The 57,671-nt window shown below is 46.6% G+C and carries 58 protein-coding genes and 1 tRNA gene (2 of these 59 cut by a window edge); 48 read left to right on the plus strand and 11 right to left on the minus strand.

The window, feature by feature from the left end; translation table 11 throughout:
* From C2747_RS04155 to C2747_RS04270, 24 genes are all read left to right on the plus strand, one after another.
* Nucleotides 1-497, plus strand: partial view of an NAD(P)H-quinone oxidoreductase gene (locus C2747_RS04155; protein ID WP_215332664.1) — the final stretch only. It extends 502 nt beyond the left edge of the window; the window shows 497 of its 999 coding nt (coding positions 503-999); its start codon lies beyond the left edge, outside the window; it ends in the stop codon at nt 495-497.
* 17 nt (nt 498-514) lie between these two features.
* Nucleotides 515-1,273: a triose-phosphate isomerase gene (tpiA, locus tag C2747_RS04160; RefSeq protein WP_215332665.1), complete on the plus strand. Its 759-nt coding sequence runs from the start codon at nt 515-517 to the stop codon at nt 1,271-1,273.
* 22 nt (nt 1,274-1,295) lie between these two features.
* Nucleotides 1,296-1,643 (plus strand): preprotein translocase subunit SecG, encoded by a 348-nt coding sequence (secG, locus tag C2747_RS04165; RefSeq protein WP_215332666.1) that lies wholly within the window; start codon nt 1,296-1,298, stop codon nt 1,641-1,643.
* Nucleotides 1,644-1,728: 85 nt separating this feature from the next.
* A tRNA-Leu gene (locus C2747_RS04170) sits at nt 1,729-1,813 on the plus strand.
* A 110-nt stretch (nt 1,814-1,923) separates the two neighbouring features.
* The gene (locus C2747_RS04175) at nt 1,924-2,283 is read left to right on the plus strand and encodes an NADH-quinone oxidoreductase subunit A (RefSeq protein ID WP_011902892.1); all 360 of its coding nucleotides are present in this window, start codon (nt 1,924-1,926) and stop codon (nt 2,281-2,283) included.
* A gap of 5 nt (nt 2,284-2,288) precedes the next feature.
* Nucleotides 2,289-2,771, plus strand: coding sequence for a NuoB/complex I 20 kDa subunit family protein (locus C2747_RS04180; protein ID WP_215332667.1), 483 nt, complete (start codon nt 2,289-2,291; stop codon nt 2,769-2,771).
* A 3-nt stretch (nt 2,772-2,774) separates the two neighbouring features.
* Entirely contained in the window at nt 2,775-3,374 is a 600-nt protein-coding gene (locus C2747_RS04185; protein ID WP_215332668.1) for an NADH-quinone oxidoreductase subunit C, read from the plus strand.
* A 3-nt stretch (nt 3,375-3,377) separates the two neighbouring features.
* Nucleotides 3,378-4,631 (plus strand): NADH-quinone oxidoreductase subunit D, encoded by a 1,254-nt coding sequence (locus C2747_RS04190; RefSeq protein WP_215332669.1) that lies wholly within the window; start codon nt 3,378-3,380, stop codon nt 4,629-4,631.
* A 23-nt stretch (nt 4,632-4,654) separates the two neighbouring features.
* Nucleotides 4,655-5,161 carry an NADH-quinone oxidoreductase subunit NuoE gene (gene nuoE, locus C2747_RS04195; protein ID WP_215332671.1) on the plus strand — a complete coding sequence of 169 codons (507 nt, stop codon included), beginning with the start codon at nt 4,655-4,657 and terminating at the stop codon, nt 5,159-5,161.
* On the plus strand, nt 5,158-6,456 hold the full coding sequence (gene nuoF / locus C2747_RS04200; RefSeq protein ID WP_215332673.1) for an NADH-quinone oxidoreductase subunit NuoF: 1,299 nt from the start codon (nt 5,158-5,160) through the stop codon (nt 6,454-6,456). The genes nuoE and nuoF overlap by 4 nt, the downstream gene beginning before the upstream one ends.
* Before the next feature lie 31 nt (nt 6,457-6,487).
* On the plus strand, nt 6,488-8,803 hold the full coding sequence (gene nuoG / locus C2747_RS04205; protein WP_215332675.1) for an NADH-quinone oxidoreductase subunit NuoG: 2,316 nt from the start codon (nt 6,488-6,490) through the stop codon (nt 8,801-8,803).
* Nucleotides 8,804-8,811: 8 nt separating this feature from the next.
* A complete protein-coding gene (gene nuoH, locus C2747_RS04210) occupies nt 8,812-9,885 on the plus strand; it encodes an NADH-quinone oxidoreductase subunit NuoH (protein WP_215332677.1) in 1,074 nt (357 codons plus the stop codon).
* Nucleotides 9,886-9,896: 11 nt separating this feature from the next.
* Complete coding sequence (nuoI, locus tag C2747_RS04215; RefSeq protein ID WP_215306593.1) at nt 9,897-10,388, plus strand: NADH-quinone oxidoreductase subunit NuoI; 492 nt, start codon at nt 9,897-9,899, stop codon at nt 10,386-10,388.
* 21 nt (nt 10,389-10,409) lie between these two features.
* Nucleotides 10,410-11,057, plus strand: a complete 648-nt coding sequence (locus C2747_RS04220) for an NADH-quinone oxidoreductase subunit J (protein WP_215329695.1) — start codon at nt 10,410-10,412, stop codon at nt 11,055-11,057.
* Nucleotides 11,054-11,362, plus strand: a complete 309-nt coding sequence (nuoK, locus tag C2747_RS04225; protein ID WP_173960150.1) for an NADH-quinone oxidoreductase subunit NuoK — start codon at nt 11,054-11,056, stop codon at nt 11,360-11,362. Before C2747_RS04220 ends, nuoK begins: the two co-directional genes overlap by 4 nt.
* Before the next feature lie 2 nt (nt 11,363-11,364).
* Nucleotides 11,365-13,425 carry an NADH-quinone oxidoreductase subunit L gene (gene nuoL / locus C2747_RS04230; RefSeq protein WP_215332679.1) on the plus strand — a complete coding sequence of 687 codons (2,061 nt, stop codon included), beginning with the start codon at nt 11,365-11,367 and terminating at the stop codon, nt 13,423-13,425.
* 24 nt (nt 13,426-13,449) lie between these two features.
* Nucleotides 13,450-14,916 (plus strand): NADH-quinone oxidoreductase subunit M, encoded by a 1,467-nt coding sequence (locus tag C2747_RS04235; RefSeq protein WP_215332681.1) that lies wholly within the window; start codon nt 13,450-13,452, stop codon nt 14,914-14,916.
* Between the two features lie 10 nt (nt 14,917-14,926).
* On the plus strand, nt 14,927-16,432 hold the full coding sequence (gene nuoN / locus C2747_RS04240) for an NADH-quinone oxidoreductase subunit NuoN (protein WP_215332683.1): 1,506 nt from the start codon (nt 14,927-14,929) through the stop codon (nt 16,430-16,432).
* A 105-nt stretch (nt 16,433-16,537) separates the two neighbouring features.
* Nucleotides 16,538-17,140 carry an NUDIX domain-containing protein gene (locus C2747_RS04245; RefSeq protein ID WP_215333068.1) on the plus strand — a complete coding sequence of 201 codons (603 nt, stop codon included), beginning with the start codon at nt 16,538-16,540 and terminating at the stop codon, nt 17,138-17,140.
* A gap of 60 nt (nt 17,141-17,200) precedes the next feature.
* A complete protein-coding gene (locus C2747_RS04250) occupies nt 17,201-17,728 on the plus strand; it encodes a DUF1178 family protein (RefSeq protein ID WP_215332685.1) in 528 nt (175 codons plus the stop codon).
* Nucleotides 17,729-17,810: 82 nt separating this feature from the next.
* Nucleotides 17,811-18,563, plus strand: a complete 753-nt coding sequence (locus tag C2747_RS04255; RefSeq protein WP_215332687.1) for a transporter substrate-binding domain-containing protein — start codon at nt 17,811-17,813, stop codon at nt 18,561-18,563.
* A gap of 44 nt (nt 18,564-18,607) precedes the next feature.
* Nucleotides 18,608-19,261: an amino acid ABC transporter permease gene (locus tag C2747_RS04260; protein WP_215332689.1), complete on the plus strand. Its 654-nt coding sequence runs from the start codon at nt 18,608-18,610 to the stop codon at nt 19,259-19,261.
* Between the two features lie 46 nt (nt 19,262-19,307).
* A complete protein-coding gene (locus C2747_RS04265) occupies nt 19,308-20,039 on the plus strand; it encodes an amino acid ABC transporter ATP-binding protein (protein ID WP_215332691.1) in 732 nt (243 codons plus the stop codon).
* On the plus strand, nt 20,039-20,704 hold the full coding sequence (locus C2747_RS04270; protein ID WP_215332693.1) for an amino acid ABC transporter permease: 666 nt from the start codon (nt 20,039-20,041) through the stop codon (nt 20,702-20,704). The genes C2747_RS04265 and C2747_RS04270 overlap by 1 nt, the downstream gene beginning before the upstream one ends.
* Nucleotides 20,705-20,780: 76 nt before the next feature.
* On the opposite strand, the gene C2747_RS04275 is transcribed toward C2747_RS04270, so the two are convergent.
* Complete coding sequence (locus C2747_RS04275; RefSeq protein ID WP_215332695.1) at nt 20,781-22,301, minus strand: CoA-acylating methylmalonate-semialdehyde dehydrogenase; 1,521 nt, start codon at nt 22,299-22,301, stop codon at nt 20,781-20,783.
* Nucleotides 22,302-22,452: 151 nt separating this feature from the next.
* Between C2747_RS04275 and C2747_RS04280 the strand changes: the two genes are divergently transcribed.
* From C2747_RS04280 to C2747_RS04290, 3 genes are read left to right on the plus strand one after another with little or no spacing between them, the layout of a single operon-like run.
* Entirely contained in the window at nt 22,453-23,574 is a 1,122-nt protein-coding gene (locus tag C2747_RS04280; protein ID WP_215332697.1) for an NADH:flavin oxidoreductase/NADH oxidase, read from the plus strand.
* A gap of 43 nt (nt 23,575-23,617) precedes the next feature.
* Entirely contained in the window at nt 23,618-24,595 is a 978-nt protein-coding gene (locus tag C2747_RS04285) for a Bug family tripartite tricarboxylate transporter substrate binding protein (protein WP_215332699.1), read from the plus strand.
* Nucleotides 24,596-24,606: 11 nt separating this feature from the next.
* Nucleotides 24,607-25,266, plus strand: coding sequence for a SprT family zinc-dependent metalloprotease (locus tag C2747_RS04290; RefSeq protein ID WP_215332701.1), 660 nt, complete (start codon nt 24,607-24,609; stop codon nt 25,264-25,266).
* Between the two features lie 12 nt (nt 25,267-25,278).
* On the opposite strand, the gene dnaQ is transcribed toward C2747_RS04290, so the two are convergent.
* The 5 genes from dnaQ to C2747_RS04315 form a co-directional block, all read right to left on the minus strand.
* Entirely contained in the window at nt 25,279-25,989 is a 711-nt protein-coding gene (dnaQ, locus tag C2747_RS04295; protein ID WP_215332703.1) for a DNA polymerase III subunit epsilon, read from the minus strand.
* Nucleotides 25,989-29,087 carry an efflux RND transporter permease subunit gene (locus C2747_RS04300; protein ID WP_215332705.1) on the minus strand — a complete coding sequence of 1,033 codons (3,099 nt, stop codon included), beginning with the start codon at nt 29,085-29,087 and terminating at the stop codon, nt 25,989-25,991. The genes dnaQ and C2747_RS04300 overlap by 1 nt, the downstream gene beginning before the upstream one ends.
* Nucleotides 29,084-30,397 carry an efflux RND transporter periplasmic adaptor subunit gene (locus C2747_RS04305; RefSeq protein ID WP_215332707.1) on the minus strand — a complete coding sequence of 438 codons (1,314 nt, stop codon included), beginning with the start codon at nt 30,395-30,397 and terminating at the stop codon, nt 29,084-29,086. The genes C2747_RS04300 and C2747_RS04305 overlap by 4 nt, the downstream gene beginning before the upstream one ends.
* A gap of 118 nt (nt 30,398-30,515) precedes the next feature.
* On the minus strand, nt 30,516-30,971 hold the full coding sequence (gene rnhA, locus C2747_RS04310) for a ribonuclease HI (RefSeq protein ID WP_433915504.1): 456 nt from the start codon (nt 30,969-30,971) through the stop codon (nt 30,516-30,518).
* 4 nt (nt 30,972-30,975) lie between these two features.
* A complete protein-coding gene (locus C2747_RS04315; protein ID WP_215332709.1) occupies nt 30,976-31,791 on the minus strand; it encodes a class I SAM-dependent methyltransferase in 816 nt (271 codons plus the stop codon).
* Nucleotides 31,792-31,797: 6 nt separating this feature from the next.
* Between C2747_RS04315 and gloB the strand changes: the two genes are divergently transcribed.
* From gloB to C2747_RS04350, 7 genes are all read left to right on the plus strand, one after another.
* Nucleotides 31,798-32,607 (plus strand): hydroxyacylglutathione hydrolase, encoded by an 810-nt coding sequence (gloB, locus tag C2747_RS04320; RefSeq protein WP_215332711.1) that lies wholly within the window; start codon nt 31,798-31,800, stop codon nt 32,605-32,607.
* The gene (locus C2747_RS04325; protein WP_215332713.1) at nt 32,607-34,004 is read left to right on the plus strand and encodes a transglycosylase SLT domain-containing protein; all 1,398 of its coding nucleotides are present in this window, start codon (nt 32,607-32,609) and stop codon (nt 34,002-34,004) included. The genes gloB and C2747_RS04325 overlap by 1 nt, the downstream gene beginning before the upstream one ends.
* 35 nt (nt 34,005-34,039) lie before the next feature.
* Nucleotides 34,040-35,923, plus strand: coding sequence for a propionate--CoA ligase (locus C2747_RS04330; protein WP_215332715.1), 1,884 nt, complete (start codon nt 34,040-34,042; stop codon nt 35,921-35,923).
* Nucleotides 35,924-36,168: 245 nt separating this feature from the next.
* A complete protein-coding gene (gene carA, locus C2747_RS04335; RefSeq protein WP_215333070.1) occupies nt 36,169-37,362 on the plus strand; it encodes a glutamine-hydrolyzing carbamoyl-phosphate synthase small subunit in 1,194 nt (397 codons plus the stop codon).
* Nucleotides 37,362-40,625 (plus strand): carbamoyl-phosphate synthase large subunit, encoded by a 3,264-nt coding sequence (gene carB, locus C2747_RS04340; protein ID WP_215332717.1) that lies wholly within the window; start codon nt 37,362-37,364, stop codon nt 40,623-40,625. The genes carA and carB overlap by 1 nt, the downstream gene beginning before the upstream one ends.
* Before the next feature lie 19 nt (nt 40,626-40,644).
* Nucleotides 40,645-41,121 (plus strand): transcription elongation factor GreA, encoded by a 477-nt coding sequence (gene greA / locus C2747_RS04345; protein WP_215332719.1) that lies wholly within the window; start codon nt 40,645-40,647, stop codon nt 41,119-41,121.
* Nucleotides 41,122-41,138: 17 nt separating this feature from the next.
* A complete protein-coding gene (locus tag C2747_RS04350) occupies nt 41,139-41,624 on the plus strand; it encodes a DUF4149 domain-containing protein (RefSeq protein ID WP_215332721.1) in 486 nt (161 codons plus the stop codon).
* A 64-nt stretch (nt 41,625-41,688) separates the two neighbouring features.
* Here C2747_RS04350 and C2747_RS04355 read toward each other — a convergent pair whose 3' ends face one another.
* Nucleotides 41,689-42,324, minus strand: a complete 636-nt coding sequence (locus C2747_RS04355) for a YhbY family RNA-binding protein (RefSeq protein WP_433915505.1) — start codon at nt 42,322-42,324, stop codon at nt 41,689-41,691.
* A 132-nt stretch (nt 42,325-42,456) separates the two neighbouring features.
* Between C2747_RS04355 and C2747_RS04360 the strand changes: the two genes are divergently transcribed.
* The 11 genes from C2747_RS04360 to phoR all read left to right on the plus strand — a co-directional run bounded on the left by C2747_RS04360 (nt 42,457) and on the right by phoR (nt 54,138).
* Nucleotides 42,457-43,131: an RlmE family RNA methyltransferase gene (locus C2747_RS04360; RefSeq protein ID WP_215332723.1), complete on the plus strand. Its 675-nt coding sequence runs from the start codon at nt 42,457-42,459 to the stop codon at nt 43,129-43,131.
* Nucleotides 43,132-43,259: 128 nt separating this feature from the next.
* The gene (gene ftsH, locus C2747_RS04365; RefSeq protein ID WP_215332725.1) at nt 43,260-45,137 is read left to right on the plus strand and encodes an ATP-dependent zinc metalloprotease FtsH; all 1,878 of its coding nucleotides are present in this window, start codon (nt 43,260-43,262) and stop codon (nt 45,135-45,137) included.
* A 4-nt stretch (nt 45,138-45,141) separates the two neighbouring features.
* The gene (gene folP, locus C2747_RS04370) at nt 45,142-46,014 is read left to right on the plus strand and encodes a dihydropteroate synthase (protein ID WP_433915506.1); all 873 of its coding nucleotides are present in this window, start codon (nt 45,142-45,144) and stop codon (nt 46,012-46,014) included.
* A gap of 40 nt (nt 46,015-46,054) precedes the next feature.
* Nucleotides 46,055-47,398, plus strand: coding sequence for a phosphoglucosamine mutase (gene glmM / locus C2747_RS04375; RefSeq protein ID WP_215332727.1), 1,344 nt, complete (start codon nt 46,055-46,057; stop codon nt 47,396-47,398).
* 114 nt (nt 47,399-47,512) lie between these two features.
* On the plus strand, nt 47,513-48,535 hold the full coding sequence (gene pstS / locus C2747_RS04380; protein WP_215332729.1) for a phosphate ABC transporter substrate-binding protein PstS: 1,023 nt from the start codon (nt 47,513-47,515) through the stop codon (nt 48,533-48,535).
* 87 nt (nt 48,536-48,622) lie between these two features.
* On the plus strand, nt 48,623-49,612 hold the full coding sequence (gene pstC, locus C2747_RS04385; RefSeq protein ID WP_215332731.1) for a phosphate ABC transporter permease subunit PstC: 990 nt from the start codon (nt 48,623-48,625) through the stop codon (nt 49,610-49,612).
* Nucleotides 49,609-50,475, plus strand: a complete 867-nt coding sequence (gene pstA, locus C2747_RS04390) for a phosphate ABC transporter permease PstA (RefSeq protein ID WP_215332733.1) — start codon at nt 49,609-49,611, stop codon at nt 50,473-50,475. Before pstC ends, pstA begins: the two co-directional genes overlap by 4 nt.
* Before the next feature lie 56 nt (nt 50,476-50,531).
* Nucleotides 50,532-51,323 carry a phosphate ABC transporter ATP-binding protein PstB gene (pstB, locus tag C2747_RS04395; protein WP_215329723.1) on the plus strand — a complete coding sequence of 264 codons (792 nt, stop codon included), beginning with the start codon at nt 50,532-50,534 and terminating at the stop codon, nt 51,321-51,323.
* A 12-nt stretch (nt 51,324-51,335) separates the two neighbouring features.
* On the plus strand, nt 51,336-52,043 hold the full coding sequence (phoU, locus tag C2747_RS04400) for a phosphate signaling complex protein PhoU (protein WP_215306659.1): 708 nt from the start codon (nt 51,336-51,338) through the stop codon (nt 52,041-52,043).
* Between the two features lie 21 nt (nt 52,044-52,064).
* Nucleotides 52,065-52,778 carry a phosphate regulon transcriptional regulator PhoB gene (phoB, locus tag C2747_RS04405; protein ID WP_215332735.1) on the plus strand — a complete coding sequence of 238 codons (714 nt, stop codon included), beginning with the start codon at nt 52,065-52,067 and terminating at the stop codon, nt 52,776-52,778.
* 61 nt (nt 52,779-52,839) lie between these two features.
* On the plus strand, nt 52,840-54,138 hold the full coding sequence (gene phoR, locus C2747_RS04410) for a phosphate regulon sensor histidine kinase PhoR (RefSeq protein WP_215332737.1): 1,299 nt from the start codon (nt 52,840-52,842) through the stop codon (nt 54,136-54,138).
* Between the two features lie 15 nt (nt 54,139-54,153).
* On the opposite strand, the gene C2747_RS04415 is transcribed toward phoR, so the two are convergent.
* From C2747_RS04415 to C2747_RS04430, 4 genes are all read right to left on the minus strand, one after another.
* Nucleotides 54,154-54,369, minus strand: a complete 216-nt coding sequence (locus tag C2747_RS04415; RefSeq protein WP_215332739.1) for a hypothetical protein — start codon at nt 54,367-54,369, stop codon at nt 54,154-54,156.
* Nucleotides 54,370-54,454: 85 nt separating this feature from the next.
* Entirely contained in the window at nt 54,455-54,685 is a 231-nt protein-coding gene (locus tag C2747_RS04420) for an MgtC/SapB family protein (RefSeq protein WP_215332741.1), read from the minus strand.
* Nucleotides 54,686-54,702: 17 nt separating this feature from the next.
* On the minus strand, nt 54,703-54,921 hold the full coding sequence (locus C2747_RS04425; RefSeq protein ID WP_215332743.1) for an MgtC/SapB family protein: 219 nt from the start codon (nt 54,919-54,921) through the stop codon (nt 54,703-54,705).
* A gap of 28 nt (nt 54,922-54,949) precedes the next feature.
* Complete coding sequence (locus tag C2747_RS04430) at nt 54,950-55,141, minus strand: CorA family divalent cation transporter (protein WP_285896675.1); 192 nt, start codon at nt 55,139-55,141, stop codon at nt 54,950-54,952.
* A 58-nt stretch (nt 55,142-55,199) separates the two neighbouring features.
* On the opposite strand from C2747_RS04430, the gene C2747_RS04435 reads away from it, so the two are divergent.
* The 3 genes from C2747_RS04435 to C2747_RS04445 form a co-directional block, all read left to right on the plus strand.
* Entirely contained in the window at nt 55,200-55,382 is a 183-nt protein-coding gene (locus C2747_RS04435; RefSeq protein WP_215332745.1) for a hypothetical protein, read from the plus strand.
* 36 nt (nt 55,383-55,418) lie between these two features.
* A complete protein-coding gene (locus C2747_RS04440; protein ID WP_215332747.1) occupies nt 55,419-57,170 on the plus strand; it encodes an alkaline phosphatase in 1,752 nt (583 codons plus the stop codon).
* A gap of 114 nt (nt 57,171-57,284) precedes the next feature.
* Nucleotides 57,285-57,671, plus strand: partial view of an alpha/beta fold hydrolase gene (locus tag C2747_RS04445; protein ID WP_215332749.1) — the 5' end (the start) only. The gene runs 630 nt beyond the window's last position; 387 of the gene's 1,017 nt are visible here — the first part of the coding sequence; its start codon is at nt 57,285-57,287; the stop codon falls past the right edge of the window.

Genomic DNA, 57,671 nt, shown 5'->3' on the forward strand with positions numbered 1-57,671 from the left:
AAGCCTTAGGTCATACAGTATTTGTGACTGCAGGTACTGATGAGAAGTGCGCTGCTTGTGTTGCCTTGGGTGCTGACTTGGCGATCAACTACAAGACGCAAGACTTTGTCGAAGAAGTAAAGAAGGCAACTGACGGCAAGGGTGTCAATGTCATTCTAGATATGGTCACCGGCGCTTACGTACAAAAAGAGATCGATTGCCTGGCTGATGATGGTCGTATTGTGATCATTGCAATTCAGGGTGGATCCAAAGCTGAAGTGAGTACGAATCAAATTTTGCGTCGTCGCTTGACCATTACCGGTTCTACATTACGTCCACGTCCAGTGTCATTTAAGAAGCAGATTACTCAACAGTTGCATGCCCATATCTGGCCTTTGCTAGATTCGGGGAAATTAAAGCCTGTGATTTATAAAACATTTAGCCTAGATCAAGCGGCAGATGCTCATCGTCTGATGGAATCTTCTGAGCACGTTGGCAAGATTGTTTTAACTGTTTAAGTATTTAAATTAATTTCATGCGTCCCATCACTGTTATCGGCAACTGGAAAATGAACGGCAGCTTTGCAAGTAATGCAGACTGGATTAAGACCGTTTGCCGTGGCATGGAGCAGGGGATGCCTGCGGGTCGTAAGTATGTGGTGTGCGCCCCAGCACCTTATTTGTCACAGTGTGGTGAATTAATTCGTGACTGCTCTTTAGCTTTTTTAAGTTTAGGTGCTCAAGATGCATCGGCTTATCCAGTGGGAGCTTATACCGGTGATGTTTCAGCAGCTATGCTGAAGGAATTAGATTGTGCCTACGTCATCGTGGGGCATTCGGAGCGCCGCCAGCATCATCAGGAGGCTGATGAGCAGGTAGCAGAAAAAGCGCTGCAGGTATTAGACAATGGCATGATTCCCGTGATTTGTGTTGGTGAGTCTGCAGATGAGCGTAACTCTGGACGTGAAGTTGAGGTTGTAAGAGGTCAGATTTCAAAGCAAGTTGCGATTTTGCAAGACCGTTTGGCCGATTGTCTGATTGCCTATGAGCCTGTTTGGGCTATTGGAACTGGTAAGGTGGCCAGCGCTCAAATAGCTCAGGACATGCACAGAGCCATTCGATTGCAGCTGGCAGAGTTTGATGAGGATGTAGCTTCCCATGTGGGAATTTTGTATGGCGGCAGCGTCAAACCTGATAATGCCGTTGAACTATTTGCAATGCCAGATATTGATGGTGGATTGATTGGGGGCGCTTCATTGAACCCTCAGGATTTTTTAGCCATTTGTCAGGCCTAGATTTTTTATTTGGAGATAAGCCATGGAATGGTTTAAGACTTTATTAATCGTTTTACAGATTATTTCAGCTTTGGCTGTGATATTGCTCGTATTGCTTCAGCAGGGCAAAGGCGCCGACATGGGCGCTGCTTTTGGCTCTGGATCCTCAGGCAGTCTTTTTGGCGCCAGCGGCTCAGCCAACTTCCTTTCCCACACAACTGCTATTTTTGCGGCAATCTTTTTTGTTTGCACTTTAGGCATTACTTGGATCGGAAATAAAAAGGAAGTTAGCCCTGGAATTTTGTCGGGTACCGTGGCTCCAGTTGCAGTTCCTGCGGCTGCACCAGTAGCCCCAGTTCAAGATCCGACCAAGCCAGCAGTTCCAAAGTAAAAAATAGGGTTTTAAGTAGTTTCTAACGCTATTTTTGAGGTAAATGAGTGGTGCAATGCAGTAGAATTGACAAGTTTTGCAAGATGCCGACGTGGTGAAATTGGTAGACACGCTATCTTGAGGGGGTAGTGGCTTAGGCTGTGCGAGTTCGAGTCTCGCCGTCGGCACCAAATTGTAAAAATTGTAGGGGGTTTATGCCCTAAATCAAGGTTTTTTGTAGTGGAGTAATTGATAATTTGTAGCTTCTTAGGACTTACCGCACGAACGACTCAGGGCCATTTTGAATCTCGCTAATTACTTTCCAGTTCTGCTTTTTATCCTTGTAGGTATTGGGGTTGGTTTAGTGCCCATGTTCCTCGGAAAAATTTTGGCTCCTTCGAAGCCAGATGCTGAAAAACTGTCGCCCTATGAGTGCGGTTTTGAGGCCTTCGAAGATGCGCGTATGAAATTCGACGTACGCTACTACCTCATCGCAATCCTTTTTATCTTATTTGACTTAGAAACAGCATTCCTGTTTCCTTGGGGTGTGGCTCTGCGTGATATTGGTTGGTTTGGTTATGCCTCTATGGTGATTTTCCTCTTGGAATTTATCGTTGGCTTCGTATATATCTGGAAAAAGGGCGCTCTCGACTGGGAGTGATCGATATGGCATTAGAAGGCGTTCTCAAAGAAGGATTTGTTACCACTACTGCGGACCAGTTAATCAACTGGACTCGCAATGGTTCTTTATGGCCAATGACATTCGGTCTGGCTTGCTGCGCTGTAGAAATGATGCACGCTGGTGCTTCCCGTTATGACTTGGATCGCTTTGGTGTGGTGTTCCGCCCATCTCCCCGTCAATCAGATTTAATGATTGTGGCTGGCACTTTGTGCAACAAGATGGCTCCAGCACTTCGAAAGGTTTACGATCAAATGCCTGAGCCACGCTGGGTGATCTCGATGGGTTCTTGTGCCAATGGTGGTGGTTATTACCATAACTCGTATTCAGTAGTGCGCGGTTGCGACCGCATTGTGCCAGTCGATATTTATGTTCCTGGTTGCCCTCCAACTGCCGAGGCCTTGATCTACGGAATTATTCAGTTGCAATCCAAGATCGCTCGCACCAACACGATTGCGCGGAAGGCTTAAACCATGTCAGACCGTTTAGTTCAACTCGTTGGTAATCTAGAAAAAGTTTTAGGTAAGCGTGCTCAATCTATTGAGATCGCTTTAGGTGAAGTGACTGTTGTGGTTCATGCAGACACCTATTTTGAATCCGCCATGCTCTTGCGCGATGAGCCTTCATTGGCTTTTGAGCAGTTAATGGATTCATGTGGAGTGGATTACCAGGACTACCGGGATGGACAGTGGGGTGGTCAGCGTTTTGGCGTAGTAACCCATCTTTTATCCATAGCTCATAACTGGCGTCTGCGTGTGCGCGTATTTGCACCTGAAGATGCCTACCCAGTAGTTGCATCACTAACACCAGTATGGGCCTCGGCTAATTGGTTTGAGCGCGAAGCTTTTGATCTCTACGGTATTTTGTTTGATGGTCACGAAGACCTACGTCGCATTTTGACTGACTATGGTTTTATTGGCCATCCATTCAGAAAAGATTTCCCAATCTCTGGCAACGTAGAAATGCGTTATGACCCAGAGTTAAAGCGTGTGGTGTATCAGCCAGTCACGATCGAAGCGCGTGAAATCACGCCGCGTATCGTGCGCGAAGAGCAGTATGGAGGCCCGGTTTAAGTCATGGCACAAATTAAGAACTACACCCTCAACTTTGGACCTCAACATCCTGCCGCCCACGGCGTACTACGTCTCGTGTTGGAGCTTGATGGGGAAGTGATCCAACGCGCTGATCCGCATATTGGTTTATTGCATCGCGCCACAGAAAAATTAGCAGAGACACGTACTTGGATTCAGAACGTTCCTTATATGGATCGTTTGGACTATGTATCCATGATGGCAAATGAGCATGCTTACGTGATGGCGATTGAGAAGTTGCTTCAAGTAGATGTGCCTTTGCGTGCACAGTACATCCGGGTGATGTATGACGAGTTAACGCGTTTGCTCAATCACCTCTTGTGGATTGGTTGCCATGGTTTGGACGTTGGCGCTATGGCCGTGTTCTTGTACGCCTTCCGCGATCGTGAAGATATTTTCGACATGTATGAAGCCGTATCTGGTGCTCGTATGCATGCTGCCTACTACCGTCCAGGTGGCGTTTATCGTGACCTACCAACACAGATGGCGCAGTTCTCAAAGTCTAAGATTCGTAGCGCCTCTGCCATTAAGCGTTTGAATGAGAACCGTAGCGGTACATTACTTGATTTCATTGAGCAGTTCTCCAATGGTTTTGATGCCAACGTCGATGAGTATTGCAACCTCTTAACGGATAACCGTATTTGGAAGCAACGCTTGGTTGGTATTGGTGTCGTGACTCCTGAGCGCGCGTTGCAGCTTGGCTTCACTGGTCCAATGCTACGTGGTTCCGGTATTGAGTGGGATTTGCGTAAAAAGCAGCCTTATGAAACTTACGACAAACTCGATTTTGATATTCCGGTTGGTGTGAATGGCGACTCATATGATCGTTATCTAGTCCGTATGGAAGAAATGCGTCAATCCAACCGCATCATTAAGCAGTGCGTAGCTTGGCTCAAGGCGAATGATGGCCCCGTCATGAGTGACAACCATAAGGTATCTCCGCCAAAGCGTGTGGATATGAAAACCAATATGGAAGAGTTGATTCATCACTTCAAACTCTTTACTGAAGGTATGCACGTTCCTAATGGAGAGGCTTACTCTGCTGTTGAGCATCCAAAAGGTGAGTTCGGAATTTACTTAATTTCTGATGGCGCTAATAAGCCTTACCGCATGAAGATTCGTGCGCCAGGCTTTGTACATCTTTCTGCAATGGATGAGATGTCACGTGGCCACATGTTGGCTGATGCTGTAACTATTATTGGAACCCAAGATATCGTGTTCGGGGAGATTGACCGCTAATACAGCGTGCCAAGGATGAATTTATGACAACAACCCTTCAACTATCAGACAAAACGCTCGCAGATATTGCGCGCAATGTTGCGAAATACCCTTCAGAGCAAAAACAATCTGCTGTCATGGCCGCCTTGATTGCTGCCCAAACTGAATTAGGTTGGGTTTCTCCTGAGGTGATTGAAACTGTTGCCCAAATTTTAGAAATGCCAACCATTGCAGTGGATGAGGTGGCTACTTTTTACAATATGTACGACACCAAGAAAATTGGTAAGTACAAGTTGGTGATCTGCACAAACCTACCTTGCCAGCTAATGCATGGTGAGACCGCAGCAAGCTATTTAAAAGAAACACTTGGTATTGGCTACAACGAGACTACGTCTTGCGGTACCTTCACTTTAAAAGAGGGTGAGTGCATGGGTGCTTGCGGTGATTCTCCGGTTCTGCTGGTGAATAACAAACGCATGTGTAGCCATATGAGTAATGAAAAGATTGATGCCTTATTAAGTGAACTCCGTGCAGAAGGAAAAGCAGCATGACCAGCTTGCACGATAGACACATTAAGCCTTTGATTCTGGCGGGATTGAATGGCGAGAACTGGCGTTTAAAAGATTACGAAAGCCGAGGCGGTTATCAACAGCTGCGTCGCATCATTAATGACAAGGTTGCACCAGACGCCATCATTGCAGAATTAAAAGCATCATCATTACGTGGTCGTGGAGGCGCAGGCTTCCCAACGGGATTGAAGTGGAGCTTTATGCCCCGTCAGTTCCCTGGCCAAAAATATTTAGTTTGTAATAGTGACGAAGGTGAGCCAGGTACATTTAAAGACCGCGACATCATGCGTTACAACCCGCATGCCTTGATTGAGGGCATGATTATCGGTGCCTACACTATGGGCATCTCTGTGGGCTACAACTATATCCACGGTGAAATTTGGGAAGTCTATTCCCGCTTTGAAGAGGCTCTTGAGGAGGCTCGTGCTGCCGGATATCTCGGTGACAAGATTATGGGAGGTGATTTCAACTTCCAATTGCATGCTTCTCCAGGTTGGGGTGCCTATATCTGCGGTGAAGAAACTGCACTCTTAGAGTCATTGGAAGGTAAGAAGGGTCAGCCACGCTTTAAGCCTCCTTTTCCTGCCAGCTTTGGTTTGTATGGCAAGCCTACTACGATCAACAATACGGAAACATTTGCTGCTGTGCCATTCATTATGGCAATCGGTGGTCCAGCGTATTTAGAGCTAGGCAAGCCAAACAACGGCGGTACGAAGATATTCTCTATTTCTGGCGATGTTACCTATCCAGGTAATTATGAGATTCCATTAGGCACACCATTTGCTGAGTTACTAAAGCTCGCCGGTGGCATGCGTGATGGCATTCCATTGAAGGCTGTCATTCCTGGTGGTTCATCGGCCCCAGTTATTCCGGGTGCAGAGATGATGACGCTCACCATGGATTACGACAGCATTGCAAAAGCAGGCTCCATGTTGGGATCTGGCGCAGTCATCGTCATGAATGAAACACGCTGTATGGTTCGCGCCTTAGAGCGCCTGTCTTACTTCTATCACGAAGAGTCTTGTGGTCAGTGCACCCCATGTCGTGAAGGTACGGGCTGGTTATGGCGCATTGTGAGTCGTATTGAGCGCGGCGAGGGTCGCCCTGAAGACTTAGATTTATTAAATGATGTAGCAGCCAATATTCAAGGTCGTACGATTTGCGCCTTGGGTGATGCAGCTGCTATGCCGGTTCGTGGCATGTTGAAGCATTACATGGATGAATTTGTGTATCACGTAGAACATAAGCGCTGCTTAGATTCTGTTAAACCTTTATAAGACATTGAGCACGGGACATCTTAAAGTGAGCATGGTTGAAATCGAATTAGATGGTAAGTTGGTAGAGGTTCCGCAAGGTTCGATGGTGATGCACGCCGCGAATAAGCTTGATACGTACATTCCGCACTTTTGCTATCACAAGAAATTATCTATTGCTGCTAACTGCCGTATGTGCCTGGTAGAAGTAGAGAAAGCACCAAAACCACTGCCAGCTTGCGCAACACCAGTGACGCAAGGCATGAAGGTGTTTACGCATTCCGCTAAAGCAGTTGAAGCGCAGCGCTCAGTGATGGAGTTCCTGCTCATCAACCATCCTTTAGATTGTCCAATTTGCGATCAAGGTGGTGAGTGCCAGTTACAAGATTTAGCGGTTGGTTACGGTAAGTCGAATTCACGCTACGAAGAAGAGAAGCGGGTTGTATTTCATAAGAATGTAGGACCTCTCATCTCCATGCAAGAGATGACCCGTTGCATTCACTGCACCCGCTGCGTACGCTTTGGCCAAGAAGTGGCTGGCGTAATGGAGTTGGGTATGGTCAACCGCGGCGAGCATTCTGAAATTACTACTTTTGCTGGCCAAACCATTGATTCAGAGTTATCTGGAAATATGATTGATATTTGCCCGGTAGGCGCCTTAACAAGCAAGCCATTTCGCTATGCAGCGCGTACTTGGGAATTAGGCCGCAAGCGTTCAGTAAGTCCGCATGACAGCTTAGGTGCGAACACTACCATTCAAACAAAAGCTAACAAAGTCATGCGTGTCGTTGCTCTTGAGAATGATGCAATTAACGAATGCTGGATTAGCGATCGTGATCGTTTTGCATACGAAGGTTTAAATAGCGCAGATCGCATAACAACACCGATGGTGAAGCAGGGTGGTCAGTGGCTAGAGACTGATTGGCAATCCGCAATGGATTACGTTGCTCACTCACTAAAAACCATTTCTGCTGAGAGTGGTCCCCAAGCAGTTGCTGCCTTAGCGCATCCAATCTCTAGCACTGAAGAGTTACACCTTCTCCAGAAGATGATTCGTGGTTTAGGTTCTAATCAAGTCGAGACTCGCTTACGTCAAACTGACGTCAAGGGTTCTGCCTCTGCCCCATGGTTGGGTATGCCGATTAGCAAATTAAGTGAGTTAGATCGTGTTTTAGTCATCGGTAGCTTCTTGCGTAAGGAGCAGCCTTTGATTGCTGCACGTTTACGTACTGCAGCTAAACGTAGTTTGCAGGTTTTACGCATTGATGCTGGTGGTGATGATTGGTTAATTCCTGCTACTGGTATTGCTGCAGCTCCAAGCGCGTGGGTTGATACATTAAGTGAGGTTGCATTGGCGGTAGCTAAAGCGAAATCTGCTACCGCCCCAGCTGGCACACCTAACCTACCTGTGTCAGCTGTTGCGCAAAAGATTGCGGATAGCTTGCTTTCTGGTGCCTCTACTTCAGTATTGCTGGGCTCTGCAGCAATCGCACATCCACAAGCATCTGATTTACATGTGCTGGCGCAATTCATTGCTGAGCAAACTGGCGCAACTTTAGGTTTCTTGCCGGTTGGCGGTAACGCTGTTGGTGCTAGTTTGGTAAACGCCAACGGCGCTGGCATTGAATCGGTCTTGTCTGGTGAGCGTCGTGCTGTGATCTTGATGAATATCGAGCCAGATGCCGACTTACCAAATCCTGCGCAAGCACGTGCTGCACTAGCTAAGGCCAATACGGTGATTGCTCTCAGTGCTTATAAGAGCGCTGATCTTCTTGAAGTAGCTGATGTGATTTTGCCGATCTCTACATTCACAGAAACGGTGTCTACTTTTGTTAATGCAGAAGCTCGTGCTCAAACCATCCAGCCCGCTGTAAAACCTTTGGGCGATTCTCGTCCAGCATGGAAGGTTCTGCGGGTTCTTGGTGGCTTACTGAATTTAGATAGCTTTCTCTACAACATGCCTGAAGAGGTATTGGGTGAAGCGCTTGGTGAAAATTACTGCACTAAGTTGTCAAATCAATCTACAGCTACTGGCTTATCTAATGGCAATGCAACGCCATCAGCAGGTTTAGAGCGCCTATCTGACGTGGGTATTTATGCCGGCGATCAAATCGTACGTCGTGCATCTGCATTGCAGTTAACTCGCGATGCAAAGCGTGGCAATCAAGTTGGCTTGGGTGAAGACCTCTTTAGCGATTTAGGATTGAAAGAGGGCGATGCTGTGCGAGTGACTCAAGGCGGTCAATCTGTAGATCTGTCAGTGACATTGGAAGCAAATTTAGCCCAGGGCGCTGTCAGAATCTCCGCAGGTACTATGGCTAGCGCTCAACTGGGGCCGATGTTTGGTCCCGTAACTGTTAGCAAGGCATAAGGGACGAGATGGATAATTTCTTGAACCTCGTTACCACCCAAGGCGAAGCTATCTTTGGTTCGCTGTGGCCGCTCGTGTGGGCATTGGTGCGCATCGTCATCATCGTATTGCCGATGTTTGCTGCGGTTGCTTATATGACTCTGTGGGAGCGTAAGCTGATTGGTTGGATGCATATCCGCCTTGGACCAAACCGTGTCGGTCCTTTGGGATTGCTACAACCGATTGCCGATGCCTTGAAGTTGTTGATGAAGGAGATCATTTCTCCTACGCAAGCAAGTAAGGTTCTGTATTTCATTGCACCGGTGATGGTGATCATGCCGGCGTTTGCTGCTTGGGCTGTGATTCCTTTCCAGGCCAAAATGGTCTTGGCTGATGTTAATGCTGGATTGCTATATGTAATGGCAATTTCATCTATTGGTGTTTATGGCGTGATCTTGGCTGGTTGGTCATCTAACTCCAAGTATCCATTCCTTGGCGCCATGCGCGCTTCAGCTCAAATGATTTCTTATGAAATCGCCATGGGTTTTGCATTGGTTACCGTGTTGCTAACCTCAGGTTCTTTGAATCTGAGTGAGATTGTCGCTTCTCAGGAGCAGGGCTATTTCGCTAATATTGGTTTGAACTTCCTCTCTTGGAACTGGTTGCCATTGCTGCCCATGTTCGTGATTTACTTTATCTCTGGCGTTGCTGAAACTAACCGCCATCCATTTGATGTGGTTGAGGGTGAGTCTGAGATTGTTGCGGGTCACATGGTTGAGTACTCCGGCATGGCATTTGCAATGTTCTTCTTGGCTGAATACGCCAATATGATCTTGATCGCCGCTTTAGCATCCACTCTGTTCTTGGGCGGTTGGTTGCCAATTTTGGATTTACCAATCCTGCGCGATATCCCCGGTTTCTTCTGGCTGTTTGCCAAAACCTTCTTCCTCTTGTCTTGCGTCATTTGGTTGCGCGCTACATTGCCACGCTATCGCTATGACCAGATTATGCGTTTAGGTTGGAAGGTCTTTATTCCCATCTCCGTATTCTGGGTCGTTGTCGTTGGCGCATGGGTTGTATCTCCATTGAATATTTGGAAATAAGTTGATCAATCATGTTTAAGAAAATTTCCCAATTCCTCGATAGCTTGATGTTGAAAGATATTTTGGTCGGTATGTCGATTACCGGTCGTTATCTCTTCAAGCCAAAAATTACCATTCAATACCCTGAAGAGAAGACGCCTCAGTCTGTTCGTTTCCGCGGTTTACACGCTTTGCGCCGTTATGAGAATGGTGAAGAGCGTTGTATTGGTTGCAAACTGTGTGAAGCAGTTTGCCCAGCTTACGCAATCACGATTGAAACTGCTGAGCGTGATGACGGCACGCGTCGTACCAGCCGTTACGACATCGATTTAACCAAGTGTATTTTCTGCGGCTTCTGTGAAGAAGCCTGTCCAGTTGACGCTATTGTTGAAACCAATATTTTTGAGTATTTCGGCGAGAAACGCGGTGACTTGTATTTCACCAAAGACATGCTCTTGGCAGTAGGTGATAAGTACGAAAAAGATATTGCCGCTAACCGCGCAGCTGATGCGCCTTATCGTTAATCGAATCAAGCACAAGAACATATGACATTCGATACCTCTACATTATTTGCAGCATTCTTTTATGCTTTCGCTGGCCTTTTAGTGCTTTCAGCATTGCGCGTGATCACTGCGCGCAATCCAGTACACGCCGCACTCTTTTTAGTGCTCGCTTTCTTCTGCGCTTCTGGCCTGTGGATGCTACTCAAAGCAGAGTTCCTCAGCTTGGCCTTAATTCTGGTTTACGTTGGCGCTGTGATGGTGCTTTTCCTGTTCGTGGTCATGATGCTGGACCTTGATATTGAGCATTTGCGTCGCGATTTCAAGAAATTCCTTCCAGTAGCTTTCTTGATGGGTGCAGTCATCGTATTGGAGCTGTCTATCGTCTTGATTCGCAGCTTTATCGGTACCAGCACTCCCGTGCAGCCTATGCTTGAAGAAATGGCTACCAGTAATACACAAGCTTTAGGTATGTTGATCTTCGTTGACTATGTGTATGCCTTCGAGGTTGCTGGCGTCATCCTGTTAGTGGCCATCATTGCCGCTGTCGCATTGACCTTGCGTAATCGCAAGGATTCGAAAGCCCAAAATATTCATGAGCAAGTGAATGTGAATTCTGCTGATCGCATGCGTATCGTCAAGATGGATTCTGATATGGCTGCAAAGCAAGATACCCGCGGGGAGAAGAAATGACTATTACCCTGGCTCACTATTTGGTGCTCGGTGCAATCTTATTTGCGACTAGCGTGATTGGTATTTTCTTAAACCGCAAGAACATCATCGTGCTTTTAATGGCAATTGAATTGATGCTCCTCTCGGTAAACATGAACTTTATAGCCTTCTCTCATTATTTGGGGGATATGGCTGGTCAAGTATTCGTATTCTTCATTTTGACTGTGGCTGCTGCTGAGGCGGCAATCGGCTTGGCAATTTTGGTTGTTCTCTTCCGTAAGGTTGACACCATCAATGCTGAAGACCTTGATCACCTAAAAGGCTAGTCATGCAATTGACCTTAACTCTCCCCGTTCTCTGCGCAATTCCGCTGGCGCCATTATTTGGCTCAGTTATTGCGGGGTTCCTTGGCACCAAATTAGGTGGCAACCGTATCGGTAATGGTGCTTGCCAGTTCGTCACTATTCTTGGTGTGATGCTTGCTTTCGTTCTGTCTTGTTTTGTACTTGTACAGGTCATGGATGGTTTCTATTTCAATGGCACTGTGTATCGCTGGATGCAATTGGGTGAGCTCAATCTGGACATTGGCTTCTTGATTGATCCGCTGACTGCCACCATGATGTGCGTCGTGACCTTTGTCTCTTTAATGGTTCATATCTACACCATCGGCTATATGAAAGGCGAGGAAGGCTATAACCGCTTCTTCTCTTACATCTCACTCTTTACCTTTGCCATGTTGATGCTGGTCATGAGTAATAACCTCTTGCAACTCTTTTTCGGTTGGGAAGCGGTCGGTGTGGTTTCTTATTTGTTGATTGGCTTTTACTATGAGCGCCAATCCGCTGTATTTGCGAACATGAAAGCCTTCTTGGTTAACCGTGTTGGTGACTTTGGTTTCATTCTCGGTATTGGCTTGCTGCTAGCCAGCACTGGTTCCATGAACTACGACGTGATCTTTGCCCAGAACACAGCTTTGGCTGCACAAACATTGCCAGGCACGAGCTGGAATTTAGTCACCGTAGCTTGCATCTGCCTCTTTATCGGCGCGATGGGTAAATCAGCTCAATTTCCATTGCATGTTTGGTTGCCAGACTCCATGGAAGGCCCAACTCCAATTTCTGCATTGATTCACGCTGCAACTATGGTGACTGCCGGTATCTTCATGGTGTCACGCATGTCGCCTCTATTTGAGCTATCTGATGCAGCATTGAGCTTCATCTTGGTGATTGGCTCCATTACCGCGCTATTTATGGGTTTCTTGGGCATTGTCCAGACCGATATCAAGAGAGTGGTTGCTTATTCCACTCTCTCTCAGTTGGGATATATGACTGTCGCCTTGGGGGTTTCTGCTTATCCAATCGCCATCTTCCATTTGATGACACATGCATTCTTTAAAGCACTTCTGTTCCTTGCTGCGGGTAGCGTGATTTTAGGTATGCATCACGAGCAAGATATGCGCAAGATGGGTGGTCTGTGGAAGTACATGCCAATCACTTGCCTCATGATGTTGTTGGGTAACTTGGCATTAGTCGGCACGCCGTTCTTCTCAGGCTTTTATTCAAAAGACTCCATTATTGAAGCGGTAGCGGCTAGCCATATTCCTGGCTCTGGTTTTGCCTACTTCGCAGTGATGGCTAGCGTCTTTGTAACGGCCCTGTACTCATTCCGCTTGTACTTCTATGTGTTCCACGGTAAAGCCCGTTGGGGTCATGCAGATGCTCACGCGCATGATCACCATCATGATCATGCAGAGCAGGGGGATGATCATGCTCACCATGGTTTAGCTCCTGGTCAAAAACCACATGAGTCACCTTTTGTTGTTACTTTGCCGCTGATCTTGCTAGCGATTCCATCAGTCATTATTGGTTACTACACAGTTACGCCTTTGTTGTTTGGCACTTTCTTTGGTGATTCCATCTTCGTGGATATTGGCAAGCATCCTGCTATGAAAGAGCTCGCTGAAGAGTTCCATGGCCCAATCGCCATGGCAATACATTCATTCACTTCACCAGTATTGTTATTGGTTGTTCTAGGCGTATTGACTGCAGCGATCGCTTACCTTTGGGCTCCGAAGTTACCTGGTGTAGTAGCTCAAGCATTTGCGCCTATCAAGAGGTTGATGGATAACAAATACTATCTCGATGATCTAAACCAAGCGGTATTCGCTAAAGGTTTGTTATGGATCGGTGGTATTTTGTGGCATCGCGGTGATCAACAGGCTATCGACGGCTTCTTGGTTAACGGTAGTGCGCATGCAGTAGGGCGCTTTTCCACAGTGATTCGCCATTTGCAATCCGGTTATCTCTATCACTATGCTTTCGCAATGATTGCGGGCTTGGCGGTATTGTTGGCTTGGGTTTTATACGCTTACCTGCCTTTTGTTCGCTAGGCCTTTGTTACTTAAGTAGCCATCATGATTCTTTCTTACGCCATCTGGATTCCGATTTTCTTCGGCATCATTATTTTGTTCTACGGTTCAGAGAGGCCTACAGCCGGTGTTCGCTGGTTAGCCCTTTTCGGTTCCGTATTGGGCTTTATTGCAACGCTGCCATTAATTATTCATTTCGATATCGCCAATCCAGGTATGCAATTTGTTGAGAAGATGAGTTGGATTCCGCGTTACGACATTAACTACCACTTAGGTATCGATGGCATATCGGCCTGGTTTATTGTTTTGACAGCATTCATCAACATTTTTGTGGTGATTGCTGCCTGGGAAGTGATTGATAAGAAGGTTTCGCAATACATGGCTTCTTTCTTAATCCTTTCTGGATTAATGATCGGCGTATTCGCAGCCCTAGATGCTCTATTGTTCTATGTATTTTTTGAGGCAACCCTAATCCCGATGTATATCATCATCGGTGTGTGGGGCGGTCATAACCGTATCTACGCGGCATTTAAGTTCTTCTTGTATACCTTGCTTGGCTCATTGCTAACTTTGATTGCCATGCTGTACTTGTATAACGCAACTAATACCTTTGATATTTTGGCTTGGCATAACGCACGTCTAGACATCGTTGAGCAAATCCTCTTGTTTTTTGCCCTCTTTATGGCATTCGCTGTGAAGGTGCCGATGTGGCCTTTGCATACCTGGTTGCCAGATGTTCACGTTGAAGCGCCAACTGGCGGATCTGTAGTGTTGGCTGCGATCATGTTGAAACTCGGAGCTTATGGCTTCTTGCGTTTCTCATTACCAATTGCTCCAGACGCAAGTCAGTATCTCGGACCATTCATCATCTTCTTATCCTTAGTGGCTGTGATCTACGTAGGTGCAGTAGCGCTGGTTCAGAAAGATATGAAAAAGCTGGTGGCCTACTCGTCAGTAGCGCACATGGGTTTTGTGACTCTTGGCTTCTTCCTCTTCAGTCCGCTAGGTATTGAGGGCGGTATTGTGCAGATGATCTCTCATGGCTTTGTTGCTGGCGCCATGTTCCTTTCGATTGGTGTGTTGTACGACCGCATGCATACCCGCCAAATTGCAGATTACGGCGGAGTTGTGCACCGTATGCCTGCTTTCACAGCGTTTGCAGTGTTGATGGCTATGGCGAACTGTGGTCTACCTGCTACCTCTGGATTCGTGGGTGAGTTCATGGTGATTCTGGCTGCCGTGGACTATGACTTTGTGATTGGTATCTTAGCCGCGACTGCTTTAATTCTGAGCGCTGCTTATTCCTTGTGGATGGTCAAGCGCGTATTCTTCGGTGCGATTACTAATAAGCATGTTGAGGAATTAAAAGACCTCAATGCACGCGAGTATTTCATGATGGCGGCGCTTTCCATCTGTGTGATCGGTATGGGTGTTTATCCAAAACCGTTTACTGACATCATTCATCCAGCCGTGATTAATCTGCTACAGCATGTCGCTGTCAGCAAACTCTGAGTAAAAGCTAATGCAAGCATTCGACCTATACGCCGTCCTGCCGGAACTCGTTTTACTGGTAGTCACCTGCTTTTTGCTGGTGGCGAGTGTTTATGTACCTGAGCGTCAGCCAGCTACTCCTGGAGTAGAGCAGGATATATTCCACACACCACGTGGTGTTGGTTTTGTTTACTTTTTCACCATCATCTTGTTGGTCTATTTGATCTTTGCATTTGTAGGTCGTATGGGCGATGTATCCATCGTGGCCATGAATGGCTTATTTCAGTCAGACCCCATCTCAAACCTATTAAAGGCTTGTTCATGCGGCGCTGTATTGGTGAGCTTGGTGTATTCAAAGCAGTATCTGACTGATCGTGCATTGTTCCGTCCTGACTTCATCGTCTTGGTTTTGCTAGCCCTATTGGGTCAGTGCGTATTAATCTCTGGTGCAAACCTGCTCACGCTCTATTTAGGTTTGGAGTTGATGGCTTTGCCAACCTATGCATTGGTTGCGATGCGTCACAGCAGCGAGAAGAGTGTTGAAGCCGGTATCAAATACTTCATATTGGGCGCTTTGGCGTCTGGTTTCTTGCTCTACGGTATGTCTATGCTGTATGGCGTAACTGGCTCACTTGATCTGATTGAAATCTTCCGTACTGTTGCTGATCCTCGTGTGAATCATTTAGTGATGGCCTTCGGCTTAGTATTTATTGTTTCTGGCTTAGCTTTTAAGTTAGGGGTTGTGCCGTTTCATATGTGGGTGCCTGATGTATACCAAGGCGCTCCAACGGCAGTGACTTTAATGATTGCAGCTGCACCTAAGTTGGCTGCTTTTGCTCTACTATTCAGACTTTTGGTAAATACATTGTTGCCGCTGATGGGTGATTGGCAGCCCATGCTGGTGATCCTTGCCGTTTTATCTTTAGTGGTAGGAAACGTCACTGCTATTGCGCAAACCAATATCAAGCGAATGCTGGCTTATTCTGCGATTGCGCAAATGGGTTTTGTGTTGCTGGGCATGTTATCCGTATTTGATGATCATGCATTTAGTGCATCGATGTTCTATGCCATTGCCTATGTATTAACTACGCTAGGCAGCTTTGGCCTCTTGATGATGTTGTCACGCAAGGGTCATGATTGCGAAACTATTGATGACCTCAAGGGTTTAAATAAGCGCCATCCCTGGTTTGCATTCATTGGCTTGGTTATGATGTTCTCCTTGGCCGGTATTCCGCCAACAGTGGGCTTTGCGGCCAAGCTTGGCGTACTTGAAGCGCTGGTTGATGGTGAGCATACCTTCTTAGCAATTATTGCCGTAATGGCTTCTTTGATCGGCGCCTTCTACTACCTGCGAGTGGTTAAGGTGATGTACTTTGATGAGCCAAAAGAAGAGTATGCTGCTGAGATTTCTGGATCTGGCTTTGCTCGTGGACTGCTGAGTCTGAATGCGATCTTTGTTCTGGCTTTAGGGATCTTCCCAGCTGGGCTAATGGCTGTTTGCTTGAATGCCATGCGCCGTACCTTATTAGGCTCATAGTCGAAATCACCATCTAGCTAGTGATTTAGGCTCCTCATGGGAGCCTTTTTCTTTGATGTCACCTGGATTTTGTATGATGGATGTTCAAATAATGAAAAACGCACCATGACTGAAAAATCATTTAAAGACCTGCCAATCGGTGATGCCCATTTGAGGGAAGAGCGCTTGTCTGGTGAGGATATTTATGGCGGCATCTTTTTGAATATGAAGCGCGATCAAGTGAGTCTGCCAGATGGTAATCAGGCCGTACGTGAATATCTGACGCACCCTGGCGCAGTCGCTATTTTGGCGATCTTAGATGATGGCAGGGTATTGATGGAGCGCCAATATCGCTACCCCATTGCCAAGGCCTGTATTGAGATTCCTGCGGGCAAGCTGGAAATTGGTGAAGATCGATTGCTTTGTGCCAAGCGAGAGCTTGAGGAAGAGACAGGCTACTCTGCAAGTAAATGGAGTTTTATACGCCGTATTCATCCGGTGATCTCTTACTCGACGGAGTTTATTGATATCTATCTTGCTGAAGATTTAGTCTCCGGCAAAAGCCACTTAGACGATGAAGAGTTTTTGGATGTCTTTGCCGCCCCTCTAGAGCAATTATTGGAGTGGGTGGAGCAGGGTGAGATTACCGACGTGAAAACGACCATTGCGACCTATTGGCTGGATCGCTATCGTCGTGGTTTAGTAAGCCCTGAGCCAATTTCGGGGTAATTTAACTATCCTTTAAAATAAGGCTATTGAATTTAGTATTTTTGCCCCTATATAAGTCTTATGAAAGTTTATAACCTCGCTTGCCCACTGTCTCATCGCTTTGAGGGATGGTTTGCCTCTGAAGAGGATTGCCTTGCTCAGCAAGATAAGGGAATGCTGGCGTGCCCTATTTGCGATAGCACTGAGATCACTCGTATGCCATCGGCTCCCCATATTGCCAAATCAGGATCTAATAAAGATATCCCGACTTCAACTGAACTGACTGTCGCTAGTTCAGCCGCAACAGATTCTACTGGTGTCAGTGGCTCATTAAGTGGTGATGTTGTTGCTTTGACTGGAAGCGACCATTCCCAGTTAGAGGCACAGGTACAGGCAGCCTTTTTAAAGGGCATGCGTGATTTAATGGGTAAATCCGAAGATGTAGGAAACTCTTTTGCAGAAGAGGCGAGAAAGATTCATTACAAAGAGTCACCCGAGCGCAGTATCCGCGGTCAAACCACTCTAGATGAAGCTGAGGCTTTGCGTGATGAGGGAATTGAGGTCATGGCAATGCCGATGATGCCTGCTTTCAAAAACACTCTGCAGTAGCCAGTACCCTCCTAATTCCCCTATACTTAATGTGTGCCCAGGTTCTGGACACTACCATTCATTAGGATAGGAGAATTACCCCATGAAACGCTTTTTTTTAGCATTGTTTGCAGCTGTTCTAGCGCTCACGATTGTGGCTTGCTCCAAGTCCTCTGATACTAAAGAAATTAAGGTGGCCGTTTCTCCTGCATCTCCCCCTATGTTATTTGATGACAAAGGGCAGATCGTTGGTGTTGATATGGATATTTTCCTGGGCTACTGTCAGTCACGCGGCTGCACTTTAAAAGTCACCCCATATGATTGGGCAGGAATGTTGGGCGCCGTCTCTAGCGGTCAGGCTGATGTAGCTTTCTCAGGAATTTCTATTACTGACAAGCGTAAAGAGGTGATGGATTTCTCTCAGCCTTACTATGACAATGCCTGGCATTTAGTTAGCATGAAGAATAAAAATATTCAGATCACTGATTTGAACCAGCTTAAGAAATACTCCATTGGCTATCCTCGTGGTATGGCTTACGATGACCTGATTAAAAATGAGCTAGAGCCCAAGGGCTACTATTCATTAAGTAAGGTCAAGCTCTATCCCTCCTATGCAGAAGTGATTACCGATCTACAGAATGGTAATTTAGATCTGGCCTTTATTGAGGAACCAGTCTTTCTGAATTACGAAAATAAATTGCAGTTGCCGATTCAGAGTAGCTATGTATTTAAGGGCTTTGATAAGCTAGGCTTTGCTTTTGCTAAGGGCTCTAAGTTGCGCGATGACTTTGATAAGTACCTTAATGAACTTGGCCCAGAAAAAATCAAAGCCATTTTAGATAAGTGGATGAAATAAGCTTTATTTATTAATACCCTAATCCGTAGTCGAAAGCCTGCCCTGTGACCTTTCTGGATATTCTTGCCCAGTTAGCGCAGGGCATTTCTTATACGGTTTTAGTCACTTTCGTTTGCTCTCTCACTGGCTTGGTCGTTGGCTTAACCGTTGCGAGTCTTCGTCGTCTCGATATCCGCTGGCTTACCCCTCTCATTGATTGCTATACCTATGTCTTTAGGGGCGTGCCAGTTTTAGTCCTATTGTTTATGGTCTACTTTGGCCTACCAGGTATCGGCTTTAAGGTTCCACCGTTAATGGCAATGGCGCTTAGTTTAGGCCTAGTAGCATCCGCTTATTTAGCCGAGGTATTTCGGGGGGCATTTAACTCAGTAGATCCTGCTGAAGTGATTGCAGCCCAAGCCATGGGAATGACTCGTACTCAGGTACTGCGATTTATTGAGTTACCCCAGATGTTGCGATTTTCAGTCCCGGGTATGGTTAACGAGTTCACCTCAGTACTGAAATATTCTCCATTTGCCTATACAGTGGGGATTCCGGAGATTACCAAGCAAGCTATGACACTCACTTCAACCACACTCCGTGGCATAGAGGTCTATTTAGCTGTGGGCATTTTATATTTCGTGATTTACCGAATTTGCTTAATCGGCGTTCAACTTCTGAGTAAGCGTTTCCAAATTCCAGGGATGGCTCCAGCATGAGCAACAGTATGAGCACTAGCACCACATTATTTAAAGAGGTAATCCTTTGGCATTAATTCAAGTGAGCGATTTGGTAAAAGAGTTTGATGGGCAAACTGTCTTATCCAACATTAACCTCGATTTAAAAGAGGGCGATGTGCGGGTCTTGATGGGCGCTTCTGGCTCTGGAAAATCTACTTTATTGCGTTGCCTGAATCGCTTGGTTGAGCCCACCTCAGGTTCAATTATTTTCAGAGGCAAGGAAGTATTGGGTCCTAATGTCGATGTGCGGGAATTGCGTAAGCAAATTGGTTTTGTATTTCAGCAGTTCGCTTTGTACAGTCATCTGACCGTATTGGATAACGTATCACTAGGCCTACGCAAGTTACATAAGATGGGTAAAGCAGAGGCAAAAGAAAAAGCGTTATTCGAACTATCCCATTTTGAAATGACACCCCATCAAGATAAATATCCCTCGCAGCTTTCTGGCGGACAGAAGCAGCGGGTGGCTATTGCCCGTGCACTCGCCATGGATCCGGCAGTCTTAGTGCTCGATGAGCCTACCTCAGCACTCGATCCTGTCATGTCTAGAGATGTTGCTGATCTGATCAATCGCTTGCATAGTGAAGGGATCACGATGATCTGCGTGACCCATGACCTGAACTTGGCACGCAATATTGCAGATACCGTGATGTTTTTGGATCGCGGCGTCATTCGGGCTGATGATCGAATCGATGTATTGAGCAAACATTCCGATCCAGATATCAAAGCCTTCTTTGGCGCAGAGGAAAAGCGCTAATGGGAGGATGGCCATCTTTTATACGGGATCTCACGGAGCAGATGCCCTTGATTTTGACGGGGCTAGTGAGGACCTTGCAATTGGCCGGCTTGATTAGCGTTTCAGGATTGCTTTTGGGCATCGTCGTGTTTTATCTCACGCTGAGTAAAAATCAATATGTACGTAGTGCCATTAATTCTTATATCTCCTTTTTTATCGGCATGCCCTTGATTGTTTTATTGTTCCTGATGTATTACGGCTTGCCACAGTGGGGCGTTCGACTTTCTCCATTCACAGTCGCTTTCATTGGCTTTACATTCAACGTAGCAGCTTACAACGCGGCATATCTAAAGACCGCCTTCAATGGTTTGGATAAAAGTCAGTTGGAAGCAGCTAGTGCACAGGGCTTCAGCCCACTGCAGATCTTTCGCTTGATTACCTTGCCGCAGGTGATTCGCCTTTCTATTCCGGCACTTACCAATCAAGTAATTGCCAATCTCAAAGATAGTTCAGTTGCTTTCTTGATTCAGTACACCGAATTCTTTGCTCGGGTACAGGAGTTGGCTGCGACCAACTTCCAATTCTTCAAAGCCTATTTTTTGGCCGCTTTAGTTTATCTGGCTCTGGTGTCAGTGATTGTATTATTCGCTCGCGCCATTGAGAGGCGTTACTTTATTCCTGCTTAGCTTCACCACTGAATCAAGAATGAATGATGAAAAAATAGCGACCCGAGGGTCGCTATTATTATCTGCAGATTAACAGTTATTTCGAAGTCGGCATCACAAACTCTGCACCCTTGGCAATACTCTCAGGCCAGCGCTGCATCACGCTCTTTTGCTTGGTATAGAAGCGAACGCCTTCTTTGCCGTAGGCATGCATATCGCCAAAGAGGGATTTCTTCCAACCACCAAAACCATGCCAAGCCATTGGAACTGGAATAGGTACGTTAATACCAACCATGCCCACTTGTACGCGGCGAGCAAATTCACGAGCAATATTACCGTCGCTTGTAAAGCAGGCTACGCCATTACCAAACTCACAGGAGTTCACTAAATTGAGCGCTTCGGTAAAGTTCGCTACACGCATGCAAGAGAGTACTGGTCCGAAGATTTCTTCTAGATAGATCTTCATCTCGGAGGTAACGTTATCAAACAGTGTGCCGCCGATAAAGAAGCCATTCTCATGCCCTGGCACTTTCAAACCACGACCATCTACTAGTAACTTTGCACCGGAGGCAACGCCGCTATCGATGTAACCAGTAATGCGCTCTAAGGCAGCTTTAGTAACAATAGGGCCCATTTCAGCATCGAGCTCCATACCGTTCTTCACCTTCAGGGTCTTGGTACGCTCGATGAGTTTTGGCATGATTTTCTCGGCAACATCACCCACCAAAACCGCCACTGAGATTGCCATGCAGCGCTCACCAGCAGAGCCATAGGCTGCACCAATCAAAGCGTCAATTGTCTTATCGATATCTGCATCAGGCATCACTACCATGTGATTCTTAGCGCCACCTAAAGCCTGGGAGCGCTTGCCAAAGTGCGCGCAACGCTCATAGATGTAGTTGGCAATCGGGGTAGAGCCTACAAAGCTCACTGCCTTCACATCGGGATTCTCAATCAAGGCATCTACCGCTTCTTTATCGCCTTGCACTACGTTAAATACACCATCAGGCAAACCAGCCTGTGTCAGTAACTTCGCCATGAACAATGAAGCGGATGGATCGGTTGGGCTGGGCTTCAGAATGAAGGTGTTGCCACAGGCAATCGCCACTGGGAACATCCACATTGGTACCATGACGGGGAAGTTAAATGGTGTCACGCCAGCAACCACACCTAAAGGCTGGCGCATGACCCAGTTATCAATATCAGTCGACACTTGCTCGGTGTAATCACCCTTGAGCAGTTCTGGAATACCAGTAGAGAATTCAACAATCTCGATACCGCGAGTCACTTCGCCCTGGGCGTCGGTAAATACTTTGCCGTGTTCAGCGGTAATAATGGCGGCCAACTCATCACGGTTCGCATTGAGTAACTCGAGATACTTAAACATAATGCGCGCACGGCGCAATGGGGAGGTCTGGCTCCAGGTCTTGAATGCTGCCTGTGCATTTGCTACAACCTCATCAACCTCTTTGCGGCTAGCTAGGGCTACGCGTCTTGCAACAGCGCCTGTAGAGGGGTTAAACACATCGGCAAAACGACCATCTTTAGGATTGACGACTTTACCGCCAACGAAATGGCCAATATCTTCTTTTGATGTAAAAGCTTGGGGTGCGCTCATAGTGATTTACTTAATATTCTATTGTCTGGTTTTGGGTTCAATAAAGATGCTTGGGCTAGATTCCGCACAACTCTGTGGTCTCGTTTATTCTACTGAATCTATTTTATCGCTTTAGCTAGTTTTACGCTTTTTTGGCCCTAAAGGTATGCAAATGAGTCTTTTATTCTCCAGTTACGTTCTAAGCTCCCCTAAAGGGCCTCTAACCCTATCAAACCGGGTGGTTGTGGCGCCCATGTGCCAATACTCTGCAGTCAATGGAGAGGCCCAGGATTGGCATCTCATGCACTGGGGTAATCTCCTAAATAGTGGTGCAGGGCTCTTTATCATCGAAGCCACCGGTGTGACCCCTGAGGGTCGCATTACCCCTGTATGCCTGGGCCTGTGGGATGACCGCACAGAAGCGGCCCTGAAAGACAAGCTCACGAGGGCCCGGAGTTTAGCTCCAGCCACTCCTGTATTTATTCAGCTGGCGCATGCTGGTCGTAAAGCCTCCAGTGCTAGCCCTTGGGCTGGCGGTCAATTACTCTCTAAAGAGCAGGGCGGCTGGGATATGGTTGCTCCTTCAGCCATTCCCCAGCTCAAGGATGAGCGTTTGCCACATGAGCTCTCAAAAACAGAGTTGACCGAGCTCATCACGGCATTTGTTATTGCGGCGCAGCGAGCTGAACGGATTGGGATCGATGGCGTTGAGTTGCATGGTGCCCATGGCTATCTCTTGCACCAGTTTTTGTCGCCCATCGCCAATCAACGCACAGATGAATATGGTGGCTCTTATGAGAACCGCATTCGCTTTCCATTGGAATTATTTGCGGCGGTACGAAAAGCCTATCAAGGTGTCTTAGGTATTCGCATTTCTGCAAGTGACTGGATTGAGGGTGGCTGGACGCCTGAAGAGACGGCTGATTTTGCTGCTCGACTGAAGCCCTTGGGATGTGACTTCGTTCATATTTCATCAGGGGGAATTTCTCCATTGCAAAAGATTGCGATTGGACCCAATTACCAAGTGCCATTTGCCAAGATTGTGAAAGACAAGTCTGGCATTCCGACGATGACAGTGGGCTTGATTACCGACCCTAAACAAGCTGAAGATATTTTGCAAAAAGGCGATGCGGATTTAATTGCTCTGGCACGCGCATTTTTATATAAACCCCGTTGGGCTTGGGAGGCTGCCGCAGCCTTAGGTGGCATCGTGCCTTCAAATGAGCGTTACTGGCGCTGCTTACCGCGTGAAGCCCAGGCCATTTTTGGTGATGTCAAAGTAGGGCAGAGATAATTCTTGCCAAACAATAAATGAAACTCAGCTTTTGGAGATCAATATGAAATCAATCAAACTCATTTACCGTTCTTTAGCCATCATCAGTATTACATTGGGCTCCCACTTGGTTCATGCCCAATCATTTCCAGATCGACTCATTACCCTGGTTGTTCCGAACCCGCCCGGAGGCTTGGTAGATACTTCGGCGCGTTTATTGAGTGAGCCTCTAACTCGGGTGATTGGTCAGCCCGTGATTGTGGATAACAAGCCAGGCGCTAGCGGAAATACGGCCTATCAATATGTTGCTAAGGCCAAGCCCGATGGATATACCTTGCTGATTTCTTATTCTGGATATCACGTTGGCAACCCTTCCTTGATGGACAAATTACCTTGGGACCCAATTAAGGATTTTTCTCCAGTTGGACTCCTGACAGTTTCTACCAATGTGATTGCAGTGCATCCTTCAGTGCCTGTAAATAATCTAAAAGAATTGATTGCCTACGCTAAAACCAATCCTGGAAAGCTCAATTACGCCTCGCAGGGTAATGGTTCGGTGTCTCATATTGGTACTGAAATCTTTAAGCAAAATACGGGTGTAGATATCGTTCACGTACCGTACAAGGGTTCTGGTCCAGCAATTCAGGACGTATTGGCAGGTCAGGTGCAAGTATTTATTACGACACCCCCTTCGGTGATGCAACACGTACAAAGTGGAAAGCTGAAAGGCTTGGCTGTGACGGGTAAAAGTCGTCACCCTGGTATGCCCAATGTGCCTACGACTGCCGAAGCAGGCTTGCCTACATTTCAATTGGAATCTTGGGTAGCTTTATATGCGCCAGCGGGCACGCCAGCACCAGTCATTACTAAGCTGACCGAGTCTGTTAAGAAAAGCCTCACCCTGCCTGAAGTGAAAGAACGTTCAGAGGCAGCTGGTGTTGAGTTGCGTTACTTAACGCCTCCACAGATGGATGCCTTACTGAAAAAAGAATTGCCTTATTGGGATAAGGCAATCAAATCCGCCAATATCAAGCTTGATTAAGTGATCGACAAATGAAGCAACACTCCGTAAGAGAATCTTGGTTAGAAGATGCTGTAAGACATTTGGAGCCGGTATTCTCAAAGGCGGGATATGCCATACCCCCAGTGAGAGTGTCTTGTGGCTTCCCAGCCTCTAGTAGTCCCAGAACAACCTTGGGACAATGCTGGCCTCGTGAGCGCTCTGGTGGGGGAGTTAACGAAATCTTTATTTCACCAAAGTTAGATGATCCCGTTCAGTTATTAGACACTTTGGTACATGAGCTATGCCATGCCGTGGATGATTGCTTTAGCGGTCATGGCGAGGACTTCAAAGGCATTGCTCAGACTGTAGGTTTAGAAGGTCCCGCCAGAATGGCTCACGCAACCGAAGAGTTGATGGTGCGCCTCATGATGATCAGCCAAGAGCTTGGGCCATATCCACATCAGGCAATTGTTTTCCCGCCCCCAAGACCGAGCAATGCGAGTCGCAATAAAGCCAAATGTAGCCAGTGTGGATACGAGGTAACACTATTAAAGAAGTGGGCTACTTATGGCGCCCCCATTTGCCCTAAAGACAATATCCGAATGCAAGAAGCGCTGATCGAGACGATCGAAAATACGACTGAGCACGATACAGAAGCAGTTACAGGATCTAAACCTAAGAAGGATGAAATCCGCCGCGCTATCAGCTAATCAAAATATTGATTAGCTAGCGAGAGCAGAAGGGCTCCAAACAGGATCCTTCTTGCTTGCCTTGGCTATTTCAGCCAAGATCTTTTCATGAAGCTGGCAATCTTCCTCGCTTGCCGCCATGATTTTGAGATTGGTGGGCAAAGCTTTGGCTTGTCCTGAGGCATCAGTACCAACGGTGTAATCAATCAGATCAATCGACAAGTCTTCTTGCCCACGCGTCATGGCTACATAGACTTCAGCCAGTAATTGGGCATCCAATAAAGCGCCGTGCAAAGTTCGATGTTGATTGCTAATCGCAAAGCGTTCGCAGAGGGCATCAAGCGAGTTACGCTTGCCCGGAAACATTTGGCGAGCATCAAGTAGGGTGTCGGTAATTTTGGAGGCAAGACCCCTAAAAGCTGGGCGCTTGAGCAAAGCAAATTCGTTATCGAGGAAGCCTAAGTCAAACGCCGCATTATGAATAACTACTTCAGCGCCATCAACAAACTCAATCAACTCTTCCACAATATTGGAGAACACGGGTTTGTCGGACAGGAACTCACGAGAGAGTCCATGAACTGCAAAAGCGCCAGCATCGATATCGCGTTCAGGATTAATGTAGTAATGGAAGGTGCGATCAGTTAAGCGACGGCCCACCATCTCAACGCAACCAATTTCAATAATGCGATCGCCTGTAGCGGGATTTAAGCCAGTTGTTTCGGTATCGAGAATAACTTGACGCATCAGGTGCCCTCTAAGACAGATGGAGGTATTTCAAGGGGCCCGTTACCCGCGTACTTATCTAGATACAGATAGATTACGGGGGTAATAATGAGCGTAACAAATTGCGAGAAGATTAAGCCGCCTGCTACGCTGATTCCTAATGGTTGGCGCAGCTCCGCTCCGGCACCAAGGCCAAGCGCGATAGGTAAGGCGCCCATGAGCGCTGCAACAGTAGTCATCATGATGGGACGAAAGCGCAAGATACAGGCTTCACGAATCGCTTTTTCGGGAGTCATACCTTGATTACGCTGCGCATCTAGTGCAAAGTCAATCATCAAAATTGCATTTTTCTTCACAATACCAATGAGCAGCAAGATGCCGATCGAAGCAACAACGGTGAGCTCAAATCCGAAGATGCGCAAGGACAAAATTGCACCAATCGCTGCAGAGGGCAGGCCAGCCAAAATGGTGAGAGGGTGGATATAGCTCTCGTACAGAACGCCAAGCAAGATATAAATAACGCCTAGTGCAGCCAACAGCAAAATGACCTGACCCGATTGATTGTCTTTAAATACGGCTGCATCACCACCATAACTCGTGATGATGGAGGGTGGTAAATCCACTGCCTTAACAAAGCCATCTATTGCTTTTGTTGCATCCCCCAAGAAAACATCTGGAGCGAGGTTAAAAGAAATCGTTACCGCTGGAATTTGACCTTGGTGGTTTACTGCAGTGGGTCCCACAGTTCTGACAAAGCTCGCCAAACTGGATAGCGGAATCAATTTATCTGTCGCTCTACCCCGAACGAAGACCTTGTTTAAGTCTGTCTCAAATTGACGATCATTCTCTGCTGTTTCCAAGATCACATAATAGGTATTGACAGGGGTATAAATGGTGGATACCTGCCTTTCACCGAAGGAAGAGTAGAGGGCAGTACGAATATCGGCAATGGATACTCCTGCGCTGGCAGCTTTTTCCCGATCAATTTCAATTTTGACATTCAAACCTTTTAACTGCGAGTCGCTAGTGACATCCTTAAAAATGGGATCAGCGCGCATTTTTTGCAATAATTTCTCGGCCCATTCATTGACGCCTTCAAAGCCAACGCTTTGCAGGGTAAATTGATAGCGACTTTTACTGCTTCGACCACCTAGCTGTAAATTTTGTACTGGGCTCATGTAGACCTGAATACCAGGAATTTCTTTAAACTTAGATCTAAGACCCTCCATGACCTTGCTCATTTTTTGGCGTTCATCCTTGGGCTTCAGAATGATGAAGAATCTTCCGGTATTGCGACCTGAACTTTGACCACCGCCAAGAATAGAGATTGAGGTTGCCACATTGGGATCGCTATCAACCACTTTCGCAGCCTGATCTTGCAAAGCCATCATTGTGCTAAAGGAAGTGTCTTCAGATGCTTCAACAGTCACGCGTAACTGGCCAATGTCCTCTTCCGGAAAGAATCCTTTTGGACTGTAGACAAAGAGAGCAATCGTGATGACAAAGCTGGCCAATGCCCCAAATAACACTCTTCTTCTATTGGCTAAGGCTAAATCTAAAAAGTGGACATACTTTTTTAAAGTCCACTCATATGCGCGATCGAACTGCTTTGTGATTTCATATTCTTTTGGATGCTTACCAGGTTTAGGCAAAAAGCGGCTGCATAACATTGGTACTACCGTTAATGAGACAACGGCCGATACTAGGATTGATAGCGTCACTACAACGGCAAATTCTCTAAAGAGAAGACCAATTGGGCCGGCCATGAAAAATAGCGGAATAAATACTGCAACCAGAGACAAGGAGATTGAGATGATCGTGAAGCCAACCTCTTTACTGCCTTTTAAAGCAGCTTTTAAGGGATCCATACCTTCTTCAACATACCGCATGATGTTTTCTAATACTACGATTGCATCATCTACCACTAAGCCAACAGCAAGGGTAATGCCCAGCAAGGAAATGTTATTCAGGCTGTAGCCTAAAAAGTAGAAAACAAAGAATGCACCGATCAGAGAAATCGGTAAGCTAATGGATGGAATAACTGTTGCAGACAAATGCTTTAGAAATAGGAAGATTACCAAGACAACGAGTGCGATAGTGAGAAGCAGGGTGAGATTCACATCATGAATCGACTCAATAATCGAAAGCGATCGGTCATTGATCAGTGTTAACTGAATAGACTCTGGCATTTGCGCTTGTAGAGAAGGTAACAGTTTTTTAATGGAGTCAACAACTTCAACCGTATTAGCATTTGGTTGGCGAAGTACAGCAATCGCTATTGAGCGCTCACCTTTTGCCGACGCAAAGGTCTTGACGTCCTCAAAGCTCTCTTGTACATCAGCAACATCTTTGAGATAGACTGGATATCCATTACGCTGGGCAACGATCAGGTTGCCAAATTCTTCAGCTGATACTAGTTGTGGATTAGCATAAATGGTGATCAGCTGGCGGGGGCCATCAAGGGTTCCAATCGGGCTATTAGTATTAGCTTTGTTGACTGCAGCTGCCACCTCATCCATGGTGATATTGCGATTTCCCAAAGCATCTGGTTTCACGCTTACTCTGACTGCATAACGCTTTGCTCCATAAACTGCTACTTGTGAAACCCCAGAAATAGTGGATAAGTTTGGAGACAATAGATTCTCTGCATAAGCATTCATTTCAGAGAGGCTGATTGACGGGGAGCTCATGCGCACAATTAATACGGGTGTATCGGCAGGATTAATCTTTCGATACGAAGGCGGTACCGTCATTTCAATTGGCAAACGGCGTTGGGCCCGTAAGAGGGCTGCCTGAACATCTACGGCCGCTTTATCAATATCGCGATCGCTTGTAAATTCAAGGGTGACACTTGTAGAACCAAGTGAGTTGGTGGAGCTGATGACTTTGATGCCATCAATCGTTGAAAATTCTTTTTCAAGTGGCAGTGCAACAGCCGAGGCCATAATTTCAGGTGATGCACCAGGTAAGCTGGCTGATACAGAAATCACTGGCGTATTGAAACTAGGAAGAGCGGCTACTGGAATCTTAGTATAGGCAACAGTTCCAGCAATGACAGTTGCAATTGACAGCAATATCGTCATTACGGGACGTCTAATGCATAGCTCGGAAAGCGTCATTTTGGCTCAGCAGTAGTAGTTTTATCAGCGGGGGACTTCTCTGATTTAGCAGCTTTTGCCTCACGCACTTTACTGCCGGTGCGTAAATTCTGCTTGCCCTCAACCACAATGCGATCGCCAGAATTAATTCCAGTAATGACTGAGGTGCCCATGTACTCATAGGGTACTTTCACCGGCTTTGCGGTGACTTTATCATCCTTATCAACTACATATACTAGACGCCCAGTAGGGCCGATGACAATGGCTTGAGTAGGAACGGCAATCACGTCTTTTAAGTTGCTGGCATTGAGCGAAACGCGTGCAAATTGCCCGGGAAGTATTTCCAACTTATCGTTCGGAATTTGTGCCTTAACACGAACTGCGGCAATCAAGGGGTCAACTTGGTTATCGATCACCAGAACTTGACCTTCATAAGTATTTTTTCCGGTATCACCAATAGTCACTTTTACTTTTAAAGGCGCATCATCTTTTTTATTTTCTAGGATGATGGGAATATCTTTTTCCGGAATGACAAACTGAACATTAATCGGGTTAAGTTGTGTGATTGTGACCATCGAACCTACGCTTGAGGTAGCAGTAGAGTTTGTTGAAGTTGTTACGACATTACTTGCTTGCACTAGGGAGCCGGGGAAGACGTTGATGATGCCTGCTCTTCCGTTAATCGGTGAGCGAATTGAGTCAAAGGAGAGTTGTACCTCGGCAGACCTAGCGGCTGCCTGAGCAGACTTTGCATTGGCAAGGGAGGTTTCTAGACCAGCCTTGGAGATAAAGTTTTTTTCTACCAGCTCCTTAGCGCGTAAATATTGTTTTTGCGCGTCATCCGCTAATGCCTTTAACTTCTCATAGTTAGCGCGGTCGTTGCGATCATCAAGGGTAAAGAGGAGTTCACCTTCTTTGACTTCTTGCCCATCCTTCACGTGAATGGTTTTCACTGTATTCGTAATCATTGGGCGAATATCGACGATGCTATTGGAGATGATCGTACCGGTAGCTTCAATAATGAGAGGTACATCTTTTTTCTCTGCTACTACGCTAGTAATGACTTGAGGACCTCCCGCCTTTTTTCCTGCAGGAAAAAAATAGTCGTAGGTTTTAGACCCAGCATACAAAATGATCAGCACAAGCAAAATGCGCCATTTGTATTTCAGGGTAAATGCTTTAACGGTTGTGAAGTCTAATTTTTTGAGCTTATCTAGTTGTAGGTATGGAGAAGTTTTTTTCCACAGTGCACAGAGGCGGCCCAGCACCCAGTTTTTGAGCTTTGGCAACGAAGCGATCGCTTTATCAAGGGCTAATTCAATTTTTGACACAGTCTCGGTATTTTTCTTTGTTTTATATCGGTTAGGTAGGGAGTCAGCTTTGCTGTCCTAGAACGGGATTATTCTCTCACAAGGCTTCTAAACATGGGTGGTAGTGCCCTGATCCCAATTAGGGCAGAAATTCCATCACGCCTTTGTTTGCTAGGAGGTCTGCCAGTTCATTTCCAGGATGGCCGTTGTGCCCACGAACCCAATGCCAGGAGATCTGATGGTCTGGGATGAGGGCGTCTAATTCTTGCCATAAATCAGCATTTTTGACGGGATCTTTGCTGGCGGTCTTCCAGCCCCTCCTTTTCCAGCCCTCTAGCCACTCAGTCACACCTTTTTGAACGTACTGAGAGTCAGTCCATAGCTCAACCGAGCTAGTCTGCTTCAGGGCTCGCAGCGCATGAATGACGGCGCTAATTTCCATCCGATTATTGGTAGTGTGTTCAGCGCCGCCATGAAGGTGCTTTTCATGGCCACCTGAGCGTAGGACGGCACCCCAGCCCCCGGGACCTGGATTGCCTTTGCAGGCGCCATCGGTGTAAATGACAATATGAGGCAGTGGTTTGGTATGAGACATGCCGTTAATTTACTCGGTCTTGCTTATTTGCTAACTGTTGGCGACTTTCAGCTACTGGGCTTAATTGAGTGATGGCTGGGATGCGAAGACCTTGAACTTGTCCGATCAGGCGGATGCCTTGCTGGCGCTTAATGGCCGAAACTAAGAAAACAGCCCCAAAAATAGGCCACCAGCGGTTGCCAGCAGGCTCCATGAAGTCCATTTTGGCCATACCTGACTCACCACTCAAGGGAAGCTTGTAGCAACCAAAATGGCCTCTATCTAGTGAGAAGTTCAGCAACTGCAACCAGTCTTTAATTCTGAGAAGGCCAATAAATTGCCCATCCCTTGGTAAATAGGGGGTGCCGATTAATCTGCTGAGATATTGGCGCACGCCCCAAAGACTAGCTGGATTGAATCCAGAAATAATCAAGCGGCCCTCAGGACGCAGAACGCGCTCAGCTTCTCGCAGAATTTGATGGGGATCAGCAGCAAATTCCAAGACATGTGGCATGACTAATAAATCAATGGATTCAGAAGCAAAGGGCAGCTCATTGGCATTGCCTTCAATCTGATGCCAATTAAACTGCCCAGCCTGTGTTTGGCGATCATGAGAGTTCATCAGTAGCGCGTGCAAGGGCATGCGGTTCTCTGCCAAGGTGTTGATTTGCGGCAAACCCATTTGTACGGCATAAAAACCAAAGACATCGGCCACGATTTGATTAAAGCATTTCTGTTCCCAGGCTAGTACATAGCGCCCTGGAGGCGACTGAAGCCACTTTTCCCACGAACTCCATGGTGGTGCAGGCATCTGGGAGGGGGTGGATGGGGTTGGTATCATGGTTCTATGGTGAAGAATACTTTATTGCAAGTTTGGCCGATACCGGCTTTTGATGACAATTACCTCTGGTGTATCCACGATGGCCAGTCTGCCCTGATTGTCGACCCAGGTGATGCTGCTCCCGTACTGCAATACCTTGAGCAAAATAAGCTGACCCTGACTGGTATTTTAATCACCCATCACCATGCAGACCATACCGGCGGCATTGTTACTTTGCTCAATGCTCTTGGTTCGACTATCCCAGTTTATGGCCCAGCTGCGATTGATATTCCGGGTCGTACGCATGCCCTGATGGAAGGCGACAAGGTAGAAGTCGCTGCGCCACGTATTAGCTTTGAGGTTTACGAGGTACCAGGCCACACTTTGAGTCACATTGCTTACTTTGCGAACATGCAGGCTAATGTAGTTGAGCCCATGCTCTTTTGTGGCGATACCTTATTTGCGTCTGGCTGCGGTCGTTTGTTTGAGGGCACTCCAACCCAGATGAGCCAGTCTCTCGCGAAGTTCATCGCCTTACCCAAAAATACTCTGGTGTATTGCACTCATGAATACACCTTATCCAATATTCGCTTTGCGCTGGCAGTTGAGCCCAACAATGCCAATCTGATTACTTGGTCGCAAACTGCTAAAGCTCTGCGCGATCAACATCTACCAACATTGCCAACGACTATTGGGCAAGAACTACAAGTCAATCCATTCATGCGCTGTGATCAACAGGCTGTGATTGATGCCGCTTTCGAGGTCTCTGGCGAAAAATTGCTACCTACGCCTGCTCATGTATTGGCGGTAATTCGGGCGTGGAAGGATCGGTTCTGATGTTGTGGCGCTATGCAGCAATCCTCATGATTGCTGCACTCTCAGGTTGTGCCAGCACGGGAGATTGGTCTTCGGATACCCCGACACGTCAGGATCCACGTGCATCTAAAGCGAAGCGGGTCAATCTCAAAAATCAATCTGTAAGCGAACTATATGCACCATCGAGCAATCTTTGGATTCGGATTCGGGATGGCTTTGAGATGGAGCCTATGAATACACCGTTAGAGATCGAGCAAGTACGTTGGCTTAGCGCACGCCCAGACTATGTGCATCGCTCAATGGCTCGTTCATCACGCTATCTGTTCTATATCGTCCAAGAGGTGAATGCGCGCAATATGCCAACGGAGATCGCTTTGCTTCCGTTTGTTGAGAGTGCTTTCGTAACCAATGCTAAATCTAGCGCTAAGGCTATGGGCTTGTGGCAATTTATGCCTGCAACTGGTAAAGATTTTCAATTAACGCAAAACGTCTTTAGGGATGAGCGTAGGGATGTCTTGCAATCTACTGATGCGGCATTGGATTATCTGCAGCGTCTACACAAACAATTCGGCAGTTGGGATCTTGCTCTGGCTGCCTATAACTGGGGGGCTGGTAATGTCTCAAAAGCCCAGAAACGCAATCTTGCTGCAGGACTTCCAACGGATTACCTCAGTCTCAAGATGCCCAACGAGACTCGAAACTATGTTCCGAAGTTAATGGCTTACCGACAAATTGTTTTAGACCCGCAGGCTTACGGCATTGTTCTACCGGATTTAGAAAACCATCCTTATTTCGTTGCTGTGGATGTCGGGTCTGATATCGACGTGGCCCTGGTAATTCAGTTGAGCGAAATTCCGGAGGACGAGTTTCATAGCCTGAACCCCTCATTTAATAAGCCGGTTATTTTGAGTAACGCTAATCAGCAAATCTTGCTGCCTTTTGGGCATGCCGAGGTCTTCCAGGCAAACCTCAAGAAGTACACCAAGCCACTATCTTCTTGGTCGGCAGTACAAGTGACTAAGACGGAATCGGTTGATCAAGCAGCAAAAACGCTTGGTGTTGATGTGGATACCTTAAGGGGAGTCAATGGCATACCCAAAGGGATGAGAATTCGGGCGGGTTCAACGGTTTTGGTGCCTAAAACTAACCATCGCCCCGGTGATATTTCGGTAGCATTGGCTGAAAACGGTAGCCTCAGTTTAGATAAGCCAGCGCCGCCAGCGCCTAAAAATTGTGCAAAAGGGGCTAAGTGCGCAGCGGCAAAGACTGGAAAAGCTGCCGCAAAGGGTAAATCTTCTGCAACTCAGCATAAATCCGCATCGACAGGGCTTGCAAAATCTGCGAAAAATGGATCTTCGAATCCAAATAACTCTGCCCCTAAGACTTCGGCTAGCAAGGGAGCCAGCAAGATTCAGTAAGTCCAGATACTTTAATTTACTTATTTAGGTTGACCATGTCCTACAAGTCAGAACACGAACGCTCTATTAAAGACCCAGATGGATTTTGGGGAGAGCAGGCAAAACTCATTCATTGGGAAAAACCATTTAATCAAGTTCTGGATTACGCAAACCCCCCGTTTGCTAAATGGTTTGAGGGTGGATTAACCAATCTTTGCTACAACGCAGTTGACCGTCACCTCAAAGAGCGCGCAAACCAAATCGCGCTAGTCGCTGTTTCAACAGAAGCCAATCTAGAAAAAGCATACACATTTAAAGAGCTCTACGTAGAAGTCAATCGTATTGCTGCCATCTACAAAGCGAACGGTGTTCAAAAGGGCGCTCGTGTATTGATCTACATGCCGATGATTGCAGAAGCTTGTTTTGCAATGCTCGCTTGTGCACGTATTGGTGCAATTCACTCAGTGGTCTTTGGTGGCTTTGCATCGCATAGTTTGGCATCACGTATTGACGATGCCAAACCGAAAATGATTGTGACTGCAGAGGCGGGCGCGCGTGGTGGTAAAGCAGTCCCTTATAAGCCTTTACTCGATGAGGCAATCAAGCTAGCAAGCTACAAGCCTGAAAAAGTTCTGATCGTGAATCGCGGTCTTACTGAGTTCGCTACAGTGGCTGGTCGTGATTTGGATTACGCAACTGAGCGCCAAAAGCACCTCGATGATTTAGTGCCGATTGAGTGGGTAGATGCAACTCACACTTCCTATATTTTGTATACCTCTGGCACTACTGGTAAGCCTAAAGGCGTACAACGCGACACTGGTGGTTATGCGGTCGCCTTGGCTTCCACCATGAAACACATCTTCTGCGGTAATCCCGGTGAGACCATGTTCTGCACATCCGATATTGGTTGGGTGGTGGGTCATAGCTACATCATTTACGCGCCATTGCTAAACGGCATGGCAACCATTCTGTACGAAGGCACGCCCTTACGCCCTGATGCGGGCATTTGGTGGGGGCTGGTTGAGAAGTACAAGGTATCAGTCATGTTCTCTGCACCAACTGCAGTGCGTGTTCTCAAGAAACAGGATCCTGCCTTCTTAACTAAATACGATCTCTCGAGCTTGCGTGCTTTGTTCTTGGCAGGCGAGCCCTTGGATGAGCCAACGGCAACCTGGATTCATGATGCGATTAAGAAGCCGATCGTGGATAACTATTGGCAGACAGAAACAGGTTGGCCCATGTTGGCAATTCAGCGTGGGGTGGAAGTGATGCCACACAAGTTTGGCTCGCCGGGTGTCCCGTCATTTGGTTACAACATGAAGCTATTGGATGACGCTACTTCGGAAGAGTTGGGCCCAGATCGGAAGGGCGTGATTGCGATTGAAGGCCCTTTGCCTCCAGGCTGCATGCAAACAGTCTGGGGTGACGATAAGCGTTTTGTAAGTACCTATTGGAAAACTATCCCCGGCAAGATGATTTACTCAACCTTTGATTGGGGTATTAAGGACAAAGACGGTTACTTCTTTATCTTAGGTAGAACCGATGACGTGATTAACGTCGCAGGCCATCGTTTGGGTACCCGTGAGATCGAGGAGAGTATTTCTAGTCATCCGAATATCTCTGAAGTCGCAGTGGTGGGGATTGAGGACAAACTCAAGGGTCAAGCGGCCATTGCTTTTGTGATTCCAAAGGATGCCTCCGATACAGCCACTCTAGAAGCAGAGTGTATGAAAACCGTCGACACCACTTTAGGAGCGATTGCTCGTCCAGGTCGGGTTTATGTAGTCACCGCCTTGCCTAAGACCCGTTCAGGCAAGATCGTGCGCCGTGCTCTCCAGGCTGTAGCTGAAGGGCGCGATCCTGGTGACATCAGCACGATGGAAGATCAAGCCGTTTTAGCTCAAATTAAGACCATCATCGAGCAAAGCGCAAAGTCTTAAACCTGGCTTGGCAGCATCAAAAACAAGCCCCTTGGTCGTGTGACTTAGGGGCTTGTTACCTTGCAGGCCTAATTGGCTGGGAATCCAAGGGTTTATACGCAAAACTGGTATGATTCAAGGGTTCAAAACTTAATAAATTACCCTAGCGCTTAAAGACACTCACCTCCCGCACAAACAGTCCTGGGTTGGTCTTTTTGGGGTGTTGAGCGTCGGATGGAGCAGGGACTGGAGATGGTTTGTCACCCTTGCTTCCTTCTTTTCCTCCCGCCGTGTTGGCTTTAGCTGACGGCACTATATTTCCTGGTCTTAGTATTGGCGCCCCTGGCGAAACTACCGGCGAAGTTGTTTTCAATACGGCACTTACGGGCTATCAAGAGATCATCACTGATCCTAGTTACTCACGCCAAATTGTTACCTTAACTTATCCACACATCGGAAACGTTGGGGTAAACGGTCAAGACGCTGAGTCGGATCAAATTCATGCGGCTGGCTTGGTTGTGAAGGACCTGTCTAAGCGTGTCTCGAATTTCCGCTCTGAAGAAATTCTCGATAGCTACCTGACTAAGGCGGGCGTAGTCGGTATCTCTGGTATCGATACCCGCAAGCTCACCCGCATTCTGCGCGATAAAGGCGCTCAGTCAGGCGCAATCGTCGCTGGCAAGTTGGGTGATGATGTAGAGACTCTCAGTAAGAAAGCCTTAGAGCTGGCCAAAGCCTTCCCAGGTATGGCTGGTTTAGATCTGGCTAAAGTCGTGACAACAAAAACGCCATACCAGTGGCGTGAAGCCGAGTGGGATCTGCATGGCCCTAATGGAGTTCCTGCATATAGATCCTTGGATGTAAGCAAGCCAATTAAAAAAGTCGTAGCCTATGACTTTGGTGTGAAGCGTAACATCCTGCGCATGCTCACTGAGCGTGGCTGTGAGCTAACGATTGTTCCTGCGCAAACTAGCGCCGCAGAAGTGTTGGCAATGAATCCCGATGGTGTGTTCTTCTCAAATGGCCCCGGAGATCCCGGTCCTTGTGATTACGCGATTGCTGCTGCTAAAGAAATTATTGAGAAGGGTGTTCCAACTTTCGGTATTTGCTTGGGTCACCAAATTATGGGCTTGGCTGCTGGTGCTAAAACTTTGAAGATGAAGTTTGGTCACCATGGCGCAAACCACCCGGTAAAAGATTTGGATACTGGGCGCGTAGCGATTACCTCTCAGAACCATGGTTTTGCGGTGGATGCGAATACTTTGCCTGACAATATTCGCGTTACGCACGTATCTTTATTTGATGGATCACTGCAAGGTCTGGCTTGGAAAGATAAGCCGGCTTTGTGTTTCCAAGGACATCCTGAGGCCTCACCAGGCCCTCACGATATTGCCTATTTATTTGATCGTTTTGTGGAGCTCATGAATGCTGCCGCTGTTAGTAATAAGGGGGGCAAATAATGCCTAAGCGTAGCGACATTAAGAGCATCCTGATTATTGGTGCTGGTCCAATTGTGATTGGGCAAGCCTGTGAGTTTGACTATTCTGGTGCGCAAGCTTGTAAAGCGTTGCGTGATGAAGGTTACAAAGTGATTTTGGTGAACAGCAATCCTGCCACCATCATGACTGACCCTGAGATGGCGGATGTGACTTACATCGAGCCAATTACTTGGGAAGTAGTGGAGCGCATTATTGCCACTGAGAATCCCGATGCGATTTTGCCAACGATGGGCGGTCAAACTGCCTTGAACTGCGCACTCGATTTACATCGTCATGGCGTTCTCGAAAAATACGGTTGTGAATTGATTGGTGCTTCACCAGAAGCGATTGATAAAGCGGAAGACCGTCAAAAGTTTAAAGATGCGATGACCAAGATTGGTCTGGGTTCTGCGAAGTCTGGCATTGCGCACTCCATGGATGAAGCGCATGAAGTGCAGCAACGTATTCAGAAGGAGACTGATAGTTTAGGTTTCCCGGTAGTCATTCGACCTTCATTCACCATGGGTGGATCAGGCGGTGGTATCGCTTACAACCGTGAAGAGTTTGAAGAGATTTGTAAGCGCGGTTTAGATTTGTCGCCAACCCGTGAGCTCTTGATCGAAGAGTCTCTTTTAGGTTGGAAAGAGTTCGAGATGGAAGTGGTGCGTGACCGCGCTGATAACTGCATCATCGTTTGCTCAATCGAAAACTTAGACCCGATGGGCGTGCATACCGGTGATTCGATCACGGTTGCTCCTGCACAAACCTTGACGGATAAAGAGTATCAAATTCTGCGTAATGCCTCAATTGCGGTATTGCGTGAGATTGGTGTAGATACTGGTGGCTCAAACGTGCAGTTCTCCATTAACCCAATTGACGGCCGCATGATCGTCATTGAGATGAACCCCCGTGTTTCACGTTCATCTGCTTTGGCTTCTAAGGCAACTGGTTTTCCGATCGCCAAGATCGCAGCGAAGCTGGCAGTGGGGTACACCTTAGATGAGTTAAAGAATGACATCACTGGCGGCGCTACTCCGGCATCCTTTGAACCTTCAATCGATTACGTAGTCACGAAGATTCCTCGTTTTGCCTTTGAGAAATTCCCGCAAGCAGATTCTCGTTTAACTACACAGATGAAGTCCGTCGGTGAGGTGATGGCGATTGGCCGCACCTTCCAAGAGTCTTTCCAAAAAGCGCTACGTGGTTTAGAGGTTGGTGTTGATGGTCTTGATGAGGTCTCCACAGACTTAGATGACATCATTCAAGAAATTGGTGAGCCAGGTCCAGACCGTATTTGGTATTTGGCAGACGCTTTCCGTATGGGTATGGGTTTAGATGAGGTTTACAACGAGACTAAGGTGGACCCTTGGTTCTTGGAGCAAATCGAAGAACTCATCACCATGGAGACTGAGCTCAAACAGCGCAAGCTCGATAGCTTGTCAGCGCCTGAGTTGCGCTTCATTAAGCAAAAAGGTTTCTCAGATCGTCGCTTAGCGAAATTGCTTGGAGTAGATGCCTCTTCCGTTCGCGCAGCACGTCATCGTCTCAAAGTAGTGCCAGTCTACAAGCGGGTAGATACCTGCGCTGCAGAGTTCTCTACGAACACTGCGTATCTGTACTCCACCTACGAAGCAGAGCATGGTGAGTGTGAATCTCAGCCAAGCACTAAAGACAAGATCATGGTTTTGGGCGGCGGTCCAAACCGTATCGGTCAAGGTATTGAGTTTGACTACTGCTGCGTTCACGCAGCTTTGGCAATGCGCGAAGATGGTTATGAAACCATCATGGTGAACTGCAACCCAGAAACCGTTTCTACTGATTACGATACTTCTGACCGCTTGTACTTTGAGCCATTGACACTAGAAGATGTTTTAGAAATCGTCGCTATTGAAAAGCCAAAAGGCGTGATCGTTCAGTATGGCGGCCAGACTCCCTTGAAGTTGGCTTTGGATCTCGAGGCTAATGGCGTACCAATCATCGGTACATCACCAGACATGATTGATGCTGCAGAAGACCGTGAGCGCTTTCAGAAGTTATTGCATGAGTTGAATTTGCGTCAGCCGCCGAATCGTACTGCTCGTGCGGAAGATGAGGCTCTGAAGCTTGCCGAAGAAATTGGTTACCCATTGGTGGTGCGTCCTTCCTACGTACTAGGTGGCCGCGCAATGGAAATCGTTCATGATGGCCGTGATCTTGAGCGCTACATGCGTGAAGCGGTCAAAGTGTCCCATGACTCACCAGTATTACTAGATCGCTTCTTGAACGATGCGATTGAGTGTGATGTGGACTGCATCAGTGACGGTCAGCAGGTATTTATCGGTGGTGTGATGGAGCATATTGAGCAAGCCGGTGTTCACTCAGGTGACTCTGCCTGTTCATTGCCGCCATATTCTTTATCAGATGAGACCATTGCAGAAATCAAACGTCAAACTGCGGCGATGGCTAAAGGCCTTTACGTGGTTGGTTTGATGAACGTACAGTTTGCGATTCAGCACGTCGATGGTAAAGATGTCATCTATGTGCTCGAAGTAAACCCGCGCGCTTCTCGTACCGTTCCGTTCGTATCTAAAGCCACTGGTTTGCAGTTGGCCAAGATTGCAGCTCGCTGCATGGTGGGTCAAACTCTGAAACAGCAGGGCATTCTGAATGAAGTCAAGCCAGCTTACTACTCAGTAAAAGAAGCTGTGTTCCCTTTCAATAAGTTTCCTGGCATTGATCCGATCCTAGGGCCAGAGATGCGCTCTACAGGTGAGGTTATGGGTGTTGGTAAGACTTTCGGTGAAGCCCTCTTCAAATCCCAATTAGGAGCAGGAATCAAACTGCCTAAGAGTGGCACTGTGTTGTTAACCGTCAAAGATAGCGATAAGCCTAAAGCAGTTGAAGTAGCTAAGCTTTTGCATCAACTGGGATTCCCCATGGTTGCTACTAAAGGCACAGCCGCAGCGATTGAGGAGGCTGGTTTACCAGTACGCGTAGTGAATAAGGTTAAGGATGGTCGCCCACACATTGTTGACTTGATCAAGAATGGTGAGATCTCCCTGGTGTTTACTACGGTTGATGAGACTCGTACTGCAATTGCAGATTCACGCTCCATTCGCACTAGTGCTCAAGCTAATAATGTGACTTACTACACCACCATTAGTGCGGCACGTGCGGTGATGGACGGTTTATTGGCTTCGAAAAATGGCAACAAAGAGTCGCTTGAGGTGTATTCATTGCAAAATCTACACAAGACTCTCAATTAAATTAAGTTAGGTAAGAAGCATGAGCACAATCCCAATTACCAAGCATGGCGCAGAACTCCTCAAAGAAGAGTTACATCGCTTAAAGCATGTAGAGCGTCCATCCGTGATTAATGCCATTTCTGAGGCGCGTGCACAGGGCGATCTTTCTGAGAATGCAGAGTACGACGCTGCTAAAGAGAAGCAGGGCTTTATTGAGGGTCGCATTCAGGAGCTTGAGGGAAAGTTATCTGCAGCGCAAATCATTGATCCGGCTACCTTGGATGTGAACGGTCGTATCGTATTCGGTGCAACCGTTGATCTTGAAGACCTAGAAGATGGCACTAAGCTCACATATCAGATCGTGGGTGACGATGAAGCCGATATTGAATTTAATAAGATCTCCATTAGCTCACCGATAGCCCGTGCTTTGATCAGCAAAGAAAAGGGTGATGTCGTCTCAGTTCAGGCCCCTGGCGGTAATCGCGAAGTAGAAATTCTTGCGGTTCGTTACATCTAATACAAAGCAGAGCTGATATGCAGAGTGTGGAGACTCCAAAGCACCTAGTGGCTCAAAGACTCTTTATTGTGATTGCGGGTTTATGGGTAGGTAGCCTACTCACTGTAGGCTACTTAGTCGCCCCAGCTATCTTCAGCACAATGACTGATCGTCAAGCTGCCGGAATGGTTGCTGGCAGCATCTTTAAATTAGAGGCTTATCTTGGTATGATTGTGTGCATTGGCCTGATGGTTCTGGCCAATCTCCTGGTGAAGCGCGGCCTCAATCAATTTAAGCTCATTCGCTGGATCTTGTTGGCAATGTTACTGTGCGCAATCGCAGCTAGCTTTATCTTGATTCCCTGGATGAATAGCTTGCGAGATGATGCTCTCCTTCAAGGCATGCCAGTCATGCTTTCTCCTTCAGCCACTGTGTTCGGAAGGTTGCATGGCGTCTCCAGCATTCTATTTATGCTGCAGAGTCTTTTGGGAATCTTTTTAGTTTGGCGACTCACTAAGAGGTAAGCCAAAAGAAAAAACGCCGACTAGCGACGTTTTTCAACTGCAGTAATTTTAAATTCTCCAGAGATTAAGAGCCCAGTGATTTCTTCTTGGTGCTACTCATGCGTACTTTGCGTTTCTTTATTGGTGCAGGTGCCGCAACTGCCTTGCGGTAACCTGGTGACGACCAACCAATTTTTGATTCTGCTGCATCAGCGCGTAGAACCCGTTTCTTAGGGGCGGCAGCGCTTTTGGCAGCAGCCACTCTCTCAAAGGGGGATTTGCTCGCTGCTGAGCGTCGATCTGATCTCTCAGAAATACTAGTGCGAACACCGGCCTTCGCTTCTACGCGATTTGGTTGGCGCTTAGTACGAGGCGCTTGTAATGTTTTCTTGGTTTGTTTGCTAGATCTGCTCAAATTAACGAGTGCTGCATCGACAACATCAATCGGCTTCCAAAGCACCAATAATTTTCCAATGTGCTGAACGGGTGCGGCACCGAGTTTATCGCAGAGCTCTTCATAGATAGCGATGCGTGCTTCACGATCATCGCCAAAAACACGAACTTTAATCAAGCCGTGATGAGAGATGGCTGATTTAGCCTCTTTAATCACGGCAGGGGTCAGGCCATCGCCACCAATCATGACGACTGGGCTGAGGCCATGAGCGTCGGCTTTAAGGGATTTACGTTGTGCGGGGGTAATAGTAAGTGCAGTCATGGACATGATGATAGAGCATTAGGGCTTGTAAAACAGGGCTTTCGGGCTTATTTGAGCCAATATCCAGATGTTTCGAGTCGATTCCTTTTGCCTTGTAGAGCGGAAACAAGGAAAATAGATGACGAAAGTGGGTAAGTTGTGGCAAAGAATAAATTTAATAAAAGTTGGTTACAGGATCACCTCAATGATCCGTATGTGAAGATGGCCCAAAAAGAGGGTTATCGCGCGCGAGCAGTCTATAAGCTGAGCGAAATAGATGAGCAGGACCGACTCATCAAAGCAGGTATGACGATTGTGGATCTTGGGAGTGCTCCTGGGAGTTGGTCTCAGTACGCTCGAAATCGTCTGACCGAGCTCGGTAAAAATAATCCCAATATTGAATCTGGTAAGCCTGATGGAATCATTATTGCGATCGATATTCTGCCGATGGAGGATATTGCGGACGTCTCCTTTATTCAGGGGGATTTTCGTGACGATGAGGGTTTAAAGGCGCTAGAGGCGCTTTTACCGGCAAATGCGGATGGAAAAGTCGACTTTGTGATGTCCGATATGGCCCCCAATTTATCCGGAGTAGGGGTGGCAGATGCGGCTCGAATGGCCTTTTTGGCAGAAATTGCCTTGGATTTTTCGGTTCAACACCTCAAGCCTGACGGGGCTCTATTAATTAAGTGCTTTAACGGCAGTGGCTATAGTCAGATCGTGGAATCCTTTAAAAAGGTCTTTAAAACAGTAGCTTCCAGAAAGCCAAAAGCCTCTCGAGCCAAGTCTTCAGAAATCTTTTTACTCGGCCGAGACCTCAAAGTTCCCAAATAACCCCCAAAAAAGAGGGGGTTTATAAAATAAATCAGCGCTTCGCTATTGAAAAAGCCTAGTAGTAGAATCAAATACTTAGGTATAGCAATCCGCTTTAACTCCCGGATTAATCCGGCAAAGGTCTTCTTTTGAATAGCAATATGTTGCAAAAAATCGGTGTGTGGCTCATCGTGGGTTTGGTCTTGTTTACTGTTTTTAAACAGTTCGACAAGCCTAAAGACCAGAACCAAGTCACGTATTCTCAATTCATGGACGATGCCAAAGCTGGCAAAGTTAAGCGAGTGGATGTGCAAGGTCGCACCTTGCAAGTAACTCCAAACGACGGCAATAAATATTCCATCATCTCCCCAGGGGATATTTGGATGGTTGGCGACTTGATGAAGTTTGGTGTCCAGGTGACTGGTAAAGCAGATGACGAACCAAATATGTTGGTTTCTGCTTTGTATTACCTCGGCCCCACTTTATTGATTATTGGTTTTTGGTTTTTCATGATGCGTCAGATGCAAGGCGGCGGTAAGGGTGGTGCATTCTCCTTCGGCAAATCTAAAGCGCGCTTGATTGATGAGAATAGCAATACTGTTACTTTTGCTGATGTTGCTGGTTGCGATGAAGCAAAAGAAGAAGTATTCGAGATTGTGGACTTCCTCAAGGATCCGCAAAAGTTTCAAAAGCTTGGTGGTCGCATTCCGCATGGCGTATTACTAGTGGGTCCTCCAGGTACTGGTAAGACCTTGTTGGCGCGTGCGATTGCAGGCGAAGCAAAAGTTCCATTCTTCTCCATCTCTGGTTCCGACTTCGTAGAGATGTTCGTTGGTGTTGGTGCCTCACGCGTGCGTGACATGTTTGAGAACGCCAAGAAAAATTCTCCTTGCATCATCTTCATTGATGAGATCGATGCGGTAGGTCGTCATCGTGGTGCTGGTATGGGTGGCGGTAATGATGAGCGTGAACAAACCCTCAACCAAATGTTAGTTGAGATGGATGGTTTTGAAAGCAATAGCGGCGTCATCGTGGTTGCTGCTACTAACCGTTCCGATGTATTGGATAAGGCCCTGTTGCGTCCAGGACGTTTTGATCGTCAGGTACACGTTGGCTTGCCAGACATCCGTGGTCGTGAGCAAATCTTGCAAGTGCATATGCGCAAAGTACCGATTGATCCAGATGTGGATGCAGCGGTATTGGCACGTGGCACCCCTGGTTTCTCAGGCGCAGATTTAGCAAACTTAGTCAATGAGTCTGCATTATTTGCAGCACGTCGCAATAAGCGTGCCGTAGATATGAAGGACTTTGAGGACGCAAAAGACAAGATCTATATGGGTCCTGAGCGCAAGTCTGCAGTGATGCGTGAAGAAGAGCGTCGTAACACGGCATATCACGAGTCTGGACATGCTGTTGTTGCTAAGGTCTTGCCTAAGGCAGATCCAGTGCATAAGGTCACCATCATGCCGCGCGGCATGGCTTTGGGTGTGACATGGCAGCTGCCTGAGTTTGATCGTGTGAACTTGTACAAAGATCGCATGTTGGAAGAGTTGGCTATTTTGTTTGGCGGCCGCGCTGCTGAAGAAGTATTCTTAAACTCCATGAGTACAGGTGCATCAAATGACTTTGAGCGTGCTACCAAAATGGCGCGTGATATGGTCACCCGTTATGGCATGAGTGATAGCTTGGGTACGATGGTCTATGTCGATACCGAGTCTGAAAGTATTTTTGGGCGTAATAGCTCGAAGACAGTTTCAGAGTTAACTCAGCAAAAGGTGGATGCAGAGATTCGTGCATTGGTGGATAGCCAATACGCATTGGCAAGATCGATCCTTGAGCAAAACCGTGACAAGGTTGAAGCGATGGTGACTGCTTTGCTTGAATGGGAAACCATTGATGCTGAGCAGATTACTGACATCATGGAAGGTCGCCCACCGCGCGCTCCGAAGCCACCACCAGCAACCCAGTTTGGTAACTCTGCTGGTACGCCGGGTCCTGCTGCCGGGGCCGCTCCAGCTACTGCTTAGCAAAGTGAGTAAGCAAACTCTGCCCGCAACATGGTGTTGCGGGCGTTTTCTTTTTGACTTTAGCAAACGTCAGCGCCCACTGGTTATGGGTATTCTGAATGCCACGCCAGATTCCTTCTCTGATGGTGGCAAGTTCAGAACTCCCAGTGATGCCATTGCTCAAGCAGAGCGCATGATCGCCAACGGTGCAGACCTTATTGATATCGGCGGTGAGTCCACTCGCCCAGGTGCCGAGCCAGTCTCTTTGCAAGAAGAATTAGATCGCGTCTTGCCAGTGATAGAAGCTTTAAAAGATTGCGGCGTCGCCTTATCAATTGATACCTATAAAGCCGAGACCATGCGCCAGGCGCTTCATGCTGGAGTTGATTGTGTCAATGATATCTGGGCATTGCGACAAGAGGGTGCGATAGAGGCAATCATCGAGAGCGATCAGCTCAATCCAAACAAGCAGTGCGGTCTTATCCTCATGCACATGCAGCGCGATCCGCAGACTATGCAATTTGATCCTGAATATCAAGACGTCATCGCAGAAGTAAAACAGTTTTTACAAGAGCGCGCACAGTTACTGCAAGAGAAGGGCGTCGCTCAAAACCGCATTGCCATTGACCCCGGTTTTGGCTTCGGTAAAAGCCTAGAGCACAACCTAAAGATGTTGGCCGATTTTGATCAATTCTCGCAATTGGGTTACTCGGTACTGGCGGGAATGTCTCGTAAATCCATGCTGGGTAAATTAACGGGTCGTGATACCAATGACCGGGTAGCGCCTAGTGTGGCAGCCGCCATTCTGGCTGCCGATCGAGGAGCTCGTATCATCCGCGTCCATGACGTTCAGGAGACAGTCGACTCCTTGAAGCTCTGGGAAGCTATTCAGGAATAAGCTGACTAGTCTTATACCTACAAGTTTTATAATCAAGCTCATGAAAAAACAATACTTTGGTACTGACGGCATCCGCGGTGAAGTAGGGCAATTTCCGATTGTTCCAGAATTCATCACGCGCCTTGGCTATGCTGCAGGCATAGTACTGAGTAGCCAGGCAAAGCCTGGAGAGCGTTGCAAGATTTTGATTGGTAAAGATACCCGTGTATCAGGTTACTTATTAGAGGCGGCTTTAGAGGCAGGCTTTGCTGCCGCAGGCGTCGATGTGATGCTATGTGGCCCAATGCCAACCCCCGGGGTTGCTTACCTTACTAAAGCATTGCGTTTATCTGCCGGTGTAGTCATTTCTGCTTCACACAATCCTTATCAAGATAACGGTATTAAATTCTTCTCTGCGGAAGGTGGCAAGTTAAGCGATGAGTTTGAGTTGGCTATTGAAGCCGAGCTCGCCAAACCGATGGGCTGTGTCAGCTCAAAAGAATTAGGTAAAGCATTTCGTATTGATGATGCTACCGGTCGTTATATTGAGTTCTGTAAATCTACTTTCCCTGGAGAACTCAATCTCAAGGGCATGAAGTTGGTTGTGGATTGCGCACATGGTGCTGCGTACCATATCGCTCCCCATGTCTTTCATGAGCTGGGTGCAGAAGTCATCTCGATTGGTGTGAATCCGGATGGCCGCAATATTAATGATGGCTTTGGTGCTACAGCCCCCGCCGCAATAATTGCGAAGGTTAAAGAAACCAAAGCGGATCTCGGTATTGCCTTAGACGGCGATGCCGATCGTTTGCAAATGGTCGATGCTTCTGGCCGACTATTTAATGGCGATGAACTCCTATACGTTCTGGCAAAAGACCGGATTGATCGAGGCCAAGCCATCGGTGGGGTAGTTGGTACCTTGATGACGAACCTTGCTGTTGAAAATGCCATCAAAGGCTTGGGAATCGGATTTGAGCGCGCCAATGTAGGCGATCGTTATGTCTTGGAGTTACTCAAACAAAAAGGCTGGATTATTGGTGGTGAAGGATCGGGGCACCTGCTTTGCTTAGATCAACACTCAACCGGTGACGGCACTATTGCCGCATTGCAGGTACTGGCAGCGATGAGTCAGACCAAGAAAAGCTTAGCTCAGCTCCTAGATTCCGTAAAGCTCTTCCCGCAAGTGCTCCTCAATATCAAGTTCAAGCCTGGTTATGACTGGAAGTCCGATCAGACCCTTAAGTCCCAGGTAAGTCAGGTAGAGAGCGACCTCAAGGGGACGGGTAGGGTGCTGATCCGTGCCTCAGGCACAGAACCCGTCCTACGGGTCATGGTTGAAGCTCAAGATGGCACTCTAGCCATGAGTGCGGCTCAGAGTATTGCCGACCTCGTGCCAAAATTATAAGTAATTGATTTAATTGAATTAATTCCAATTAAAATGCTTGTCACAAAAGAGTCATACATACATCGTATCGTCTCCCTATCGCAATGTTGCGTATTTTTTCGAGGAACGATTCAAATGAACTTATTTTTGAAAAAAGCGTTAGTAATTAGCGCGATTTCATTTGCCCCGGTTGCATTTGCAGCGGACATGACGGGTGCTGGCGCAACATTCCCATACCCAATTTACGCTAAATGGGCTGAAGCCTACAAAGCAAAAACCGGCTCTAACCTGAACTACCAATCTATTGGATCTTCAGGCGGCATCAAGCAAATCAAAGCAAAGACTGTGGACTTCGGCGCATCCGATAATCCAGTGAAGTTCGAAGATTTAGAAAAAGATGGCATGGTTCAGTTTCCAGCCATTATTGGCGGAGTAGTGCCTGTCATCAACGTAGAGGGTGTGAAGCCCTATGAGTTGAAGTTATCGCCAGACACCTTGTCTGATATTTTTCAGGGCGTTATTACTAACTGGAATGACAAGCGCATTGTGTTGAATAACCCCGGTATGAAGATGCCTGACTTGCCAATTACTGTAGTGCATCGCGCTGATGGTTCAGGAACGACTGCAATTTTTACAAACTACTTGGCTAAAGTTAGCCAGAATTGGAAAGATGCAGTCGGTGAAGGCGCTGCTGTTAAGTGGCCTGCCGTCTCATCCGTTGGCGGTAAGGGTAATGAAGGTGTTGCTGCAAACGTATCTCGCGTTAAGGGTGCTATTGGATATGTTGAGTATGCGTACGCCAAGAAAAATAAAATGACTAGCGTGTCCATGAAGAACAAGGACGGTCAATTTGTTCAGCCTGATGACATCACTTTTGCTGCTGCAGCTGCGGGTACAGATTGGTCTAAGATTCCAGGTATGGGTACATTCATTACTAACGCTGCTGGTGCTAAATCATGGCCAATCACTGGTGCATCTTTCATTCTCTTGTACAAGAATCCAGAAAATAAGTCTAATGCTGCTGAAGTGATCAAGTTCTTTGACTTTGCATTCAAAGATGGCAAGAAGATGGCTGAAGACTTGGATTACGTTCCAATGCCTGACGTTACAACAGATTTCATCCGCAAGAATGTATTTGCTAAAGTAGTAACTAAATAAGGTTGAATGATTAAGATTTCTTAATCATTACTGAATAACAGCTCCACCACAAGTGGGGCTGTTTCAATATTTAAATAAGCGCAATTTATGATTGAATCGACTCAGTCTCACGCAGCTCCGACGCCCCAGGCGCTACGCATTGCTAAGGTACAGCGTATTCAAGACTTTCTGTTTCATGCGATTACCCAATTTTTTGCTTTATCGGTACTCATTGCGCTGATCGGCATCATCATTTCACTCATCATTAACGCTTGGCCGGCACTCGATAAATTCGGTATTGGCTTCTTCTTCACTAAAGAGTGGGATATTGTTAATGGCGAGTTTGGTGGATTAATCGCCATCTATGGCACCATCGTTACCTCTTTCATCGCCTTGCTCATTGCAGTACCTTTAAGTTTTGGTATTGCAGTATTTTTAACAGAGTTATGCCCAAGCTCCCTACGTAGACCTCTAGGTACTGCAGTTGAACTACTTGCTGCTGTTCCTTCCATCATCTACGGTATGTTTGGCCTCTTCATCTTTGCTCCTTTGTTTGCTGATTACATCCAGCCTGCATTAGCTGCTACCCTAGGTCAAATTCCCGGTCTTGGAATTCTATTTTCTGGCGCATTTAATGGTATCGGCATTCTTTGTGCTGGACTCATTTTGGCAATGATGATTTTGCCTTTTATCGCCTCAGTAATGCGTGATGTATTTGAAATCGTCCCCCCAGTTTTAAAAGAGTCTGCTTACGGTATTGGCTGCACTACTTGGGAAGTCGTTAAAAATGTCGTTCTTCCTTACACCAAAGCAGGTGTTATCGGAGGGATCATGCTGGGATTAGGCAGGGCGCTTGGCGAGACTATGGCTGTGACCTTTGTGATTGGTAATGCCCATCGCTTATCCCCATCATTATTTGCTCCGGGTAATTCAATTGCTTCAACGCTCGCTAACGAGTTTGGCGAAGCTGAATTAGGGCCTCATTACTCCTCTTTGTTTGCTTTAGGTCTTGCGCTATTTATGATCACATTCGTTGTGCTAGCTATCGCAAAGTGGATGCTCCTGAATATGGAGAAGAAACAGGGATTGAAAACATGAACGGTCTCTCAAATATTGATCCTGCGATTTTTGCCAAGCGCAAGCGTGCCAACAAAATTGGTCTAGTACTTTCTACTGGTGCCATGGTTTTGGGAATGGCATTTCTCTTATGGATTTTGAGCATCCTCTTTATTAAGGGATTCTCATCAATCAATCTTGACGTCTTTACCCAAAGCACTCCTGCGCCTGGATCTGAGGGTGGCGGTTTAGCAAACGCGATCCTTGGAAGTCTAATGATTGTTGCAAGCTGTACCTTAATTAGCACACCAATTGGAGTTCTTGCCGGTTTATACCTCTCTGAGTATGGGGATAGAAGTAAGGTGGCTTCAATAACCCGGTTTGTTACTGACATCATGCTTTCAGCGCCATCTATTGTGATTGGTTTGTTTGTATATGCGATCGTAGTAGCGCAAGTACGGCATTTTTCTGGCTGGGCCGGTACGATTGCCTTGGCCTTAATTGCAATTCCAGTGGTGGTACGCACGACAGAGAATATGTTACGCTTAGTTCCAGGAAGCTTGCGTGAGGCTGCCTATGCCTTAGGCACCCCGAAGTGGAAAGTTGCTTTCATGATTACGTTGCGGGCTGCCCAAAGCGGTGTTATCACTGGCATCTTGTTGGCTCTTGCCCGCGTGAGTGGTGAAACAGCTCCACTGCTATTTACCGCCCTGAACAACCAATTCTTCACAACCAACATGAATGCACCGATGGCGAACTTGCCAGTGGTCATTTTCCAGTTTGCAATGAGCCCATATGACAACTGGGTTGACCTCGCCTGGGCAGCTGCTTTGTTAATAACATTTGCAGTGCTTGGATTAAACATTCTTGCGCGCGTTGTCTTCCGTGAAAAAGTGCAAAGTTAATGGCCAATATGAAAACAATGTTTGACTTAAATACAATCGATAGTCAAGGAAACAGAATGAACGACACTACCAATATGCAAGAAGCCAAAGAGGTCAAAAATGCGCTTGAAGTGCGCAATCTTAATTTCTTCTATGGATCTTTCCAGGGCTTGAAGGACATCAATTTAGACATCGAAGAGGGCAAGGTTACTGCATTCATCGGACCATCCGGCTGCGGAAAGTCGACCTTATTGCGCACTCTAAACCGCATGTATGACTTGTACCCGGGTCAACGCGCTGAGGGTGAAATTAACTTCTACGGCCAGAATACTTTAGAGCCTGGGCAGGACCTCAATTTACTGCGCTCAAGAATTGGTATGGTTTTTCAAAAGCCAACTCCATTCCCAATGTCTATCTACGAGAACATTGCTTTTGGTGTGCGTCTTTATGAGAAGCTTTCACGTTCTGAAATGGATGAGCGTGTAGAGTGGGCCTTAAATAAGGCTGCATTGTGGAATGAAGCCAAAGACAAATTAAACCAAAGCGGTTTATCTCTCTCCGGTGGTCAGCAGCAACGTTTATGTATTGCTCGTGGCGTTGCCGTTAAACCTTCCGTAATTTTGCTAGATGAGCCTACCTCTGCTTTAGATCCCATCTCTACAGGTAAGATTGAAGAGTTAATTAATGAACTGAAGCATGAGTACACGATTGCGATTGTTACTCATAATATGCAGCAAGCCGCTCGTGTATCGGATTACACTGCCTATATGTACCTAGGAAGCCTAATTGAGTTCGGCAAGACAGATGAAATCTTCATCAAGCCTAAGCGTAAAGAAACAGAAGATTACATTACCGGTCGTTTCGGTTAATTGGAGAAATATATGCCAGATAGACACCTTTCGTCACAGTTTGACGCGGACTTAAATTCACTTTCTAGCCGCTTGCTGGAAATGGGCGGACTCGTTGAGTCTCAGATTTCAACGGCTATGCGCGCTTTCACGCAAATGGATATTGATACCTGTAATGTAGTCATCCAGAATGAAAAGCTCGTAAATGATCTCGAGATTCAGATTGACTTAGCCTGTACAGAATTAATTGCTCGTCGTCAGCCTACGGCGCGTGATCTTCGCCTCGTCATGGCTGTTTCAAAAGCGATTACCAATCTTGAGCGTGCCGGCGATGAAGCTGAGCGCGTTGCGAAGAGAACGAAGCGTTTAATCGAGGCTGGAGCCACCCACAATATTAACGTTGCCGAAATTCGTTTATCTGGACAAATGGCCATTTCTCTCTTGCGCCGTAGTTTGGATGCTTTCGCAAGGTTAGATACCGTTGCTGCTGCAGAAGTAGTGCAAGAAGATCGCCAAATTGATGAAGAGTTCAGAGGCTTTGTGCGCAAACTGATTTCATACATGATGGAAGACCCCCACACAATTTCAACAGGACTGGATATGTTGACTATTGCAAAGGCGATTGAGCGCATTGGCGATCATGCGAAGAATATTGCTGAATTCGTGATTTATATTGCTAAAGGCTCTGATGTGCGCCACATCCCTCATGAGGATTTGGTTCGCGAGGCAAATAAACCGTAACCAATCAAAGCGGAATTTCAGATGACTCACCGAATATTGATTGTTGAGGATGAGCCTTCGATTGCTGAGCTTATTGCAATCAACCTGACTCACGCAGGCTACGAGGTTGAAAGAGCCCTCCAGACTGATCTTGCTATGAATATCATGCGAGATAAGCTTCCATCTCTTCTCATTTTGGACTGGATGCTTCCTGGAAAGTCGGGCGTTCAGTTTGCAAAAGAGCTACGCTCGAATGAGCGTACCCGTTCCTTGCCCATTCTGATGCTAACAGCTAAGAGTGATGAGTCCGATAAGGTTCTCGGCTTAGATTCTGGTGCCGATGACTACGTTACTAAGCCTTTTTCACCTAAAGAGTTAGTCGCACGCGTGAAGGCGCTTTTACGTCGCCAAACCCCATTAGAAGACTCTGGACCTTTGGCTGTGGGCCCATTACGAATGGATCCACTTTCTCATCGTGTGACAGCTATTTGGCCCAATATGGATCCTCAATCCATCCCATTAGGGCCTACCGAATATCGCCTACTTCAGTTTTTGATGGCCAATCCTGAGAGGGTGCACTCACGGGCAAATTTGCTCGATAAGGTCTGGGGAAATGAGGTCTATATTGAGGAGCGGACGGTCGATGTTCACATCAAGAGGTTAAGGGCGGCTCTAGCTCCTGCTGACTCTGATCGCTATATAGAGACGGTTCGTGGAAGTGGTTATCGAATTACCAAGATGCCGACCCAGACCTAATTAGAATCAAGCTCTAAATGGGTTTTTGGATCCATTTGAGCAGATGCTCTAATATTGTCGAATGTTATCCGTCATTTCTCGTTTTATTGTGCTGATTTGCCTGGCTTTCCTTGCGGCATACGTTGCATCTTCCAATTTGGGTCCCTTTTCAGGGGTGGCGGCGGCGATCTCTGTGCTTTCAGTGCCATTGATTTATTCCTACATCAATTTAGCCCGTTTAAGAAAATTCACCTTATCTGATTCTGTTGAATCTATGCCGTTACCAAGCGGCTATTGGGAGGAAATCTTTTTTCGCCTTCAGCGTTTAGTCCGCAATCTCAAACAACAAATACTATCTATTGAGAAACAGCACAATCGTTTCATTGAGGCTTTTCAAGCCTCTCCCAATGGCATTGTGATGCTGGATAGTGAAGATCATATTGAGTGGTGCAATGGTATTGCTGAGCGTTTCTTTGGCTTGAGTTTCAAGCGTGATGCGCTTCAAAAGATTAATTTTTTGATTCGACGCCCTGAATTTATTCAGTATTTATATAAGAGGGCCTTTGAAGATCCATTATTAATGGAGAGAATGGGGTCAAACTCTAATCTGAGTTTGATGTTGCAAATTTTCCCATTCGGTGATCAACGACATCTTTTGCTTGTGCAGGACGTAACCGATCTTCAGAGGGCTGATGCAATGCGACGTGATTTTGTAGCAAACGTTTCGCATGAAATGAGAACGCCAATTACTGTTTTGATGGGTTTTCTAGAGACTATGCAGTCGCTTGAATTAGACAGATCCCAGCAAAGTCAATATTTTGAAATGATGATGTCTCAGGCTCAGCGAATGAAGAGTTTGGTGGAAGACTTGTTGACCCTGGCCAATCTAGAGTCAAACACCTTGCCTGCTCCAATACAAGAAATCAGCATTACTACTCTGATGGCACTGTTGAAGAATGATGCAGAGGCACTTTCTCAAGGTCATCATATCCTTAGCTTTGAGATCTCAAATTCAAATAACTTGATGGGAGAGGAGCGGGAGATTCACTCTGCCTTTGGCAATCTAGTTTCCAATGCTATTCGTTACACACCAGACACCGCCTCAATTAAGGTGCGATGGAGCGTAAATGAACATGGTGAGGGCGAGTTTTCAGTTGTTGACACAGGGCCGGGTATTGCATCGGAGCATCTATCTAGATTGACTGAGCGCTTCTATCGCGTGGATAGAAGTCGGTCAAGGGATACTGGAGGAACTGGTTTGGGATTGGCGATCGTCAAGCATATTGCAAACCGCCATCAAGCCCAGCTCATCATTGCTAGTACGCCCGGACAGGGCAGCACTTTTACTCTTCGATTTCCTAAGGAGCGTATTTCAGCTTAAGGGTACTGATATTGCTTAGTCCTTCTTATCTTTCTTATCCTTCTTTTCTTTTTTCTTCTTAGATTCTTTCGGCAGCTTATCTAACTTACCGTTGGCATACAGGCACCACACCTTGATTTCCTCAAGTAGCTCAGTTAAGTCTTCATAAGATAGATTTTTAAAGTCTTGTAGGCCAATAGCACCAGACTCTTGTAGCTGTTTTACAGCATCTTCATATTTGTATTCGCTCATGGATGTCCGGGTAAAAGTAATTAGAACGGAGATATGCTAGCAAAGTAATATGACAAAACTGCTTTTTTCGCATTCAGAAGGGCATTTAATCTGGATCAGAGGAGATTTCGGATTTATGTTTAATGCCCATAATCCGCGCTAAGAGTCTTTCTAGCGGGCCTCCTATTACGAGGGCTAGTAGGATTGCGGCAAGTGATAGTCCGCCTAATGCCAGCTCGCCAGCCCCAAATGCTGCCGATACTAGGGCGCAAGACCAGATACTGGCTGAGGTTGTCAGCCCACGAACCCGTTGCGAGCTTTGTTCTCGAATAATCACACCAGCACCTAAGAATCCTAAACCGGTTGCAATACATGACTGAGTGCCTGGGCATCAATCTGGCCTAGGTGTCCAATAGACATCACAGCGGTTGCAGATCCTATGGAGACAAGCGAATGGGTTCTAATGCCAGCAGATTTATGATGAATCCATCGATTAAGACCCAAAATGGTGCCTGCAAGCAGTGCTAGCAGAAGTCGTAATGCCGTTTCACCATAAAGGTTCCAAAGTTCCATATTTTTAACTAATCCCGCAGTTTGAGTATTAAATGATTTTTTTAGATTTCAAAAGCAATAAATACAGCACCATCCTAATCCAGAGGGATTCTTTGTTGCCTGACAGATCCTCAATATTCATCCCCATAATGCCGCTTAGTAGTGCCATAGGCAAGAAGATCATGGTCGTCGCTGGCAAGACCTGGAGATTTCTTGCGTTGCATTCACCTTGGAATTGCAATTAATCTGAAATATTTCCCCCTTAAGATAAGAAACTGGAACACTTATTGGGAAATATCATGAATCATCATGGCGACGTCAACTTATCCACTATATTTCGGCTCAATCTCGATGCACATGCGCAAGATGGTACAAATATCAAGCAGGAATTTCTCAGTGAAAAATATGAAAATACTGAGCACTCTGCCAGCGTATTTCTCGTTGACCAAAAGTACGCTCTCAATATTGACGAGCTTATTTAAATATTAAACTGCCAACTCTTTCCTAAGAAATTACCTATGCCCACCATCAAAGTTGCCTACCCAATTTTATTTATTACCTTTCTTCTTCAGGCAATTTGGGTTGAGGCTGCAGCTATTTATCCAATTAACAAGGCTTCGATTCTTGTTGGATCTTCATTTGATATCAAAATTGAATTTGATCAAGAGCATAAATTAGAGGATTTAGATATTCAACTCAATAATGCGTCCATCAAGGCGCAGATCAAGTCACAGCCAATCTATATCGCAAATGAATCGGGCAAAGGAAGTTCCCTCATCTATCGAGACGTTCAGCTAGCAAAGCCTGGTCAATATTCTCTGATTGCTAAAGGGGGTCAGGAAAGTATCCAAGTCACTTGGGATATCTATGCAAGCGGTCCTCGAAAAGTAAAAAATATCATTCTTTTCGTGGGTGATGGTATGACTATCGCCAATAGAACCTCTGCACGTGTTTTATCTAAAGGGATAGTCGAAGGTAAGTACCAGGGTAAGTTGTCATTTGATGACATGCCTAATATGGCGCTAATCGGCACATCAGGCTCTGACTCACTCATTACCGATTCTGCAAACTCGATGAGCGCCTATACAACCGGTCATAAGACTGCTGTGAATGCTATGGGCGTCTATGTTTCAAGAGCATCAGACAATTTGTCCCATCCTAAGGTAGAAACCATCTCTGAGTTAATCAAGCGTAAAACCAACATGTCAGTTGGCATTGTTTCTGACTCTGAATTACAGGATGCAACTCCAGGTGCCATGGTGTCACATACCCGTAGGCGTGCAGACAAGTCGTATATTGCCGATCAACTATTTGCTAGTGGGGCGGAGGTTATTTTAGGTGGAGGCTCTGCCTACTTTTACCCGCAGTCTGCTGAAGGGTCTAAGCGCAAGGATGATAAAAATCTGGTATCCCAATTCGAAACTTCGGGATATGCCATTGCTTTAAATAAGCAAGAGCTATTGGCAGCAGGTGATGCTAAGGAAACTAAAAAGCTATTTGGGGTATTTCATCCGGATAATATGGATGGATCCTTGGACCGTTTTTTCCTAAAGAAAAATACAGTAGCGCAATATCCAGATCAGCCTGATTTAACAGAGATGACGCAAGCGGCAATCAATGTCTTATCCAAAAATCCGAACGGCTTTTTCTTGATGGTTGAGGCTGCCTTAATTGATAAATTTAATCATCCCTTAGACTGGGAGCGGGCTGCTTTTGACACCATCATGTTGAGTAATGCCGTACAAATTGCAAAAGATTTTGCAAAGAAAAATCCAGATACTCTCATTATTGTTACCCCTGACCATACTCATAGCGGTTCAATCAGTGGCGTTGTAAATGATGCTAAACCAGGACCCCTAAGGGAAAAGGTTGGGGTATACGCAGATGCGGGCTACCCAAATTATCCCAAAGCAGATGTGGCAGGCTATCCAAGTCAGATTGATGTCAGCAAGCGTTTAGCCTTCTTCTATGGGAGCTACCCCGATCACTATGAAACGCTTCATCCAAAACTAGATGCTACGTTTAAGCCGGCAGTGAAAGATGAATCTGGCAAGTATGTTGCTAACCCTAAATATATCCAGCAACAAGAAGATGCTATTCATATGCCTGGTAATCTGCCTTCAAACCAAGAGGTTGGGGTTCACACGGCCGATGACGCAGTGCTCAATGCCATGGGGCCCGGATCTGAAAAGTTCAGGGGATTCATGGATAACACTGAGGTATTTAAGGTAATGGTTGAAACTCTCGGTCTGGGTTATTCCAAGCGTTAGCGAGTAAATTTAACGTTACCTTCAATTTATTGATGCATAGCTATTATTCAATGCCTTTGTAGTTCACAATGAATACTAACAAGTAATCTCTTGTTATGAATGGACTTGGCCTTAATGAAAAGAAAGTTATACGATTCGCTGGTAGATTTAAGACTTACGGTTTCTAAAGTCCTTGGGTTTACTCAAGAGATCAAACACATCACCCCAGTCACCACAGCAGAGAAGTTTGGGTTTGTGCATGAGCTCTTTCATAAACCCTCAGAAGTCCTTGAGCTAGTTCCCAAAGAAGAGCCTATTCGGCCTCAGGTGCTTGCAAAGTCAAAGATAGACCTTGCTCTTCCAGAGACTCGACATTTTGATATTGTGGATGAGGGGGGCAGCAGAAAGCTCGCCTACAGCATTTCCGGAAATACGAATGCAGAAAAAATACTACTTTGTTTGCCTGGCCTCTTGGAGACCAAAGATTCCTTTAGCGTATTGCATAGCCATTTTTTAAGATTT

Source organism: Polynucleobacter corsicus, from assembly GCF_018688255.1.
Taxonomy (GTDB): Bacteria; Pseudomonadota; Gammaproteobacteria; order Burkholderiales; family Burkholderiaceae; genus Polynucleobacter; species Polynucleobacter corsicus.

Coding starts and splice junctions, on each gene's coding strand:
- tpiA (WP_215332665.1), top strand. CDS start 515: ATGCGTCCCATCACTGTTATCGGCAACTGGAAAATGAACGGCAGCTTT.
- secG (WP_215332666.1), top strand. CDS start 1,296: ATGGAATGGTTTAAGACTTTATTAATCGTTTTACAGATTATTTCAGCT.
- C2747_RS04180 (WP_215332667.1), top strand. CDS start 2,289: ATGGCATTAGAAGGCGTTCTCAAAGAAGGATTTGTTACCACTACTGCG.
- C2747_RS04185 (WP_215332668.1), top strand. CDS start 2,775: ATGTCAGACCGTTTAGTTCAACTCGTTGGTAATCTAGAAAAAGTTTTA.
- C2747_RS04190 (WP_215332669.1), top strand. CDS start 3,378: ATGGCACAAATTAAGAACTACACCCTCAACTTTGGACCTCAACATCCT.
- nuoE (WP_215332671.1), top strand. CDS start 4,655: ATGACAACAACCCTTCAACTATCAGACAAAACGCTCGCAGATATTGCG.
- nuoF (WP_215332673.1), top strand. CDS start 5,158: ATGACCAGCTTGCACGATAGACACATTAAGCCTTTGATTCTGGCGGGA.
- nuoG (WP_215332675.1), top strand. CDS start 6,488: ATGGTTGAAATCGAATTAGATGGTAAGTTGGTAGAGGTTCCGCAAGGT.
- nuoH (WP_215332677.1), top strand. CDS start 8,812: ATGGATAATTTCTTGAACCTCGTTACCACCCAAGGCGAAGCTATCTTT.
- nuoI (WP_215306593.1), top strand. CDS start 9,897: ATGTTTAAGAAAATTTCCCAATTCCTCGATAGCTTGATGTTGAAAGAT.
- C2747_RS04220 (WP_215329695.1), top strand. CDS start 10,410: ATGACATTCGATACCTCTACATTATTTGCAGCATTCTTTTATGCTTTC.
- nuoK (WP_173960150.1), top strand. CDS start 11,054: ATGACTATTACCCTGGCTCACTATTTGGTGCTCGGTGCAATCTTATTT.
- nuoL (WP_215332679.1), top strand. CDS start 11,365: ATGCAATTGACCTTAACTCTCCCCGTTCTCTGCGCAATTCCGCTGGCG.
- C2747_RS04235 (WP_215332681.1), top strand. CDS start 13,450: ATGATTCTTTCTTACGCCATCTGGATTCCGATTTTCTTCGGCATCATT.
- nuoN (WP_215332683.1), top strand. CDS start 14,927: ATGCAAGCATTCGACCTATACGCCGTCCTGCCGGAACTCGTTTTACTG.
- C2747_RS04245 (WP_215333068.1), top strand. CDS start 16,538: ATGACTGAAAAATCATTTAAAGACCTGCCAATCGGTGATGCCCATTTG.
- C2747_RS04250 (WP_215332685.1), top strand. CDS start 17,201: ATGAAAGTTTATAACCTCGCTTGCCCACTGTCTCATCGCTTTGAGGGA.
- C2747_RS04255 (WP_215332687.1), top strand. CDS start 17,811: ATGAAACGCTTTTTTTTAGCATTGTTTGCAGCTGTTCTAGCGCTCACG.
- C2747_RS04270 (WP_215332693.1), top strand. CDS start 20,039: ATGGGAGGATGGCCATCTTTTATACGGGATCTCACGGAGCAGATGCCC.
- C2747_RS04275 (WP_215332695.1), bottom strand. CDS start 22,301: ATGAGCGCACCCCAAGCTTTTACATCAAAAGAAGATATTGGCCATTTC.
- C2747_RS04280 (WP_215332697.1), top strand. CDS start 22,453: ATGAGTCTTTTATTCTCCAGTTACGTTCTAAGCTCCCCTAAAGGGCCT.
- C2747_RS04285 (WP_215332699.1), top strand. CDS start 23,618: ATGAAATCAATCAAACTCATTTACCGTTCTTTAGCCATCATCAGTATT.
- C2747_RS04290 (WP_215332701.1), top strand. CDS start 24,607: ATGAAGCAACACTCCGTAAGAGAATCTTGGTTAGAAGATGCTGTAAGA.
- dnaQ (WP_215332703.1), bottom strand. CDS start 25,989: ATGCGTCAAGTTATTCTCGATACCGAAACAACTGGCTTAAATCCCGCT.
- C2747_RS04300 (WP_215332705.1), bottom strand. CDS start 29,087: ATGACGCTTTCCGAGCTATGCATTAGACGTCCCGTAATGACGATATTG.
- rnhA (WP_433915504.1), bottom strand. CDS start 30,971: ATGTCTCATACCAAACCACTGCCTCATATTGTCATTTACACCGATGGC.
- C2747_RS04315 (WP_215332709.1), bottom strand. CDS start 31,791: ATGATACCAACCCCATCCACCCCCTCCCAGATGCCTGCACCACCATGG.
- gloB (WP_215332711.1), top strand. CDS start 31,798: ATGGTGAAGAATACTTTATTGCAAGTTTGGCCGATACCGGCTTTTGAT.
- C2747_RS04325 (WP_215332713.1), top strand. CDS start 32,607: ATGTTGTGGCGCTATGCAGCAATCCTCATGATTGCTGCACTCTCAGGT.
- C2747_RS04330 (WP_215332715.1), top strand. CDS start 34,040: ATGTCCTACAAGTCAGAACACGAACGCTCTATTAAAGACCCAGATGGA.
- carB (WP_215332717.1), top strand. CDS start 37,362: ATGCCTAAGCGTAGCGACATTAAGAGCATCCTGATTATTGGTGCTGGT.
- greA (WP_215332719.1), top strand. CDS start 40,645: ATGAGCACAATCCCAATTACCAAGCATGGCGCAGAACTCCTCAAAGAA.
- C2747_RS04350 (WP_215332721.1), top strand. CDS start 41,139: ATGCAGAGTGTGGAGACTCCAAAGCACCTAGTGGCTCAAAGACTCTTT.
- C2747_RS04355 (WP_433915505.1), bottom strand. CDS start 42,324: ATGTCCATGACTGCACTTACTATTACCCCCGCACAACGTAAATCCCTT.
- glmM (WP_215332727.1), top strand. CDS start 46,055: ATGAAAAAACAATACTTTGGTACTGACGGCATCCGCGGTGAAGTAGGG.
- pstS (WP_215332729.1), top strand. CDS start 47,513: ATGAACTTATTTTTGAAAAAAGCGTTAGTAATTAGCGCGATTTCATTT.
- pstC (WP_215332731.1), top strand. CDS start 48,623: ATGATTGAATCGACTCAGTCTCACGCAGCTCCGACGCCCCAGGCGCTA.
- pstA (WP_215332733.1), top strand. CDS start 49,609: ATGAACGGTCTCTCAAATATTGATCCTGCGATTTTTGCCAAGCGCAAG.
- pstB (WP_215329723.1), top strand. CDS start 50,532: ATGAACGACACTACCAATATGCAAGAAGCCAAAGAGGTCAAAAATGCG.
- phoU (WP_215306659.1), top strand. CDS start 51,336: ATGCCAGATAGACACCTTTCGTCACAGTTTGACGCGGACTTAAATTCA.
- phoB (WP_215332735.1), top strand. CDS start 52,065: ATGACTCACCGAATATTGATTGTTGAGGATGAGCCTTCGATTGCTGAG.
- phoR (WP_215332737.1), top strand. CDS start 52,840: ATGTTATCCGTCATTTCTCGTTTTATTGTGCTGATTTGCCTGGCTTTC.
- C2747_RS04415 (WP_215332739.1), bottom strand. CDS start 54,369: ATGAGCGAATACAAATATGAAGATGCTGTAAAACAGCTACAAGAGTCT.
- C2747_RS04425 (WP_215332743.1), bottom strand. CDS start 54,921: ATGGAACTTTGGAACCTTTATGGTGAAACGGCATTACGACTTCTGCTA.
- C2747_RS04435 (WP_215332745.1), top strand. CDS start 55,200: ATGAATCATCATGGCGACGTCAACTTATCCACTATATTTCGGCTCAAT.
- C2747_RS04440 (WP_215332747.1), top strand. CDS start 55,419: ATGCCCACCATCAAAGTTGCCTACCCAATTTTATTTATTACCTTTCTT.